This window comes from Flocculibacter collagenilyticus (assembly GCF_016469335.1).
Lineage (GTDB): Bacteria > Pseudomonadota > Gammaproteobacteria > Enterobacterales > Alteromonadaceae > Flocculibacter > Flocculibacter collagenilyticus.
The window spans coordinates 2,998,703-3,056,373 of the sequence record NZ_CP059888.1 but is presented as its reverse complement, the minus strand read 5'-3'; the positions used below and the strand labels follow the sequence as shown (position 1 = coordinate 3,056,373).

General features: G+C 39.0%; 45 protein-coding genes and 1 tRNA gene (2 of these 46 running past the window's edge). 30 read left to right on the top strand and 16 right to left on the bottom strand.

Annotation, left to right across the window (positions count from 1 at the left end):
- On the top strand, nucleotides 1-223 hold the 3' portion of the coding sequence (locus HUU81_RS13570; RefSeq protein WP_199609475.1) for a DUF885 domain-containing protein. 1,562 nt of this gene lie to the left of the window's left edge; 223 of the gene's 1,785 nt are visible here — the last part of the coding sequence; its start codon lies beyond the left edge, outside the window; the stop codon is at nucleotides 221-223.
- Nucleotides 224-456: 233 nt separating this feature from the next.
- Here the strand turns inward: HUU81_RS13570 and HUU81_RS13565 are convergent, their stop codons facing one another.
- Both HUU81_RS13565 and HUU81_RS13560 read right to left on the bottom strand, forming a co-directional pair.
- Nucleotides 457-912 (bottom strand): Rap1a/Tai family immunity protein, encoded by a 456-nt coding sequence (locus tag HUU81_RS13565; RefSeq protein WP_199609474.1) that lies wholly within the window; start codon nucleotides 910-912, stop codon nucleotides 457-459.
- 300 nt (nucleotides 913-1,212) lie between these two features.
- Nucleotides 1,213-2,217 carry an NADP-dependent oxidoreductase gene (locus HUU81_RS13560; protein WP_199609473.1) on the bottom strand — a complete coding sequence of 335 codons (1,005 nt, stop codon included), beginning with the start codon at nucleotides 2,215-2,217 and terminating at the stop codon, nucleotides 1,213-1,215.
- A gap of 142 nt (nucleotides 2,218-2,359) precedes the next feature.
- On the opposite strand from HUU81_RS13560, the gene HUU81_RS13555 reads away from it, so the two are divergent.
- Both HUU81_RS13555 and HUU81_RS13550 read left to right on the top strand, forming a co-directional pair.
- Nucleotides 2,360-3,292: a LysR family transcriptional regulator gene (locus HUU81_RS13555; protein WP_199609472.1), complete on the top strand. Its 933-nt coding sequence runs from the start codon at nucleotides 2,360-2,362 to the stop codon at nucleotides 3,290-3,292.
- Nucleotides 3,293-3,424: 132 nt separating this feature from the next.
- Nucleotides 3,425-4,393: a PstS family phosphate ABC transporter substrate-binding protein gene (locus tag HUU81_RS13550; protein ID WP_199609471.1), complete on the top strand. Its 969-nt coding sequence runs from the start codon at nucleotides 3,425-3,427 to the stop codon at nucleotides 4,391-4,393.
- 122 nt (nucleotides 4,394-4,515) lie between these two features.
- Here the strand turns inward: HUU81_RS13550 and ppx are convergent, their stop codons facing one another.
- The 3 genes from ppx to HUU81_RS13535 all read right to left on the bottom strand — a co-directional run bounded on the left by ppx (nucleotide 4,516) and on the right by HUU81_RS13535 (nucleotide 9,059).
- Nucleotides 4,516-6,030, bottom strand: coding sequence for an exopolyphosphatase (gene ppx, locus HUU81_RS13545; RefSeq protein ID WP_199609470.1), 1,515 nt, complete (start codon nucleotides 6,028-6,030; stop codon nucleotides 4,516-4,518).
- Between the two features lie 96 nt (nucleotides 6,031-6,126).
- The gene (gene ppk1 / locus HUU81_RS13540) at nucleotides 6,127-8,256 is read right to left on the bottom strand and encodes a polyphosphate kinase 1 (RefSeq protein WP_199609469.1); all 2,130 of its coding nucleotides are present in this window, start codon (nucleotides 8,254-8,256) and stop codon (nucleotides 6,127-6,129) included.
- A 257-nt stretch (nucleotides 8,257-8,513) separates the two neighbouring features.
- Nucleotides 8,514-9,059: a glycine cleavage system protein R gene (locus tag HUU81_RS13535; RefSeq protein ID WP_199609468.1), complete on the bottom strand. Its 546-nt coding sequence runs from the start codon at nucleotides 9,057-9,059 to the stop codon at nucleotides 8,514-8,516.
- A 260-nt stretch (nucleotides 9,060-9,319) separates the two neighbouring features.
- Here HUU81_RS13535 and HUU81_RS13530 point away from each other — a divergent pair, with 260 nt between their 5' ends.
- From HUU81_RS13530 to HUU81_RS13495, 8 genes are all read left to right on the top strand, one after another.
- A complete protein-coding gene (locus HUU81_RS13530; RefSeq protein ID WP_233520504.1) occupies nucleotides 9,320-11,563 on the top strand; it encodes an ABC transporter permease subunit in 2,244 nt (747 codons plus the stop codon).
- An 11-nt stretch (nucleotides 11,564-11,574) separates the two neighbouring features.
- Nucleotides 11,575-13,224 (top strand): phosphate ABC transporter permease PstA, encoded by a 1,650-nt coding sequence (gene pstA, locus HUU81_RS13525; protein ID WP_199609467.1) that lies wholly within the window; start codon nucleotides 11,575-11,577, stop codon nucleotides 13,222-13,224.
- A 61-nt stretch (nucleotides 13,225-13,285) separates the two neighbouring features.
- On the top strand, nucleotides 13,286-14,110 hold the full coding sequence (gene pstB, locus HUU81_RS13520; RefSeq protein ID WP_199609466.1) for a phosphate ABC transporter ATP-binding protein PstB: 825 nt from the start codon (nucleotides 13,286-13,288) through the stop codon (nucleotides 14,108-14,110).
- Nucleotides 14,111-14,185: 75 nt separating this feature from the next.
- Nucleotides 14,186-14,896, top strand: a complete 711-nt coding sequence (gene phoU / locus HUU81_RS13515; RefSeq protein WP_199612070.1) for a phosphate signaling complex protein PhoU — start codon at nucleotides 14,186-14,188, stop codon at nucleotides 14,894-14,896.
- 233 nt (nucleotides 14,897-15,129) lie between these two features.
- Nucleotides 15,130-15,807, top strand: a complete 678-nt coding sequence (locus tag HUU81_RS13510) for a TIGR00153 family protein (protein WP_199609465.1) — start codon at nucleotides 15,130-15,132, stop codon at nucleotides 15,805-15,807.
- A 38-nt stretch (nucleotides 15,808-15,845) separates the two neighbouring features.
- The gene (locus tag HUU81_RS13505) at nucleotides 15,846-17,123 is read left to right on the top strand and encodes an inorganic phosphate transporter (RefSeq protein ID WP_199609464.1); all 1,278 of its coding nucleotides are present in this window, start codon (nucleotides 15,846-15,848) and stop codon (nucleotides 17,121-17,123) included.
- A 248-nt stretch (nucleotides 17,124-17,371) separates the two neighbouring features.
- On the top strand, nucleotides 17,372-18,724 hold the full coding sequence (locus HUU81_RS13500) for a M16 family metallopeptidase (protein WP_199609463.1): 1,353 nt from the start codon (nucleotides 17,372-17,374) through the stop codon (nucleotides 18,722-18,724).
- Nucleotides 18,708-20,114 (top strand): M16 family metallopeptidase, encoded by a 1,407-nt coding sequence (locus HUU81_RS13495; RefSeq protein WP_199609462.1) that lies wholly within the window; start codon nucleotides 18,708-18,710, stop codon nucleotides 20,112-20,114. The genes HUU81_RS13500 and HUU81_RS13495 overlap by 17 nt, the downstream gene beginning before the upstream one ends.
- A gap of 83 nt (nucleotides 20,115-20,197) precedes the next feature.
- Here HUU81_RS13495 and srmB read toward each other — a convergent pair whose 3' ends face one another.
- On the bottom strand, nucleotides 20,198-21,415 hold the full coding sequence (gene srmB, locus HUU81_RS13490; protein ID WP_199612069.1) for an ATP-dependent RNA helicase SrmB: 1,218 nt from the start codon (nucleotides 21,413-21,415) through the stop codon (nucleotides 20,198-20,200).
- Between the two features lie 242 nt (nucleotides 21,416-21,657).
- Here srmB and HUU81_RS13485 point away from each other — a divergent pair, with 242 nt between their 5' ends.
- Nucleotides 21,658-22,467, top strand: coding sequence for a tRNA1(Val) (adenine(37)-N6)-methyltransferase (locus tag HUU81_RS13485; protein ID WP_199609461.1), 810 nt, complete (start codon nucleotides 21,658-21,660; stop codon nucleotides 22,465-22,467).
- Between the two features lie 13 nt (nucleotides 22,468-22,480).
- Here HUU81_RS13485 and fldB read toward each other — a convergent pair whose 3' ends face one another.
- A complete protein-coding gene (fldB, locus tag HUU81_RS13480) occupies nucleotides 22,481-23,011 on the bottom strand; it encodes a flavodoxin FldB (RefSeq protein ID WP_199609460.1) in 531 nt (176 codons plus the stop codon).
- Nucleotides 23,012-23,544: 533 nt separating this feature from the next.
- Here fldB and dsbC point away from each other — a divergent pair.
- From dsbC to lysS, 4 genes are all read left to right on the top strand, one after another.
- Nucleotides 23,545-24,258 carry a bifunctional protein-disulfide isomerase/oxidoreductase DsbC gene (gene dsbC / locus HUU81_RS13475; protein ID WP_199609459.1) on the top strand — a complete coding sequence of 238 codons (714 nt, stop codon included), beginning with the start codon at nucleotides 23,545-23,547 and terminating at the stop codon, nucleotides 24,256-24,258.
- A gap of 126 nt (nucleotides 24,259-24,384) precedes the next feature.
- Nucleotides 24,385-26,130 carry a single-stranded-DNA-specific exonuclease RecJ gene (recJ, locus tag HUU81_RS13470; protein ID WP_199609458.1) on the top strand — a complete coding sequence of 582 codons (1,746 nt, stop codon included), beginning with the start codon at nucleotides 24,385-24,387 and terminating at the stop codon, nucleotides 26,128-26,130.
- 74 nt (nucleotides 26,131-26,204) lie between these two features.
- Nucleotides 26,205-27,303 (top strand): peptide chain release factor 2 gene (gene prfB, locus HUU81_RS13465; RefSeq protein WP_199609457.1). Its coding sequence is split into 2 segments (ribosomal slippage): nucleotides 26,205-26,279 and nucleotides 26,281-27,303, totalling 1,098 coding nucleotides; the frame shifts between segments, so codons are not numbered across the junction.
- A 68-nt stretch (nucleotides 27,304-27,371) separates the two neighbouring features.
- Nucleotides 27,372-28,928 carry a lysine--tRNA ligase gene (lysS, locus tag HUU81_RS13460; protein WP_199609456.1) on the top strand — a complete coding sequence of 519 codons (1,557 nt, stop codon included), beginning with the start codon at nucleotides 27,372-27,374 and terminating at the stop codon, nucleotides 28,926-28,928.
- A 40-nt stretch (nucleotides 28,929-28,968) separates the two neighbouring features.
- Here lysS and HUU81_RS13455 read toward each other — a convergent pair whose 3' ends face one another.
- Complete coding sequence (locus HUU81_RS13455) at nucleotides 28,969-29,835, bottom strand: substrate-binding periplasmic protein (RefSeq protein WP_199609455.1); 867 nt, start codon at nucleotides 29,833-29,835, stop codon at nucleotides 28,969-28,971.
- A 209-nt stretch (nucleotides 29,836-30,044) separates the two neighbouring features.
- Here HUU81_RS13455 and HUU81_RS13450 point away from each other — a divergent pair, with 209 nt between their 5' ends.
- On the top strand, nucleotides 30,045-30,353 hold the full coding sequence (locus tag HUU81_RS13450) for a DUF1244 domain-containing protein (RefSeq protein WP_199609454.1): 309 nt from the start codon (nucleotides 30,045-30,047) through the stop codon (nucleotides 30,351-30,353).
- Between the two features lie 21 nt (nucleotides 30,354-30,374).
- Nucleotides 30,375-32,117, top strand: a complete 1,743-nt coding sequence (locus HUU81_RS13445) for a DEAD/DEAH box helicase (protein WP_199609453.1) — start codon at nucleotides 30,375-30,377, stop codon at nucleotides 32,115-32,117.
- 18 nt (nucleotides 32,118-32,135) lie between these two features.
- Here the strand turns inward: HUU81_RS13445 and lhgO are convergent, their stop codons facing one another.
- From lhgO to HUU81_RS13430, 3 genes are all read right to left on the bottom strand, one after another.
- Nucleotides 32,136-33,332, bottom strand: a complete 1,197-nt coding sequence (gene lhgO, locus HUU81_RS13440; protein ID WP_199609452.1) for an L-2-hydroxyglutarate oxidase — start codon at nucleotides 33,330-33,332, stop codon at nucleotides 32,136-32,138.
- Between the two features lie 40 nt (nucleotides 33,333-33,372).
- A complete protein-coding gene (locus tag HUU81_RS13435) occupies nucleotides 33,373-34,173 on the bottom strand; it encodes a response regulator (RefSeq protein ID WP_199609451.1) in 801 nt (266 codons plus the stop codon).
- Nucleotides 34,174-34,240: 67 nt separating this feature from the next.
- Nucleotides 34,241-34,570: an SUI1 family translation initiation factor gene (locus tag HUU81_RS13430; protein WP_199609450.1), complete on the bottom strand. Its 330-nt coding sequence runs from the start codon at nucleotides 34,568-34,570 to the stop codon at nucleotides 34,241-34,243.
- Between the two features lie 261 nt (nucleotides 34,571-34,831).
- Between HUU81_RS13430 and HUU81_RS13425 the strand changes: the two genes are divergently transcribed.
- The 12 genes from HUU81_RS13425 (at nucleotide 34,832) to HUU81_RS13370 (ending at nucleotide 49,551) form a co-directional block, all read left to right on the top strand.
- A complete protein-coding gene (locus tag HUU81_RS13425) occupies nucleotides 34,832-35,137 on the top strand; it encodes an STAS domain-containing protein (RefSeq protein WP_199609449.1) in 306 nt (101 codons plus the stop codon).
- 14 nt (nucleotides 35,138-35,151) lie between these two features.
- Nucleotides 35,152-36,873 (top strand): SpoIIE family protein phosphatase, encoded by a 1,722-nt coding sequence (locus HUU81_RS13420; RefSeq protein WP_199609448.1) that lies wholly within the window; start codon nucleotides 35,152-35,154, stop codon nucleotides 36,871-36,873.
- Between the two features lie 523 nt (nucleotides 36,874-37,396).
- Nucleotides 37,397-38,083 carry a GAF domain-containing protein gene (locus HUU81_RS13415; protein WP_199609447.1) on the top strand — a complete coding sequence of 229 codons (687 nt, stop codon included), beginning with the start codon at nucleotides 37,397-37,399 and terminating at the stop codon, nucleotides 38,081-38,083.
- Between the two features lie 103 nt (nucleotides 38,084-38,186).
- Nucleotides 38,187-39,386: an amino acid aminotransferase gene (locus HUU81_RS13410; RefSeq protein ID WP_199609446.1), complete on the top strand. Its 1,200-nt coding sequence runs from the start codon at nucleotides 38,187-38,189 to the stop codon at nucleotides 39,384-39,386.
- 122 nt (nucleotides 39,387-39,508) lie between these two features.
- Nucleotides 39,509-40,057, top strand: a complete 549-nt coding sequence (gene def / locus HUU81_RS13405) for a peptide deformylase (RefSeq protein ID WP_199609445.1) — start codon at nucleotides 39,509-39,511, stop codon at nucleotides 40,055-40,057.
- A 12-nt stretch (nucleotides 40,058-40,069) separates the two neighbouring features.
- Nucleotides 40,070-42,073 carry an ExeM/NucH family extracellular endonuclease gene (locus HUU81_RS13400; RefSeq protein ID WP_199609444.1) on the top strand — a complete coding sequence of 668 codons (2,004 nt, stop codon included), beginning with the start codon at nucleotides 40,070-40,072 and terminating at the stop codon, nucleotides 42,071-42,073.
- Between the two features lie 88 nt (nucleotides 42,074-42,161).
- The gene (locus tag HUU81_RS13395; RefSeq protein ID WP_199609443.1) at nucleotides 42,162-42,497 is read left to right on the top strand and encodes a hypothetical protein; all 336 of its coding nucleotides are present in this window, start codon (nucleotides 42,162-42,164) and stop codon (nucleotides 42,495-42,497) included.
- 98 nt (nucleotides 42,498-42,595) lie between these two features.
- The gene (locus HUU81_RS13390) at nucleotides 42,596-43,438 is read left to right on the top strand and encodes an isopenicillin N synthase family oxygenase (RefSeq protein WP_199609442.1); all 843 of its coding nucleotides are present in this window, start codon (nucleotides 42,596-42,598) and stop codon (nucleotides 43,436-43,438) included.
- 314 nt (nucleotides 43,439-43,752) lie between these two features.
- Entirely contained in the window at nucleotides 43,753-46,233 is a 2,481-nt protein-coding gene (locus HUU81_RS13385; RefSeq protein WP_199609441.1) for a leucine-rich repeat domain-containing protein, read from the top strand.
- Nucleotides 46,234-46,653: 420 nt separating this feature from the next.
- On the top strand, nucleotides 46,654-46,905 hold the full coding sequence (locus tag HUU81_RS13380; protein ID WP_199609440.1) for a ribbon-helix-helix domain-containing protein: 252 nt from the start codon (nucleotides 46,654-46,656) through the stop codon (nucleotides 46,903-46,905).
- Entirely contained in the window at nucleotides 46,898-47,188 is a 291-nt protein-coding gene (locus HUU81_RS13375; RefSeq protein WP_199609439.1) for a type II toxin-antitoxin system RelE/ParE family toxin, read from the top strand. Before HUU81_RS13380 ends, HUU81_RS13375 begins: the two co-directional genes overlap by 8 nt.
- A gap of 5 nt (nucleotides 47,189-47,193) precedes the next feature.
- Complete coding sequence (locus HUU81_RS13370) at nucleotides 47,194-49,551, top strand: TOTE conflict system archaeo-eukaryotic primase domain-containing protein (protein WP_233520503.1); 2,358 nt, start codon at nucleotides 47,194-47,196, stop codon at nucleotides 49,549-49,551.
- 117 nt (nucleotides 49,552-49,668) lie between these two features.
- On the opposite strand, the gene HUU81_RS13365 is transcribed toward HUU81_RS13370, so the two are convergent.
- The 5 genes from HUU81_RS13365 to HUU81_RS13345 all read right to left on the bottom strand — a co-directional run.
- Nucleotides 49,669-52,314 (bottom strand): TM0106 family RecB-like putative nuclease, encoded by a 2,646-nt coding sequence (locus tag HUU81_RS13365; protein WP_199609438.1) that lies wholly within the window; start codon nucleotides 52,312-52,314, stop codon nucleotides 49,669-49,671.
- Nucleotides 52,315-52,816: 502 nt separating this feature from the next.
- Nucleotides 52,817-52,893, bottom strand: a tRNA-Ile gene (locus tag HUU81_RS13360).
- A 433-nt stretch (nucleotides 52,894-53,326) separates the two neighbouring features.
- Entirely contained in the window at nucleotides 53,327-55,162 is a 1,836-nt protein-coding gene (rpoD, locus tag HUU81_RS13355; protein WP_199612067.1) for an RNA polymerase sigma factor RpoD, read from the bottom strand.
- Nucleotides 55,163-55,425: 263 nt separating this feature from the next.
- Nucleotides 55,426-57,192: a DNA primase gene (gene dnaG / locus HUU81_RS13350; RefSeq protein ID WP_199609437.1), complete on the bottom strand. Its 1,767-nt coding sequence runs from the start codon at nucleotides 57,190-57,192 to the stop codon at nucleotides 55,426-55,428.
- A 143-nt stretch (nucleotides 57,193-57,335) separates the two neighbouring features.
- A protein-coding gene (locus HUU81_RS13345) for a GatB/YqeY domain-containing protein (RefSeq protein WP_199609436.1) crosses the window boundary here: on the bottom strand, nucleotides 57,336-57,671 show its 3' portion. It continues 108 nt past the right edge of the window; 336 of the gene's 444 nt are visible here — the last part of the coding sequence; its start codon lies off the right edge, out of view; the stop codon is at nucleotides 57,336-57,338.

Genomic DNA, 57,671 nt, shown 5'->3' with positions numbered 1-57,671 from the left:
CGGCGCGTTTCAAGAGCGAGCAGAAGCCGAAGGCAAGTGGCGAAGAGCAACACTAAGCCAAGTTCAACTTACCAGTTATTACAGCGGTTACCGTGAAATATACGACTTTCGTGAAGCGCAAAAGCAAAAATTGGGCAGTGACTTCGACCTAAAAGCATTCCACGAGCAATTTTTAAGTTATGGTAGTGCGCCAGTAAAATATATTCGTCAATTGATGAAGTAAATTTATACGGATTAAGTAGTTTTGAACGAGAACGCCTAGACTTCTTAATCCGGTTTTTCGTTCACTGTCAACCTCCTCCATAGAGGGCTATCTCTTCAAGAGTGCTGTGCTTCAGAGTTAGCCTACTACTTACAATATAGAGATTTACATACTATGTTTTTTGTACTAAATTCCGGCGTTGGTAATATAAACTAGCTATGTCGATATCTAATTAAATTTACAATTTAGCATGTTTACTTGCACGGATATTCTTGGCGCAAAGTAGTGTAAACCACAAATAACGCTAACTCATCAGAGTCAGATTTGCTCAAAAGGTTGTAGGCTACTTTATTTATAACTTCTTTAATTGGGACAGGTTTCCCTAGGCAAAAGTCATTACTTACAGGTGCAGCATACCTATTTAAGCGGTTATTTATACGAGTTTTGAACGCACGTTCAGAAAAGGTCAAACGTTTATCAGCTTGAGGATCGGAAGTTATCCCAGAATCAATAGCTACAGCTCCATCGATAAAGCCTTTTATATAACGAATGCATTGCTGGCTCTCGCTGCTTTCACTATCTACCTGAAAATTTTTACATAAACCATATAATTCTTTTTGTGTCAGCGGTTCAATAGCAACTGAAGAATTGGTCTGCGTCATGCCAAAAATAATCACAGGCAAGTAAAGTAAACTACCACGGTTCTTCATTATATTTTCTCCTGATATGAGATGGTATTTGTTAATTGGGGTGGTTAGCGTTAAAAACGCAAAACAAATTGTAGTTGTTACCTATTATGAAATTTTACACATCATTAATTAATGTGCATTCCGTCATTTCAGCTAGACCGCTAAATAAGTTATCGCTATTTAATAAGTTATAGTTCAATTACAGATAAAACCGCAATGTTAAATAAAAAGTTGCTGGCATTTTTCTATTGCCTGTAATAGCTATTTAATAAACTTGAATGCATTGAGTAGGAACCCAATGCATTGTGCAATCACTCAGAACTAATCAATGTTTACCACAACCTTTCCCTTTGCGCGCCCCGTCGCTAAATAACTCAGCGCTTTTTTGCTTTCACTAAAAGAGTAAACTTTATCAATAATCGGTTTGATAATTTGATCTTGGTATAATTCGCCAAGTTTAGTTAGTTGCTCACCGTTAGGTCGCATAATTACCATACGATATAGTGCAGACTTATTTTTAGCCAGTTTCATAATTTTACGAGACTTAAACTTCAATAGGGTGCTAATGAACCAGTTCACACCAAACTCATCTATGGTTTGAGGATCTAAATCACCTACAATCGAGACAACTCGCCCACCTTGTTTAATAACTCGAAAGGCGTCTTTAGTATATTCTCCACCGAGCGTGTCATACACTAAGTCAAACTCATTAATTAACTCGATATAGTTTTGCTTTTTGTAATCGATCACGCGGTCTGCGCCGAGTTGTTTTACCCATTCAACATTGTTGGTGCTGGTGGTAGTAGCGACATAAGCGCCGTGTGCTTTAGCCAATTGAATAGCCATTGAGCCAATGCCACCTGAACCTGCATGAATCAATACTTTGTCGCCTTTTTTAAGCTTACCAATGTTAATCATAGCCTGTAAGGACGTTAAGCCAACCAATGGTATGCTGGCAGCTTCAGTATGTGATAAAGCAACAGGTTTTAGTGCTAGGTGTTCATGTTCAACTACTGCATATTCAGCTAAGGTGCCTATTTGTTCTTCACTGACTCGGGCAAACACTTGGTCGCCAATGTTAAAGTTAGATACTGCTGAGCCAACGTCAACGACTTCACCACTTAAATCAAAACCTAAGCCACTAGGTAGTTCAAGTTTAATCAGAGCCTTAAAGTTACCATTGACCACCTTATAATCTACTGGATTAATACTAGACGCATTTACCTTAACCAATACTTGTGAGCTTGTAATTGTTGGTTTGGCAATAGTGTTAAACGATAAACTTGCGTCAATATCACCATATTGAGTTAACTGTAATGCTTGCATGATGTGTGTTCCTAATACTGTAAACAAATAATTTGATAAGTTGAGCGATATGTTAAGAGGCAAAAGGCTTAAGAAAAATAGGCACTTTTGATATACACTTTTGCTTAAAAGGCAATAAAGCTGATTTTTTAATGGAAAAAGAATGGATAAATTACGAGGGCTTAAATATTTTAAACGCGTGGCTGAACTAGGAAGTTTTACATTAGCTGCTAATGAATTTGATGTACCTGCATCGTCAATTTCAAGGCGGGTAAGGGACTTAGAAACACTAATTGGTGTTGAATTATTGCAGCGTAGTACTCGCCAAGTGCATCTTACTGAACTTGGGCAACGTTACTACTCTATGATATGTGAAGGCATTCAGCGTTTAGATGAAGCCGATGTCATGATCAGTCAGCAGCTAGAGGCACCTGCTGGAGTTATTTCAATAAGTTGCATGCCGACATATGGTGAAAAGCGATTAACCCCCATTTTGTTAGAGTTTAATAAACTTTATCCTAAAATTATTTTCGATTTGCACTACAGCGATGAACTTATTTCGCTAGGGCAAGATCCTGTTGATATTGCGATTCGCGGCGGATTTGCACCTGATGAACATTTAATCGCAAAGCGGCTATCTAACAATGAATTTATATTAGTTAGTTCTCCACAGTATTTGGCTACCTTAGGTACTGATGCGTTACCCTTATCTAAAGCGCAACTATTGCAAGTTAACACACTTCAGTATCGTGCACCTTCGGGCATTATAGACTGGTATATGAATGAGTTAGATTGGCAGAAATTGCCCTTAGCACCCAGTTTAATTAGTAATAATGGCAGTGTATTTGAGCAAGCGTTGATTAATGGTCGTGGTATTGCATGCGTGCCTAAGTGGAGCGTTGCTAACTATTTGGCTTCAGGGGAGTTAGTGAATGTGCCTACAGAGTTCCCAGTATCAGTTAGCCCCGGTGGTGATGTGGGCGTGTTTATGTTGTTTTTGAAATCTAAGTATCAGATTACAAAAGTTAAGCTGTGTATTGATTATATTTACACGCAACTATGTGACATTGAGCTTCAGCAAACAATTAAGAATTAAAGAATATTTCATCAAAGTTTCATTTGTCACATTTATGTCATAAATAGTATCTACACTTGAGCGCATAAACTTGCTTGCTACTTCAAATATCCTGAAGTGGCTCAATTAATCTTCCAATGTATGGAGCTTATAATGAAACTTAAAACTTTAGTCAGTGCATTAGGTTTTGCTGCTGCAACGATGATCTCAAGCCAAGCGATGGCCGTTGATGCAAACTTACCAGAATATGAAAAAACCAGTGGTATTTCGGGCAACTTATCATCGGTTGGTTCAGACACGTTAGCAAACATGATGACATTTTGGGCTGAAGAGTATAAGCGTTCATACCCTAATGTAAATGTGCAAATTCAAGCTGCGGGCTCATCTACAGCGCCACCAGCACTAACTGAAGGTACTTCTCAGTTTGGTCCAATGAGCCGCAAGATGAAGTCAAAAGAAAAAGAAGCATTTGAAAAACGCCATGGCTATAAACCAACACCTGTTCGCGTTGCAATTGATGCATTGGCAGTATTTGTTCATAAAGATAACCCAATTCAAGGTTTATCAATTAACGACGTAGATGCAGTATTCTCTTCTACACTAAAGTGTGGCTCGGGCAACAAAGTAACGCGCTGGGGTGACTTGGGCTTAAATGGTGAGTGGACAAACAAAGACGTTCAGTTATTTGGTCGTAACTCTGTTTCTGGCACATACGGATACTTTAAGAAAAAAGCCCTTTGTAAAGGCGACTTTAAAAATACGGTAAATGAACAGCCTGGCTCTGCGTCTGTTGTGCAATCAGTATCAGCATCATTGAATGCAATTGGGTATTCAGGAATTGGCTATAAAACGTCAGGCGTTCGTGCTGTTGCGCTTGCGAAAAAAGGCGGTGAATATGTTGATGCAACAATGAATAATGCGGTTTCGGGCAAGTATCCGTTATCACGCTTCCTATATGTTTATGTGAACAAGCATCCTAATAAACCGCTTTCACCAATGGAACAAGAATTCTTAAAAATGATTTTGTCTAAAGACGGTCAAAAAATTGTTGAAAAAGACGGATACATTCCTTTGCCTGCTAAGGTAGCGCAAAAAGAAATGAAAAAGTTAGGCTTACTTTAGCCTAACTTGTTGTAAGCACGTTGTTTAATGTAAAAATACAAGGACTGTATAAATACTAGCTAAAACTAGTACCAACCTGTTGCCCCAGCTTGCTGGGGCATTTTTAATTTGAAAAGCCTGAGCTAGTTAACGCTTAATTCAATTCCTAATTTTTGTAACTGTATTATTTCATTTTCTAAATCTGCTTTTAATAGCGCTTGCTTAGTTAACCACTGCTGAGGCAGTGTGAGTTTACATGCGTTGTCTTTTGCACTAAAGCTGTACTGCGGCAAATACTGATCCTGACGTTTTTGGCTAAGTAACGACGCTAGACGAAAAATGGCAAGTAAGCGATGAACCTGCGGTGCTTTGTAATTGGTAAGTTGCGGTAGCAAATGCAGCTTTACCTTTTTACGATACATTCTTACCAATGCTGCCAATATATTCTGTTGCTCAACGTTAAAGCCAGAAAGTGGAGAGTTAGCGATGATGTAAGCTGAGTGGCGATGCACGCTAGATGCATTAATATGTAAACCGACTTCGTGTAATTGGCAGGCCCACTTTAATAATAGTTTAAGCTCTGGAGAGCCATTCAGTTGCCAACTTGTTTTGACTTGATCAAACAAGGACATGGCTGTTTGTTCCACTCTGCTGGCGTGAGCAGTGTCAGTATCAAAGCGCGTTGCTAAGCTGTTTACCGCACGCTCACGAATATCACCTTGCTCATCATGCTCTACCATTTGGTAAAGTACACCTTCACGTAGCGCCTTATCGGCAAAGCGCATTCGTTTAATATTAAACATGTCAAATGCGGCGAGCAATATAGCTAAACCGCCACATAAAATAGAGCGTCGGTCTTCTGCTAACCCGTTAAGATTAACCTGATCAATGTGATCAACCGTTTGAACTCTTTGTTGCAATGCCTTGAGGGACGAGAGGGTTAAGCTGCCATCTGACATACCTTCAGCTTCGTGAATATCACAGATTGACTTTACCGCACCAGAAGTACCAAAACAGTGTTGCCAACCAAGAGATTGATATTTTTCAAGAATGGGTTCTAGCTCTTGCTGGGCAAGTAGTATGGCTTGTTGGAATGCTTCTGCAGTAATAGCGCCGTCAGCAAAATATTTATCCGTTAAGCTAACACAACCTACATTTCGGCTGCTTTGTGCTATTGGCGTAAAGGCCTCACCGATAACTAGCTCGGTGCTGCCACCACCTATATCGATAACTAATCTTTGCCCAAGAGAATGCACCGAGTTAGCAACACCTTGATAAATTAAGCGTGCCTCTTCTTGTCCTGAAATAACTTCAATAGGGTAAGGGAAAATGTCAGCTGCACGGCTAATAAAAGTATTGGCATTAATGGCGGTACGTAAAGAATAGGTAGCTACTACTCTTACATTTTGAAGGGGAAAGCCTTGTAATGTATCTGCAAAATAGCTTAGTGCTTTTAAACCACGTTGCATTGCTTCTTCGTCGAGTACGTTATTCTCATCAAGGCCAGATGCAAGTTTTACTTTTTGCTTTTCACGGTGAAGAATTTGTACGTCTTGATCGATAAAGCGAGCGAGCACTAAATGGAAGCTGTTAGAGCCTAAATCTACAGCGGCAACTGTATTAATATCGCGCTCGTGGCGTAATGGTTTACTTGTCATTCGTTATACAGTTAGTGGAATATATATCGCCGCACTTTAGCAGTTTTTTATATAACTGTTTAGTAGCAATCACTTGTATTTTTATAAGATACAACGCTATGACTCTAATCGCTTTATATAATTGTAAATTTCTACTTGGGAACGTATCGCTTTTTTAGGTGACTGAAATGCTTGCCTTTCAGGCATTTCGACTGCTGACAAATAGCAATTTTGTTGCTGTGAATCGATCACTCTTGCTTTAACGGTATCGTTAAATTGAATATCTAATAGGTCAAGAATGCGTGTTTTCAATTTCTCATTGTAAATTGGTACTGCCACTTCAACACGCTCATCTATGTTTCTACGCATCCAGTCAGCCGAAGAAATAAATACTTTAGGTGACCCATTATTTTCAAACACCATCACTCTAGGGTGTTCTAAAAATCGGTCAACAATACTCATAACAGTGATGTTTTCACTTACATTAGGAATATTTGGTACCAGTGAAACCATGCCACGCACTAATAACTTTATAGGGACACCTGCTGAGCTTGCCTCATACAATTTATCGATTAATTGCTTATCTACAAGGTTGTTTACTTTTAATTTAATACCGCTCGGTTTGCCTTGTTTTGCTTGGCTAATTTCATTATCAATTAATGTATTTAATCCATCTCGTGCGTTTAGTGGTGATAAGAGCAGGTGTTTAAATTCAAAGCGCTTAAAGCTATGAGAAATAAATTTAAAAACACTATCTACTTCCTGAGTAATGAATGGATCTTTGGTAAACAGGCTGAAGTCGGTATATATTTTGGCGTTTTTTTCATGAAAGTTCCCTGTGCCGATATGCGCATAGTTTACTAATTGCTTTTTTTCTTTACGGGTAACTAAACAGAGCTTGCAATGTACTTTTAATGAAGGGATACCAAACAAAACAGTCACGCCAGCTTCTTGCATGACTCTTGCCCATTGAATATTGGCTTCTTCGTCAAAGCGTGCGCGCAGTTCAACCACCACAGTGACTTGTTTGCCGTTGCGCACCGCGTCTTTTAATGAGCCAATAATGCGTGATTTTTTGGCTACGCGATAAATATTTAGTCGAATATGAGTGACCTTAGGATCGAATGAGGCTTGGCGAATGAATTCGGTGAAATGTTTAAACTTATGATATGGGTAATAGAGCAGGATGTCGCTTTGACTAATCGCCTCAAATACTGTGCTGTGGCGAGTGAACGCTTTACTTTCGATAGCGGGTAGCTTTGGAAATTCTAAATGGTTTTTGCCGATATTGGGAAAATTAATAAAGTCTTTAAAATTACGATAATGTCCACCTGCGGTAAGCGAATCGTAAGATGTTAGCTTGAGCTTTTTTTTAAGCATTTTAAGCATTCGTTCAGGCATACTTTGCTCATATACTGCTCGCACTGGCTCTGCTGTTAAGCGCTGCTTCAAGCTTTTAGATATTTTACCTAATATGCCTTCGTCAACCTCATCCTTGATATCGTAAGCTGCATCTCTTGTCACTTTAAATGAATAAGCGCTAATTCGTTCAAACTGAAATAAGCCCTTAAAAATAGCATGTAGAAAGTGGCAAACTACGTCATCTAATAGAATAAATTGTTTAGTGCTCATTTTTGATGATGTAGGCAATTGCACAAAGCGATTCATATCTTCACTTGGGATTTCAATCACGGCGTACGTTTGCTTACTTTCGTTGTCCATTTCAACAAAAAAGTACGTTAAATGGTCTTCAAGGCAGCTAATTAAATCTAAGGCATCGGTAACGATAATTGGGGATATAAACCGTAGTACCTTATCTTTAAAAAATTGTGCTAGCCATTTACTTTGTTCGTTAGAGAGTGAATCAGCGCTAACAATTTCTATAAAGTTGGCTGTTAGCTCTTTCATGACATCTTCAAAAATTTGATTAAATTTCTGGTGTAACACTAATACTTTCTTTTGAATATCATTAAGTAGCACTTCTTGATTAAAGTCGAATTCACTTTGGCGCAGATTACCCAGTAAAATCTTCCGTTTAACTTGTGATACGCGAACACGAAAAAACTCATCTAAGTTACTGGAAAAAATACCTAAAAATCGAACGCGTTCAATTACCGGATTAACAGGATCTTCAGCTTCCTGTAATACACGTTCATTAAAAGATAACCAGCTTAACTCTTTTGGAAAATAGCGCTGCTGAGAGGTAACAGATTGTGCTGAAAATGGTTGTTGGCTATCGTTTGGCATACAATTAGCCTCGTTATTATTAGAGCGGTTTATAAGCGATTATTTGTTTTGGAAGCGTAATGTAATAAATTTTAGACGGTTTATGCGTTTAAGCTAGGCTGTCGAAAATATGTAAATGGAAAAAGAAGCAAAGTAGGGTGAGTATAGTAGGTTTAGTATGTACGGTATGTGCGATGTGTACAGTAAGTCACATCATAGCTAATTGATGATGTGACTGAGAGAGTTAATCGCGGACAGTCTAGTCAAGCGAGTGTGTATTATGCTGATGCTTCACTTGGTTGATAAGCGTGTGAATCACTTTCATCGACTTCTGCTTCAACAAAAATATCGTTAGCAATGGACTCAAGTGCAGAAATGACCTCATCAGCATCCATACCCTTAGGTAACGTAACAGTAGCTTGTGCGTTAAAGATAGGTGAGCCCCAATTAGGTGCGCTTTGCTGTTTACTAGTAAAGTGTAAAATATTAGCGCCTTTATGCTGGATAACACTTGACAGTTCTTGCACAATGCCGGGTCTGTCATTACCTGTGATCACTAAGGTTAGTTTTTCTACATCAGAGATAAGCGCTTGTGCACCAAGTTCAACTTTTACTGATAAGTCTTCAAGGGATGCAAGTGCATCTTGCAATGTTTGTAAATGCGTTTCATCAACTTCTACTTGTACTATGCCAGCAAAATGACCCGCTAAGTGAGATAAATTACTTGCTAACCAATTACCATGGTTTTCAAGTACTGTTTTGGAAAGAGAGTCTACTAATCCTGGTTTGTCAGGACCAATAACAGTTAATACAAGTTGTTTCATTGGCAGATACCACTAGTCTTGAAAGGGAAGATAAGTCTAACTTTAATGCCATATTTTATCGAAGATGTCTAGTATTTTAGTCTTATAAATTTAATAAGTGTATAACAAGTTGCTAATCTTCTTCTTTATCAGCTGCTTACTAGTTGCTAGCTGTTTTCCCCGCCTAGTTAGAGCTAAAAATGGCATTTTTTTGCTGCTGTAACATTAGTGTCATATAAGTGAAATATAATCCGGCTCAAATTTTTAGGGTAGAGGCAAGTATGTCACAACAAAGTTCGATGGCTTTGACAACTGAAAGCTTTCGATTATATAAAGATAAATTCGCTAAATACGGCGTTACCTTTGGTGGCGTAATGGTTTTAGTGGCATTGTTGTTGATCTTTTTTTACTTATTGTACGTGGTTGAACCTATTTTCCATTCAGTTGAAATAGAAGAGCGTACTACCATTGAGTTAAATAAAAATAATGACATTGGCAATACATTAGCGGTTGGCTTAGAAGAGCAAACAGAAATTGGTTATCGATTTACAAGTACGGGTATAGTTGAGTTTTTTACGTTAAAAAAACCAACTTCAGGTACAACAATTAAATCTGTTTCTGTTACTGAACAAGCAAATATCAGTGCATTCGCTCAAACTGCCCCACATATTGGTCAATACGCTTATGCTTATGACGATGGTTCTGTAACTGTTGTTCGTCCTAGATTTCTTGTTACCTTCCCAGATAATAAACGAAAGATCTCGCCTGATATTGCTTATCCATTTGGTCAGGAACCATTACAAATTGACGAAGAAGGCCGTGCCCTTAAGCAGTTTGCGTTTTCAGTAGATGAAGAAACGGCTGGATTTATTGCGATTACTGAAGATAACGCGGTCATTTTTTCTCATTGGCTTGCTGAAGAAAATATGATGACGGAAGAAATTGAGTGGACGCCAACATTCTCCACGATTGAGATCCCGTCAACTAAGCCATCGCAAGTATTGTTAACTCCCGATTTATCACGTGCGATTGTACGTGCAGAGAATAATATTTTTATTGTTGATACACGCGATCCTGAAGACGTAGAAGTGATTCAAACATTTAGCGCGAATGCTCAAAATGCCAATGTGGTAGATGCAATGTTACTAGCAGGGGCTAACTCATTAATGATTACTAATAGTAATGGAGTTATTTCGCAGTGGTTTGAGGTTAATTCAGAAAACGGTAGGGCCTTCAAAGAAATACGTCAATTTGTCGGCAGTTCAGACAAAGTAAATAAATTATATCCTGAATATTACCGTAAAACGTTTTTTGCAACGGGTGACGATGGCTCACTTGGCGTTTATTACACTACGAGTGAAGCAACGCTATTACAACAGTCTATTTTTAACGGCCCGATTGACGCGCTTGCTGTTGCTCCGCGCTCTAACGCCGTTTTAATCGTGTCTGATAACACATTAAAAGTATTCGAAATTGAAAATGAACACCCAGAAGTTACCTGGTCTGCACTGTGGTCAGAAGTTTGGTATGAAGGCTACCCAGAGCCTGATTATATTTGGCAGTCTACCTCTGCATCAGATGATTTTGAGTCTAAATTCAGCTTAGTGCCTATTTCTTTTGGTACGATTAAAGCTGCAATGTATGCCATGCTATTTGCAGTGCCAATAGGCTTATCGGCAGCTATTTATACCGCTTACTTTATGTCACCAAGCATGCGTAAAACGGTAAAACCTACCATTGAGATTATGGAAGCCTTACCTACTGTTATTTTAGGTTTCTTAGCAGGTTTATGGTTAGCGCCATTAATGGAAGAATATTTACCCGCGGTGGTATTAATCCTCATTTTACTTCCTGTCGCAATAATACTTACCGCGTTTGCTTGGCACAATCTATCTAGCAAAGCGAAACAAATAGTGCCTGAAGGATGGGAGCCAATGATCTTGGTACCTATTGTAATCATTGTTTCATACTTCTGTTTTGCCGTGAGTCCAGCAGTTGAAGAGTTAATGTTTGGCGGGGATATTCGCGCGTTTATTACAAACGACTTAGGCATCGATTTTGATCAACGTAACTCACTCGTTGTTGGTATTGCTATGGGCTTTGCTGTTATCCCAACTATTTTCTCTATTGCAGAAGATGCGGTGTTCTCAGTGCCTAAACACTTGTCTAATGGTTCATTGGCGTTAGGGGCAACTCAGTGGCAAACACTGACTCGTGTTGTTCTACTAACCGCCAGTCCAGGGATTTTCTCAGCAATTATGATGGGGTTAGGTCGTGCTGTTGGCGAAACAATGATCGTATTAATGGCAACGGGTAATACCCCAATTATGGATTGGAGTATTTTCCAAGGTATGCGAACACTGTCTGCAAACATTGCTGTTGAAATGCCAGAGTCAGAGGTAGGCAGTTCACATTATCGAATTTTATTCCTTGCAGCGTTTGTGCTGTTTATTTTCACATTCATTTTTAACACTGTGGCGGAGTTTGTAAGACAGCGCCTGCGTGAAAAATACAGTTCATTATAAGGAAGTCACACATGAATAATTGGTTTAAGTCAGGTGCGCCTTGGATTTGGATGACAGCGGGTGCAGTAAGTATCAGCTTAATTTCAGTCATCGGATTATTACTATTAATTGGTTGGCGTGGTTTAAGTTACTTTTGGCCGTCTGATATATATCAGTATGATTTAGTTCAGCCTGATGGAACACAGCAAACGATTATTGGTGAGCTGTATGACAAAGAGCAAGTTCCTACTGCACGTTTGCGTGGTAAAGGTCTAGCTTTAGAAGGTTACAACAAAGAGTTTGTAGAACGTTACCTCATTAAAACAGGTAACCGCGAATACGTTGAGCTAGATTTCCGTTGGTTGCTTGAAACCAATATTACTAGCCGAACAACGCCTGAAGGTATCGCCAAATTTGAACGTACTAAGAACGGCAACTTCTATGGATATATAGTAGAAATACTGCAAGATGGTCAGCCAATGGCTGGCGATAAGATTGCAAACCTTGATGCGATGATTGAGCGTGCTGTTTCATTAAACGAGCAAGCCCTTGATCTGCAAAATGGCCCGATTGGTAGTATTAACTATAAATTAGAAAAGTTGCGTTTAAAGCAACGTGCGCTTGAGCTTGATAATGAACTTACTGCAACAAAGCTTGCCGACATTAATCAGCAAAAAGCAGAGCTGCGTGCAGAGTTTTTAGCGTACGAAAAGCAACTTTTTGCACTTCGCGCTAAGGCTGACCGTGATACCGTTATTGTAAAGGATATGCGTAATAAAGAAGTCAGCATTCCGATTGCAATGATCTTAGATTACACCATGCCTAATGACATGTCTTTTATCAGTAAAGTAGGCACTTACTTTAAGCAATTAGCAAAGTTTATTACTGACGACCCGCGTGAAGCAAATACGGAAGGCGGTGTGTTTCCTGCCATATTTGGTACAGTATTTATGGTGATGCTGATGGCTGTTATTGTGACGCCGTTTGGAGTAATCGCTGCCATTTATCTACATGAATATGCTGCGCAAAACTCGGTCACTAAAATTATCCGCATTGCAGTAATTAACTTAGCAGGTGTACCTTCTATCGTTTACGGTGTATTTGGCTTAGGTTTCTTTGTTTATATGTTGGGTGGTTCAATAGATAAATTATTTTATCCAGAAGCTTTACCCGGCCCAACATTTGGTACTCCAGGTGTATTATGGTCAGCATTAACGCTAGCAATATTAACCTTACCTGTGGTTATTGTTTCTACAGAAGAAGGGTTGTCACGTATACCTAGTGCCGTACGTGAAGGGTCATTAGCGTTAGGGGCGACTAAAGCAGAAACGTTATGGCGTATCGTTATTCCAATGGCAAGCCCAGCAATTATGACTGGATTGATTCTTGCTGTTGCGCGTGCTGCCGGTGAAGTTGCGCCATTAATGTTGGTGGGTGTAGTAAAAATGGCACCAACATTACCTTTAGATGGCAATTTCCCGTTTATTCATGTTGATAGAAAATTTATGCACTTAGGTTTCCATATTTATGATGTTGGTTTCCAAAGCCCGAATGTAGAAGCGGCACGACCGCTGGTTTATGCCACCGCATTTTTATTGGTTTCGGTTATTGTCGCGTTAAATATCACCGCGATTGGAATACGAAATCATTTACGAGAGAAATTTAGATCGCTAGAGCATTAATCTGCATAGCGTTATTAACCAACACTCTCGAAGAATAGAATTTTAAGTTAGGTGAAAAAGAATGATTTCAGTTAAACCACAAGTGATTGCAAATGAAAGCAATAAACTAGATTTAAATAACCTAAGTGCAGAACAAACAGCACTAGAAATAAAAGATCTTGAATTGTTTTATGGTGACAAACAAGCACTCCATGGCGTTAATATGAAAATTCCAAAAGGGCAGGTAACAGCATTTATCGGCCCTTCAGGTTGTGGTAAATCAACGCTATTGCGTTGTATTAACCGTATGAACGACTTAGTAGATATTTGCCGCATAACTGGTGAAATAAATCTGCATGGTAAAAATATTTATGACAAGGATGTAGATGTTGCTGCATTACGTCGAAATGTAGGAATGGTGTTCCAGCGTCCTAATCCTTTTCCTAAGTCTATTTATGAAAACGTTGTTTATGGTTTGCGTTTGCAGGGGATGAGTAACAAGCGTGAATTAGATGAAGTGGTTGAAAAGTCGTTACGTGGTGCTGCACTTTGGGATGAAGTGAAAGATCGCTTACACGACAGCGCATTTGGTTTGTCAGGCGGTCAGCAGCAGCGTTTAGTGATTGCGCGCTCAATTGCCATTGAGCCAGAAGTACTATTGCTAGATGAGCCAACTTCAGCACTTGATCCAATTTCAACACTCACCATTGAAGAGCTAGTGAATGACTTAAAGAATAAATTCACTGTGGTGATAGTAACGCATAACATGCAACAAGCAGCGCGAGTATCTGACCAAACTGCATTTATGCACATGGGCGAATTAATAGAATACAGCGATACTAATACCTTGTTTACCACGCCAAGAAAAAAGAAAACTGAAGATTATATTACTGGCCGATATGGGTAATAGAAAAGTTACTCACATCAAATAAGTGACACTTTACTGTTAGCCATGCACATATAAAAGTTATAGGAAATTATGATGGAACTTAATGTAAATAAACATATTTCTGGTCAGTTTAATGACGAACTAGAGGCAGTTAGAAATCATGTTTTAACAATGGGCGGTCTGGTTGAACAACAACTAACCAATGCATTAAATGCAGTGAATGATAGCGATCCAGAGCTTGCCAAACAAGTACTAACAAGCGATTACAAAATAAACGCAATGGAAGTACAAATAGATGAAGAATGTACCCGAATAATTGCTAAGCGCCAGCCAGCAGCAAGCGATTTACGCTTAGTGTTGGCAATAGCAAAAACGATTGCTGACCTAGAGCGAATCGGTGATGAGGCAGAACGTATTGCAAAAGTTGCTCTAGAGTCTTTTACCAAGTCTCAGCAAGAGTTGCTTACGCAGTTAGACAACATGGGACGCCATGTAGTTAAGATGCTGCATGATGTACTGGATGCATTTGCTCGCATGGATGTTGATAGTGCGTTTGAAGTGCACAAGGAAGATAAAAAAGTAGATAAAGAGTATGAGGCTGTTACTCGTCAATTAATGACCTATATGATGGAAGATCCACGTTCAATACCACAAATTATGAACGTGTTATGGTCAGCCCGTTCACTAGAACGTATAGGTGATCGTTGTCAGAATATCAGTGAATACGTCATTTTCTTTGTAAAAGGAAAAGACATTCGTCACATTAGTCGTGAAGAAATTGAAAAGGATGTGTTAGGAAACTAGCAGCTTTTTAATTGTTCAACTAAATTGAATGATTAACAGAAAATAATTTAGACAAAGAATTCGCAAAATGAGCCACTCATTACGATGGCTCATTTTGTTTTTTTGTCTTTATTATCAAGACAAAAGTATTATTTTGCTGATTTTACCCGCAGAAAATGACATTAAGGTTACAAATTGGTTTTCTATTAGGGTAGAATCCGCAGCGAATTTTAAAGCAATAAAAAGGTAATTATATGCCTGGCAATTCAATATTAGGTGTGTTTGCAAAATCACCTATAAAACCGATTGAAGAACACATAAATACAGTGCATCAAGCAAGTGAGCGTTTACTCCCTTTCTTTGCTGCCGTGTATAACAATGACTGGGATTTAGCAGAAAAACTGCATAAAGAAATCTCAGAAATTGAAAAAGAAGCGGACGTGCTAAAACGCGATATCCGTTTACAGTTACCAAGTGGTATCTTCATGCCGGTTGAACGTACTGACCTATTAGAGTTAATCACACAGCAAGATAAAATTGCTAATAAAGCAAAAGATATCTCTGGCCGTGTGTATGGTCGTCGTTTAGAAATTCCAGCTCAAATCCAAGTTGATTTCAAATTATATGTTCAACGCTGTATTGATGCCGTTGAACAGTCAAGAAAAGCAATTAACGAATTTGATGAACTGCTAGAAACAAGTTTCTCAGGCAGAGAAATAGACATCGTTGAAAAAATGATTAGCGAGTTAGATGCAATCGAAGACGATACAGATAGCATGCAAATTGAATTGCGTAAATCACTACAAACCTTCGAAAAAGACTTAAACCCTATCGATGTGATGTTTATTTACGACATTATCAATTGGGTTGGGGGCTTAGCTGATGAAGCTGAGCGCGTTGGTGCACGTTTAGAGCTAATGTTAGCTCGTTAGTTAAACAAAATTTTTAAAAAAAACAAAGGTTCATTTTCATGGATTTATTGCAAACGTACGGCTTCATGCTCATTGTTTTTGCCGCTGTTGTCGGTTTCTTTATGGCATGGGGTATTGGTGCTAACGATGTTGCTAACGCAATGGGCACATCTGTAGGTTCAAAAGCACTAACCATTAAACAAGCAATCATTATTGCAATGATTTTTGAGTTCGCAGGTGCGTATCTTGCGGGTGGCGAAGTAACGTCAACGATTCGTAAGGGAATAATTGATACAGCGCCATTTGTGCCGCTTCCTGAATATCTTGTACTTGGTATGATTTCAGCGTTAATGGCAGCAGGTACTTGGTTAGCTGTAGCGTCTTATTTAGGTTGGCCAGTATCAACCACTCATTCAATTGTTGGTGCCATTATTGGTTTCGCAGTGGTTGCAATTGGTGTTGAAGCAGTTAGCTGGGGCAAAGTGGGTGGCATTGTTGGTAGCTGGATAGTAACGCCTGCACTATCAGGTATTCTGGCATACTTTATATTTGTCAGTGCGCAAAAACTGATTTTTGATACCGATGAGCCGCTGAAAAATGCAAAGCGTTATGTTCCTGTATATATGGGATTAGCGGGCTTTATCTTATCATTGGTTACAATTAAAAAAGGCTTAAAGCATGTTGTTAAGTCAGGCGACTTAAGCATTTCTAATACTGAAGCTTATATTTATGCTGCACTAGTTGCTGTTGTAATTGCATTAATTGGTAAGTTTTTTATCAGCCGCGTTAAGATTGACCCTGCTGCTGACAAAGAAATGCATTACAACAACGTAGAAAAAATCTTTGCTATTTTAATGGTAGTAACAGCGTGTTGTATGGCGTTTGCTCATGGTTCAAACGACGTAGCGAATGCTATCGGTCCACTAGCTGCGGTAGTAAATGTTATTCAAAACGACGGTGAAATTGCTAAGAAAGCTGAATTAGCATGGTGGATTTTACCACTTGGTGGTTTAGGTATTGTTGCTGGTTTAGCCTTGTTCGGCCACCGTGTTATGGCAACAATTGGTAAGGGGATTACACACCTTACGCCAAGCCGTGGTTTTGCTGCTGAATTAGCGGCTGCATCAACCGTTGTTATTGCGTCGGGTGCTGGCCTACCAATCTCTACTACGCAAACGTTAGTAGGGGCTGTATTAGGTGTAGGTTTAGCGCGTGGTATTGCTGCACTAAATTTAGGTGTTGTGCGTAACATCGTAGTGTCGTGGGTAGTAACGCTACCTGTAGGTGCTGGTTTAGCGATAATCTTCTTCTTAATGCTAAAAGCTATACTGCTTTAAGCATCATGATTTTTGCTAGTTAATCATAATTAGCAATATTGAAAATAAACGCGGTGCTTATTAAATAGGTGCCGCGTTTTTGTTTTTATTCATTTCACCTTATTCACTCACATTCCATCCATATTTTATCGTCGGCACTCCATTTGTTCCTAAAATGTTGCCTTGATTAACAGTTTGTCACACATAACTACTTTTTATTTATAAGAAATTGATTACAATGCCGTCTTCACTTTTTAATGGAGTTAGCCATGGTGGCAATAAAAAAACTCATTACACGTTGTTCAGTTCTAGCAGTAGCGTTAGTGTCATTATCAAGCTATGCGATTACCGAAGCGTCTGATGTAAAACAATTTAAGCTTAAAAACGGCATGCAAATTATGGTGTTAGAAGATCATTCTATTCCTAATGCCAATATGTATATCTTTTGGAAGGTTGGTTCGCGTAATGAATATCCGGGCATTACAGGATTATCACATTTCTTCGAACATATGATGTTCAATGGTGCTAAGAAATATGGCCCAAAAATGTTTGACCGCACCATGGAAGCTGCTGGCGGCAGTAATAATGCCTATACCACTGAAAATTTAACTGTTTATACCAACTGGTTTCCTGCAGACTCAATGGAAACCATGTTTGACCTAGAGGCTGACCGCATTCAGCACCTAGCTATTGAAAAAAGCATGGTAGAAAGTGAACGTGGCGTGGTAAGTTCTGAGCGTACAACAGGACTAGAAAACTCAAACTTTAGATCGATTTGGCAAGAAGTAAAAGGTGCTGCTTTTCGTGCCCATCCTTATAGCTGGCCTGTAATTGGTCATGCTTCAGATATAGAAAACTGGAGCTTAGAAGATCTAAAAGAGTATCATAAAACCTATTATGCGCCGAATAATGCTGTGGTTGTTATTGCAGGTGATGTAACCGTCGAAAAAGTAAAAGCACTAGCAAAAAAATACTTTGAGCCAATTCCAGCACAAGCTGAGCCGCGTGAAGTACATACGGTTGAGCCAGAGCAAAAAGGTGAGCGAAGAGTTTATGCGCACAAGGCTTCAGTAACTACGCCAAATATTATGATTGGCTATCATGTGCCTAATACCCAGCATAAAGATTACTACGCATTAAATATGCTAAGTGAAATTTTAAGCTCAGGTAATAGCTCGCGTTTGCATAAGTCATTGGTTAGCGACCAACAACTAGCAAGCAGTGTTTTTACTTACTTCCCTGAAAGTATTGATCCTAACTTATTCTACATCTACGCCGTTGCAGCTAAAGATGTGCCAGCAGAAAAGCTTGAAAAAGCAATTATCGCCGAAGTTAACAGCATCGTTAAAAATGGCGTAACAGCGAAAGAATTAGAAAAAGTAAAAAACAGAAAGCTAGTCGACTTTTACCGCACTATGTCTACCATCAATGGTAAAGCTAATACAATTGGTACTTATGAATTGTTCTTTGGCGATTACACCAAACTATTTAGTGCACCAGAAGATTTTAATAAAGTAACACCAGAAGATATTAAGCAAGTTGCAAGCAAATACTTACGTAAAGCAAATCGCACTGTAGGAATACTATCTTCGCAGGAGGACACTCATGAAGAAGACTTATAAGCGTGCGTTAACACTGGTAAGTGTTACCTTAAGTGCCATTGTTACAACAACGGTAAATGCTGCCTACAGCCTACCTGAGTACACGAAAACTGAATTAAATAACGGGCTTACAGTTTATCTGCTAGAACAGCATGAAGTACCACTCATTGATGTTAATGTAGTGGTAAAAGCGGGAGCAGTTGAAGATGGCAAGTTAGCTGGATTAAGCTATTTAACCGCAGAAAACTTGAAGCTTGGCACAAAGTCGCTAACAAAAGATAAAATGGATGAAACACTCGATTTTATTGGTGCAGAAGTTGTTGCCGATTCATCGCTAGAGTTTTCTCAAATTTCAGCCTCATTAGCTAAGAAAGATCTAAATAAAGTACTGCCAATTTTAAAAGATATGGTGGCCGAGCCTGCGTTTGATAAGGCTGAATTTGAAAAACATAAATCGCGTTACTTACTTCAGTTACAACAACTGAAAGAAAGTCCAAAGTCGGTGATTAACAATTACTTTAATAAAACATTATTTGGTGGAAGTGGTTACGGCTCCGTTGAGCAAGGCGACACGGAAAGTGTGACTGCTATTACGATTGATGACATTAAGCAATACCATCAAACATGGTATCAGCCAAGCCAAAGTGCCATCATTGTTGTGGGTGATTTTGAAACGCAAGCAATGCTAAAGCAGGTTAAAGCATTATTTGGAGAGTGGGAAAACACCAAAACGCCTAAGCGCACTGAAATAACAGGCGTTAAAGACTTTAAAAATGCGAATGTAGTATTGGTAAATAAGGCTGACGCAATAGAGTCAACATTTATGATTGGCGGAAAGGGCGTAGCTCGTAGCAACCCTGATTATATTGGCATTCGTGTCATTAATACTATATTAGGTGGTCGTTTTACGTCTTGGTTAAATGACGAACTACGTGTTAATTCAGGATTAACCTACGGTGCTCGCAGTGCGTTCCGTTCGTACAGCCAAGCAGGCACATTCGCAATTTCTACTTTTACAAAGTCTTCAACCACTGAGGAAGCGATGGATTTAGCATTGCAAACCTACCAGCGTTTGTGGAATAAAGGTATTGATGAAAAAACGCTAGCGTCAGCAAAGGCGTACGTTAAAGGTCAATTTCCTACACGTTACGAAACCTCAACACAGTTAGCAGACTTATTAGCAAATATGTTTGGTTATGGCTTTGATGAGCAGTTCATTAACACGTTTGAGCAGCAAGTAAATTCATTAACCACTGCAAAAGCGAAGACGTTGATTAATAAATATTTTCCAAAAGATAATTTACAGTTCGTTGTGGTTGGAAAAGCTGAAGAAATAGCTGAAACACTTACAAAATACGGCAAGGTAAAACAGCTTGAAATTAAAGACGCGGGCTACGACGTTAAATTATAGTAGTGGCTTCTTATTGAAAGCTTAAAATAAGGCTGGGTAGCGCAAGACTAACGCGTTACTCCAGCCTGAATTATTTGAATTGATTACTTTTTCTTTTTCAGCTTAACTTTTTTAGCTGCTTTGCCTTTTACTTTTTTCTTCTTAACAATTCTTGCTTCTTTATATCTTGGCTTAAGCCCTTCAATAACGCGGCGTTTTAATTTCTGATCAGTAAAGCGTTCAACTTTCGCTACCATGCGTACGTCATGCGCTTCAATCAGTGAAATTGCAGTGCCTTTCTTTCCAGCACGAGCAGTACGACCAATTCGGTGCACGTACACATCAGCTGAGCGTGGCATGTCGTAATTAATAACGTGAGTGATATCATCAATATCAATACCGCGTGCCGCTACGTCCGTTGCGACTAATACTTTTACCCAGCCGTTCTGAAACTTTTCAATCGCCTTTAAGCGCTTGTCTTGAGGCATTTCGCCTTGAAGCCAATTACAACGAACGTCTTCACTTTGTAACTGGCCAATCAGCGTTTGTAACCGTTCACGCGTTTTCACAAATACAATGGCTTTGTGAGTTTCTTCTTGTTTAAGAATATTAACCAGTAGCGCAAATTTATGATGAGCGTCGTCTGCTAAATGGATCCACTGGGTAATTTTACCCGTTTCGCTTTTTGGCGGTTCGGCCATAATACCAATTGGATCGTTAAGTACTTGGTCAGCAAATTTTTCAACCGCATTACTTTCAAGCGTGGCAGAAAATAACATGGCATGGCGACGATTTCTGGCTTCGTCTGTAATGCGTTGCATTTCGCCTCTAAAGCCCATGTCTAGCATACGATCGGCTTCGTCGATAACTAATATTTCTACATCTTCAGCATGAAAATTTTCGGTTTCTAAATACTCCATCAGTCGACCAGGAGTCGCGACTAATAAGTCATTATTTTTTTCGAAAATTTCTTTATGACTACCGTAATTAATTCCGCCAGTAATAACGCCTAGCTTTAAATGCGTATTCGCTGCTAATAACGTTGCTTGTTCATGAATTTGATACGCTAATTCACGAGTAGGTGCCATAATTAATACACGCGCAAAGCCTGGATTTCTTCTTGGAAAGTCGAGTAAGTGTTGTAGTGCAGGTAATAAGAATGCAACTGTTTTACCTGTACCAGTAGGCGAGCAAGCGAGAATGTCATTACCTTCTAACGCTGCGGGAATGGTTTCTTGTTGAATCGTAGTTGGCTTTTTATAGCCAATATTTTTAACTGCTTTTAGCAATTCAGGAGCGAGGTCGAGTTCGTCGAATGTCATAATACCAATGTCGTAATACGGGAAAATCAAACAATAATTGGTCAATTATACCTTAGATGTGAAGATAGCGTCAGTGATAAACGGTAATAATCTCTGTAGGTTGCGGGTTATTATTGCGGTGGTGTTAGTGATATAAGGTGAAAATAGCCTAATCTATTGAAAGTTTTAGGTAAAATAAGTTAGCTAAGCTAAAGTGGCATGTATAAATTGGTCAGAAAAGTCATTGATACGGTGCAAAAATAATGAATAAAGGTTTTACATTTAAAGAGTTTGTTGTCAATCACGAACGCTGCGCGATGAAAGTGGGCACTGACGGTATTTTACTTGGCGCATGGGCTCCCATTGTTAATATGCACAACATGTTAGATATAGGCTGTGGTAGTGGGTTAATTAGCTTGATGTTAGCGCAGCGTTATTATCAGCAGGGTACCGCGGCTAAAGCGGGCGTTTGTAATATTACAGCAATTGATATTGATGATAATGCGGTAATGCAAACCGCGGAAAACGTTGCACTTAGCCAGTGGTCTCAGTCTATCAAAGTGATTCAATGTAACTTTTTTGAATGGGCTAAAGAGCAGCAGGAGCATGAATTACATTCTTTTGATGCCGAGTATGCCAATAAGCATAATTTCGATTTAATTATTTCAAATCCACCATTTTTTAATGACTCATTAATTAGTCCTGATGAAAGCAGGGCATTAGCACGCCATAACGTGGAGTTCGATCATTTAGCGTTACTGAAAGTAGCTGCCCAGTTGTTAAGAGTGGATGGCTTCTTAGCGATTATTTTGCCGGTAGCTGAAGCCGAAGTATTATTAAAAAAGTGCTATGAAGCGGGGCTGACATGTATAAAGCTTACAAAAGTAAGCGCTCGACCAAATAAAGCATTTCATCGTTATCTAATGTTATTTAGTAAATCGAATAGCCATATTGCACAGTCACAAATTCAACAGCAATCCATTCCAGAAGATAATCTATCGATTTACAATGAGAATAATGAATACTCAGCCGAGTATACGGCTTTAACGCAGGCGTTTTATTTAAAAATGTAGCAAGTGCTTATGCTTATAAAAGTGCTTGCCACTCTATTAACACTTGCTCGCTCCATTGTGCGATACGTTGCTCTGATAAGTCGTACTGACATTCGTCGTCTAGCGCTAAGCCAACAAAGTGAGTGTTATCATTCGTTAAGGCTTTTGAGGCTTCAAATTCGTAGCCTTCATTTGGCCAATACCCAATGACTTTAGCGCCGACTTCAGTTACAGCATCGTGCAGCATACCGAGTGCATCTTGAAACCATTCACTATATCCTTCTTGGTCGCCCATGCCGTATAACGCAACAATTTTATTAGATAATTGCAAAGTGTTAATGTCTTCCCACTTTGACTCCCAATCTTCTTGAAGCTCACCAAAATCCCAAGTCGAAATACCGAAAATAACTAGGTCATATTCTTCGCAGTTTTTTAATGGTTCATCTTTTATGTTGTGTAATGAAACGACATCTTGCTCTAAAAACTGGTTAATTGCTGCTTGAAGTTTTTCAGCTGCCATTTCCGTATAACAGGTGGTTGAGCCGTAAAAAAGACCTATTTTCATCTAATAAAATACCTACGGATGATGATTTCAATAGTGCCGGATTTTAGCAGATGTTAAAGTGCTTAAATAGCTCTTATCACACCTAGTGATCATTCTGTTTTTGGATAACTGGCCTTTATAGAAAATTTAACCTGCGGCTAATTTATCTCTCTCGGCTTGTCGCTAGTTGTAGCCATATTAATTAAGAGATAATTTAGCTGAGTTCATGTTGACCCATTGCATAATTTCAGTGTACTAAGACCTTTCCAACACAAGTTGAAACTCATGTTACTAAAGAAAGATAAAAACCTGTTCATGCTTAATATTCTCTTAAAGGGTGGCTGAGCAAGCGACATAATTAATCAGAAAGCTGGCTTGTTGCTACATCCTTTTGTAGTATTGCATCTCGATTAGGATTTCTACTGAACTGTTAATGAAATTTGTGGGCAACAGTTTGGGTCTAATAGATAGCAAGTACTAGCTAGGCAAGTATTAGCTCAATAGCTATTTTTGACGCGTAGTTTTAAACTAACAATTACGATTAAGCGAGATTTATGAACAACTTATTAAAATTATTTGGACTGTTATCACTGGTTTATGCCAGTTCAACATTTGCTGTTGAAGTGGAAAAAGATGGTGCCATTAAGCAGCAATTTTTAAAATTGGGTTTAAATGTAAAAGCAATTTCTCCAAGTCCAATTAAAGGGTTGATGCAGGTAGTTACTGACCGTGGTATTTTTTATAGCTCACAAAATGGAAAATATTTAGTACACGGTAAAATGTTTGATCTTGATAACGGCGTTGCTAACTTAACGGAACAAGCGATGGCAGGCATCCGTTTAGATCAAATTAAAGAAACAGCGGGCACTACTATCGACTTTAAAGCAAAAGACGAGAAGTATCAGATTACTATTTTCACTGATATCACCTGTGGATATTGCCGTAAATTACACAATCAAATGAGTGCCTATAATGACTTGGGTATTAGTGTGCGTTATTTAGCATTTCCACGAGGTGGATTAAACAGCCCCTCGTTTGAAGATTTAGAGTCAGTATGGTGTGCAGACGATAAGCAAAAAGCAATGACTGATGCTAAAGCGGGTAACTCGGTACAACGTGCTAAGTGTAGTTCGCCAGTAGCGGCACATTATGATTTAGGTGCGCAGTTTGGCGTAACAGGAACACCTGCTATTGTATTAAGCGATGGCAATATGATCCCTGGATATCAACCACCTGAACGTTTAATTGAAGTGCTTAAAGCAATGTAATTGCTAAGCAATTTAATTAGTTAGATACGGCAGCTTTTAGCTGCCGTTTTCTGTTTGTTGTTAGAGTATATTTTAAACTGCAACAAGCACCCGTGTTTGCTTAATCACCAAAAATAAAAGAATAGTATGCCAATTCAGATAAAGCGCAGACCTGCCGTTAATCAGCATAATTTACCTAAGGATATTCCCGACTTTTTACAGCAAATTTATGCTGCTCGTGGAATTACTGAGCCTCAAGAACTTGAAAACGGTGCCAAATACCTTGCCAATTTTCAGGATATGCATGGATTAGACGAGGCTACAGCTCTCTTAATCGAAGCGCTGGAAAAACAACATAAAGTAGTGATTGTTGGCGACTTTGATGCTGATGGTGCAACCAGTACGGCATTATTAATGCGCGGTTTACCGATGTTTGGTCTAACTAATGTCGATTTTATGGTGCCTAACCGCTTTGATTTTGGCTATGGTTTAAGCCCAGAAATGGCAGAGCAAGTAGTTAACGCTGGCGCTGATTTATTGATCACGGTTGATAATGGTATTTCGTGCCACCAAGGTGTGGCACTAGCAAAATCTGCAGGTGTTAAGGTATTAATTACGGATCACCATTTGCCGGGCGCAACATTGCCAGATGCTGACGCGATAGTTAACCCTAATCAACCCAACTGTAAGTTTGCGAGTAAAAACTTAGCCGGTGTTGGTGTTGCCTTTTATGTGCTGGTTGCTTTGCGCGCAAAATTGCGAAGCATGGACTTTTTCAATCAACAAAATGTCGCTGAGCCCAACATTGCTAATTTACTTGATTTAGTTGCGCTGGGTACCGTTGCCGATGTAGTTGAGCTTGATGGAAATAACCGAATTTTGGTGTATCAAGGGTTGCAACGAATTCGTAAGGGGCAATGCTGTGTAGGCATTAAGGCGCTAATAGATATTGCTAACCGTCACCATACAAAATTACATGAAAGCGATTTTGGTTTTGCGCTTGGCCCAAGGTTAAACGCAGCGGGTCGCTTGGATGATATGTCATTAGGTATTACATGTTTAATTACTGATGATATGAGCCAAGCCAGAAGAATTGCAGACGAATTAGATACGCTTAATAAAACTCGCCGTGAAATAGAGCAAGGCATGCAAGCTGAAGCTGAAAAAGTAATTGCGAAGCTGCCATTACAGGAAGGCATTGTGCCCGACGCAATCACGTTATTTCAAGATGACTGGCATCAGGGAGTGATTGGTATAGTGGCTGGACGAATAAAAGAAAAGTATCACCGTCCCGTTATAGCTTTTGCTTGCAGTGATAATGAGAACCAAGCAATGGATACTGAGCTAAAAGGTTCTGCGCGTTCAATTACCGGTATTCATATTCGAGATATGCTCGATGAAGTTAATACACGCTTTCCTAACCTCATTATTAAGTTTGGCGGTCATGCTGCGGCAGCAGGATTGTCAATTCAAAAAGATAAACTTGCTGAATTTACTCATGCATTTGAACAAGTGATTAGCGAGCACATGAGTGATGAACAACGCACAGGCAGTATTTTAACTGATGGTGCTTTACCACCCAATTTAATGACGCTGGATGTGGCTAATACACTTAAACACGCGGGCCCTTGGGGGCAAGCATTCCCAGAGCCGATATTTGACGATTTCTTTACCGTAATTCAGCAACGCATTGTGGGTGAAAAACATTTAAAGCTTGTGTTAGAGCATGCATCAGGGCATTACTTCGACGCTATTCATTTTAATTGTGACCTAGCAGTGTGGCCAGATCTCACCATAAAGTCGGTTCATGTCGTCTATGCACTAGATATCAATGAATTTCGCGATAAATTGAATTTACAGCTAATGGTCAAAGAGATCCAAATAACTCATTAAGATGGTATTAAAAGTCGCGGTTGTCTTTGTTACAATGCGCGGTTCGATAAAAGCTAATATATAGGTTGTGCAACGTGTTTGAATTGAACCCTATCCAAACGTTAATAAAAGATATTCGTGCCCGTACCGATGTACTTCGGGGGTATCTTTGACTTTGATGTCAAAGTTGAGCGTTTAGAAGAAGTATCGCGTGAATTGGAAAATCCAGATGTTTGGAATGAGCCAGGAAAAGCGCAAGCATTAGGTAAAGAAAAGTCATCTTTAGAGCTGATTGTTAACACAATCGAAGAACTAAAAAGTGGCTGCGATGACGTTGAAGGGCTAGTGGAACTGGCGGTTGAAGCTGAAGATCAAGAAACATTTGATGAAGCGCAGGGTGAAGCTGACGAATTAGTCGCAAAACTTGAAACGTTAGAATTTCGTCGTATGTTTTCAGGCTCACAAGATGCAAATGATGCTTATATCGATATTCAAGCTGGGTCAGGTGGTACAGAAGCACAGGACTGGGCAAGCATGTTGCAACGTATGTATCTACGTTGGGGGGAGGCCAAAGGCTTTAAAACAGAACTAATTGAAGAGTCGGATGGTGATGTTGCAGGTATTAAAAGTGCCACTATTCGGTTTTCAGGTGAATATGCATTTGGCTGGCTGCGTACAGAAACAGGCGTACACCGTTTAGTAAGAAAATCTCCTTTTGATTCAAGTAATCGTCGTCATACTTCTTTCGCGTCAGTTTTTGCGTACCCTGAAATTGATGACTCAATTGAAATTGAGATTAACCCAGCTGATTTAAGAATTGATACTTACCGTGCATCTGGCGCTGGTGGGCAGCACGTAAACCGAACTGATTCAGCGGTACGTATTACACACTTACCAACTAATACGGTGGTGCAATGCCAAAACGACCGTTCACAGCATAAGAATAAAGACCAAGCAATGAAGCAGTTAAAAGCGAAGTTGTATGAGTTGGAAATGCAAAAGCAAAATGCTGAAAAACAAGCGTTAGAAGATACCAAGTCGGATATTGGCTGGGGCAGCCAAATACGTTCTTATGTATTAGATGATTCACGTATAAAAGACTTGCGTACTAGTGTTGAAAACCGTAATACTCAAGCCGTATTAGACGGCGATTTAGACAAATTTATTGAAGCGAGCTTAAAAGCAGGGCTGTAATCAACAGCTACTGCAATTATGCCGTGTTAAGAATTTACCAAATACCTATTATTAATTAGAGAATACCCATGTCAGACCAACAATTAGATGAAAATAAGTTGATTGCTGAGCGACGCGCAAAGTTAAGCGCGATCCGTGAACACTGCTCTGCAAACGCACATCCAAATGACTTTAATCGTGAACACTTTAGTGCTGATCTACAAGCTGAATTCGGTGAGAAAACGAAAGAAGAATTAGAAAGTTTAGATCACAAAGTTAGTGTTGCTGGTCGTATTATGGCTAAACGTGGTCCATTTATGGCCCTACAAGACATGTCTGGAAGAATTCAGGCTTATGCGGCGAAAGATGTACAAAAAGTGATTAAAGAAAAATATGGCGTACTAGATGTAGGCGATATTATTGGTGTATCTGGCGCATTACATAAATCGGGTAAAGGCGATTTGTACGTGAATATGGAAGAGTACGTGCTATTAACTAAGTCACTGCGTCCATTACCAGAAAAATTTCACGGATTAGCTGATCAAGAAACAAAATATCGTCAGCGTTATGTTGACTTAATGGTAAGCGAAGAAACGCGCGAAACCTTCTTAATGCGTTCTAAAATTGTATCGGGTATCCGTAAGTTTTTAGCTGACCGCAACTTTATGGAAGTGGAAACGCCAATGCTACAGGTTATCCCTGGTGGTGCCACGGCGCGTCCTTTTGTTACGCATCATAACGCGTTAGACCTTGATATGTACTTGCGTATAGCGCCAGAGCTTTACCTAAAGCGTTTAGTGGTTGGCGGTTTCGAACGCGTATTTGAAATTAACCGTAATTTCAGAAACGAAGGTTTATCAACTCGTCATAATCCAGAATTTACGATGATTGAATTCTATCAAGCATACGCAGATTACAATGACTTGATGGATTTAACGGAAGAAATGCTTCGCACAGTAGCGCAAGATGTACTTGGCACCAGTACCGTTATTAATACCGTTAAAGATGAAAATGGCGAAGTTATTGAAACGAAAGAATATGACTTTGGTAAGCCATTTGAACGTTTAACAATGGCTGATGCGGTATTAAAGTACTACCCAGAAGCCACCGCGAATGCAGAATTTAACGCGGCAATTAACGACCCTGAAGATAACTTAGAAACTCTAAAAGTAATGGCAAAAGCCTTACATATTAAAGAGCCAGAAGTTGATGGTATTTGGGGACCAGGTAAATACCTATGTGAAATATTTGAAGCTACAGCTGAAGAGCAATTAGATCAGCCAACATTTATTACTGCGTATCCGTGGGAAGTTTCGCCACTGGCACGCCGCAATGATGAGAATTCGTTTATTACGGATCGCTTTGAATTTTTTGTTGGTGGAAGAGAACTCGCAAACGGTTTCTCAGAGTTAAATGATGCTGAAGACCAAGCAGCGCGTTTCCGTAAACAAGTTGAAGAAAAAGATGCTGGCGATGATGAAGCTATGCATTTTGATGAAGATTATATCCGCGCGCTTGAATACGGTATGCCACCAACAGCAGGTGAAGGTATTGGTATCGATCGACTAGTGATGTTATTTTCAGACTCACCAACGATTAAAGACGTGATCTTATTCCCACATATGAAGCCAGAAGCGTCGGAATAAGCTATCTCAACAAGTTAAATAAATATGCAAAAGGCACTAATTAGTTAGTGCCTTTTTTTTCTTCAAGTAATGGATCGCTTGAACCTTTCCGTTTTAATTTCGATAAATGTTTAGTTTGCTCAAAAGCGTCACGTACTTTCTTAACTAGTGCTGGGTCAGTTTTTAAGCCGAATGCCATGCAGTTTTCAAAGGTTTCTTGGTTGTTAATAGTGAGAAAAGGGGTCACCTCATCAAGTTTAAGACCCATTTTTGACAATCTGATCGTCATTGTTTCAGGTGTTTCAATTAACAAATCTAAGCGTCCTGCAAATAATTTTCTTATATTCGCTTCATCATCTACCACCACTTCTAGGTTGGTATTATCAACAAAACCAACACCTTTTAAATAGGTATGAGGGTAAGTGTTTTTTACCACTCCAACTTTATAGGCTTTAACGTCTTCAAGGTTCTGCGCTTGAATATCTGTTCTTTTGGTCAGTCGATAAAAATGATGTTTAACATACGGTGTGATTTGGCATATCCATTGAAATAAATCTTTACGTTCTGGCGTACGAATAATGGAATAGATAAGTACATTTTCTTCTTCTTGCGCCATATTGTAGGCACGTACCCAAGGATAGGGTTCAATATGATAGTCTAGCTTAGCATGCTCAAGTGTTTGCCTTATCACATCAGTGGCAATGCCCACAACCTCGCCATTTTCATCTATATAATTATAAGGAGGCCAAATTTCGGTAACTACGGTAATATGTGGTGTGCTAGCTGGCGTGATATTATCAATGGTAATGTCGTGATGCGCCCGAACCTTATTTGCTAAGACAAGAAGAATAAACAAAGGTAATACAAGCCAAGCGAGCAGCTGCTTGAATGTTATGTGAATAAATGTATTAAAAAATGACTGCAACAAACTAGTAAACCTTCTAGAGTAATGACGAGGTTTAACTCATTTTTAACATTAATGTTAATGTGTATTTTCATCAGTCTATCTTAATTCTGGGCGATCGAAAATAGTTTACAAGTATAAATTAATAATAAATTGGCTTAGTGAATACTGGATTTACCGTTAAAATGTAAGTTTTTAGGTACACTTTGCTGTTAAATAATTAAGGAACAAATATGAATAACCATGCAGAAGAGCAACGTGTTGAGATTGAAGCTGCTGTATTACGTAAGTTTTTAGCCCATTTAGATGAGCATAAAGAAGTGCAGAATATAGAGTTAATGAACTTGGCTGATTTTTGTCGAAATTGTTTAGCAAAGTGGTACAGTTCCGAGGCAAAAGCGCGCAGCGTTGATGTTGATTATGAGCAAGCAAGAGAAATAATTTACGGTATGCCTTACAGCGAATGGAAAGAAAAACATCAAAAACCTGCTACGCCCGAGCAACTTGCAGTATTTGAACAAAAAAAATCTAAAAAACGTTAATTATCATTATTTAGTTACTTTATGTATGCATTAAGAGCGTATCAACAAGAAGCTGTTGACGCCACGTTAAGTCATTTTCGTAAAACCAATGCACCCGCTGTTATTGTTTTACCTACAGGGGCAGGAAAAAGCTTAGTTATCGCTGAGCTGGCCCGCTTAGCCAAGCAAAAAATTTTGGTGTTGGCACATGTGAAGGAACTGGTTGCTCAAAACTATGAAAAGTATCAGTCTTTGGGGCTGGAAGCTGGGATCTATGCAGCTGGCCTGAAGTCAAAACAAATTGAGTATCAAATTACGTTTGCCAGTGTTCAGTCGGTGTCACGTAATTTAGCAGCGTTTAAAGATAGTTATTCTTTAATAATCATTGATGAATGCCACCGCGTAGCAAGTGATGAAAGTGGGCAATATGGTGGCATTATTCAACATCTTACCAAGCAAAATGCTGAGCTAAAGGTCTTAGGTTTAACCGCTACGCCATATCGTTTAGGTATGGGATGGATTTATCAATATCACTATCATGGTATTAAGCGTTGCGAGCATAAACCGCCATTCGAGAAGTGCATATTCGAGTTGCCACTCTCATATATGATAAAGCATAACTTCTTAACACCACCAAAGTTAATTGATGCTCCCGTCGCGCAGTATGACTTCTCATCACTGTCATCCAACAATAGTGGTGAGTTTAACGAGCAAGAAGTTAATGCATTACTGGTTAAATATCCAAGAGTAACGCAAGCCATTATTGAGCAGGTTATAACGTTGTCAGTGGGGCGGCAGGGGGTAATGATATTTGCTGCGACAATTAAGCACGCTATGGAAATATTGGGTTATCTACCAGAGCAAAGTACGGCTTTAGTGACAGGTAAAACACCTGCCAAAGATCGCGATACACTGATTGCACAGTTCAAGCGAAAGCAGTTAACGTTTTTAGTGAATGTATCCGTATTAACCACAGGGTTTGATGCGCCGCATGTCGATTTAATTGCTATTTTACGCCCCACCCAGTCAGTTAGTTTATACCAACAAATTGTTGGCCGTGGCTTGCGGTTGTCTTCTCAGAAAAAAGATTGTTTAGTGATTGATTATGCAGGCAATGGAATTAATATTTTTTACCCTGAAGTTGGACAAAAAAAGCCAAGCTCTGATAGTGAGTTAGTACAAGTATTTTGTCCTGCTTGTGGTTTTGCCAATGCCTTTTGGGGCAAGACCGATGGCGCAGGTAATATAACTGAGCATTATGGTAGAAAGTGCCAAGGCGTATTTGAAAGTGAGGACGATAGAATTGACTGTGATTATCGTTTTCGTTTTAAAGAATGTAATCAATGTAATGCCCAAAATGATATTGCTGCGCGCGAGTGTCATCAATGCGGAAGTGACATTATCGATCCTGATGAGCAATTAAAAAAAGCGCTCCGATTAAAAGATGCCAAAGTGATCCGTTGTGCAGGGATGAGTGCTGAGCAAAGTGGTCAGAATAATGAGAAGCTAGTGCTTATTTACCATGATGAAGATGGAGTTGAACTAAAAGAAACGTTCGATTTTAGTCATAATGGTTCAAAGCAGGTGTTTAATAGGTTATTTGGAAAGCGTTTTAAACAAGGAGCTGAACCAAAAACGTTTCATCACCCATCCGAGGTGATTAGCCAAATTACGTACTTTTCACACCCAGACTTTGTTGTAGCTCGTAAAGCGAAGCATTATTGGAAAATCCAAGAAAAAATCTTCGACTATGAAGGGAGTCATCGTAAAGCGAATCATTTGTAGCGCGCTCATTTATTTAAGTTATTCAGCTACGTTAAGTTTATCAGCTATATAGCGGCTTATTGGCAAGGCTGAGGTTGCAGCGGGCGATGGTGCATTACACACATGTAGCGAGCGTTTTGTTTGCATAAAGTGAAAATCATGAATAAGTTGCCCATTCTCTGCCATGGCTTGAGCACGTACTCCTGTTGGATGAGGCTGTAAGTCCTCTAAGGTGAGATTGGGGCAATATTTTTGAACAGCGCTGAGGTAACTAGATTTAAAAAATGCATTTTTGTATTCCCCTAATGCACTTTGCCAATGTATTTGCGCAAATTGCCAAAAGCCCTTGTAACTTAGGGTGCTAATGCTATCAGCAAAACTAAAGTTTAACCGCGAGTAGCCTTCACGTTTGAGCCCCAATACTGCGTTTGGACCTACCGTAACACTGCCATCTATCATGCGAGTTAAGTGTATGCCAAGAAAAGGAAAATCAGGGTTTGGTACAGGATAGATTAGGTGGTTAATTAACGGCGTGTGTTGTTGCGCGAGTTTGTAATATTCGCCGCGAAAAGGAATAATTCGAAAATCTGGTTTTATGCCTGCCAAGGTAACCAGTTTGTCTGCCATCAGTCCGCCACAGCAAATTAAGTGCTTTGTTGTGTGTGTTTGTAAGTGAGTGATAACACTTACATGATCAGTGGTTTCAATAATGTCTTTTACTTTTTGATCAAAATAAACAGTTCCTCCTAATTGTTCAAACTCGCGTAATAAGGTTCTACATACTTGTTTATAGTCAACAATGCCAGTTTGCTTTATTTTTAATGCGCCAACGCCAACAATATTAGGTTCTAGTGCTTTTAGATCTGTTGAGGATATGGCAATTGCATTAATACCATTCGCGTAGCAGTTTTGTTGTAACGTATGTAGTTGTTTAGCTTCACGTGTATCGGTTGCGACAATTAACTTGCCACATTGCTGATAGGGCAACTGGTGTTGTTGGCAAAATGCTAGGGTATCTATCAGCCCTTGTTTGCACAAATTGGCTTTAAGGCTACCTGGTTTATAGTAAACGCCGGCGTGAATAACGCCACTATTTCTACCTGTTTGATGTTTAGCTACATCTGACTCTTTTTCAATTAATGTTATACGAGCTTTAGGTAAGCGTTGCTGAAGGGTATAAGCAGTGGCGATACCAACGATACCGCCGCCAATTATTAGATAATCACACTGGCTCATTACAACTGCTTATATTTTAATGATGGAAAATAACTATCAATTAATCCTGATTGAGTAATGAATACAAGATTTGCTTTACGTTTTCCGGTTCAAATGGCTTATCGCACATTGCATCAACACCTGATTGAGCAATATTCGCTAAGTGTGTGTCATTAACCTCAGATGACACCATCAATATTGGAATGTGCGACTGGGTACTTTTTTGACGAATGAATTCAGTTAATTCACGTCCGTTAACTTCGGGCATATTATAGTCGGTAACTACAATATCAAACATGTGCTCTTGCAGTAAGCCAATGGCTTGTTTGCCATCTACCGCTTCCATTAAATGCTGCATGCCCAAATTAGTTAGCACGCGTTTGATGTGATTTCTTGCTAAGCGACTATCGTCGACGACAAGTACGCGTAAGTCGTGAACATCGAATAATTCAAGCTCTAATTCTGATGGTGCTAAAATGTCTAGCGTTGCATTAATCGCTTTCCCTAAGTGATCTTTTGAAAAAGGCTTAGGTAAAATTGCAACGACACCACTTTGCTTAAACTCTTCTAACTGAGACTTTCTTCTTTCACTAGACACAAGCATGAATGGTATATGTGCGAAGTCATCGTCACTTTTAAGCTTTCTCACCAATTCTAATGCATTGCCATCATTAAAATGAAGTGAACTGATGACTAAATCAGGCTTATGGTCGTTAAGGATGTCAACCGTTGCTGCAATACTGCCGGCCACTTCAACGTTATGAACGCCTTCTTCAGCAAGGTGTTTGACAATGATTTTACTTTGAGTGGGGGATGGCTCTAAAAGTAAAATTGATAAATCGCTGGGAGTGAGTTCTTGCATAATATAGTGTTTACCTAAAAATAAATGTTGAATTGGGTATTAAAGTAACAACAAAGCGATAGTACGTTTAGCCGCCGCTAAACTTCACTTTATATCCCAACTTTTCTAACTCTAATTTCACTTTTTCTTTATTGTCGCCCTGAATTTCAATGATGCCGTCTTTTGCTGCACCACCACAGCCGCACTTCTTTTTCAGTGTAGCGGCGACTTTCTTCAATTCTGCTTCAGTACCTTCCACTCCAGCAATGGTAATTACGCCTTTTCCTTTTCTGCCTTTAGTTTCTTTACGAACACGTAAAAAACCATCTGCAAAAGACTCATATTGAGTTGGTTTATTAGACTCTGAAATACGGCCAGACTCAGTACTGTAAACTAAGTTATTGTCATGTTGCTTCATAATTTTCCTGTATATATAAACATAGCACTAAGTCACTGTTCTGTCTCGACCTCTTGCAGAAGCAGCGGTTAATAAGTGCTATGCGGCATATTTACCTTAATAATTAATAAGGTGTCAATCAACATATTGAAAATATGACCAAAAAAGACCGCTTCTAAGTGAGCAGGTACGGTAAGTTTAGACTATATTATGTATTGATCATTCGTGTTTTTATCTTCGTGAAAAAGTTCTACACATCCTAAGTAACCTTTAAGGAGTTATATGAGTTTAACAAAACACATGTCTGATGACGGTAAGTTATTTACACTAAAAATTAGAGGGAAGTTTGACTTTAATTTGGTGCAAGCTTTTCGTGCTGCTTACGCTGAAGTTGGCGATAACAACCCTAATGTAGTAGTAGATCTCAGAGAGACTGATTACATGGATAGCTCTGCATTAGGAATGCTGCTCAACATGCAGAAAACAATTAAAGGGCGTGTTGACAATATTAGTATTGTTAATTGTAAGCCGCAGATAAAGAAGATTCTGCAAATATCACGCTTCGATAAAAAATTCGACATCGAATAGCTGGCCTCTGCTGTATGAAAATACTTGTGGTTGATGATCAAGAGATAATCAGAGGTTTATTAAGAGTATTATTAAACGAAGATGGATATGAAGTCAGAGTCTCGGACAATGGTCAAACAGCGTTAGCGGAATTTGATGAATTTCAACCCGATATTATTCTATTAGACGCTAATATGCCGGTGATGGATGGGTATGAAGCTGCGCCGTTATTAAAACAAAAAGCGGGTAATTTGTATTTGCCTATTATCTTTTTAACGGGGCTGGATGACGATGTAAATTTGGCGAAATGTTTGGCTGTTGGAGGTGATGACTTTATTAGTAAACCCGTAGAGAAGTTAGTACTGGGCGCAAAAATCCGAGCACATGCCAGAATACGCGAGCTAAGCCGTGAAACTAACGAGCAAAATAAGCTACTTTCCTATCATCAAGAGTCCATAGCTAGAGAGCATGAGATTGTTGAGCATATTTTTCAAAATGCCTTACAGCAAAGTGATACGAGCTTTAATGACATGGATTTGCACCTTTCATCAGCATCCATGTTTAATGGTGATATATATTTAGTGGCTCAAAGTCCGTTAGGCAGTACCTACATAATGATGGGAGACTTTACCGGGCATGGTTTGCCTGCCGCAACGGGAGCATTACCTGTTTCTCGGGTGTTTTATGCCATGGTAGAAAAAGGATTGTCGGTTGGCGATTTGGCCTACGAGATAAATAAAAACTTACGTGTGTTATTGCCGGATGATATGTTTTTGGCTGCGACGATTGCAGAGATCAGTGTGTCGGGTAGAAGTCTCGTTATTTGGGCGGGGGGATTACCTGATGGTTTATTGCTAGATAAACAACAAAAACTGAAAGCGCGTATTTCATCACGCCATATGGCGTTGGGCATTTTACTAGAGCAAGAGTTTGATAGTGCAACCATGAACTTTGCGATCGAAGCAGGGGAGCACCTTGTACTTTATACAGACGGTGTAACAGAGGCAGCTAATATTGCTGGCGAAATGTATGGTGAGCAGCGTTTTTACGCGCTTTTTGAAGAAAAAAATACTATTTCCGTTAATGATATCATTCAGCAGCTAAAAGCATTTGTTGGTGATGTAAAGCAGGCTGATGATGTATCATTGGCGATTATCAAGTGCATTGATAACCGAAATAATATAGAAGAAATGCCTAAACTGGGATTGTCTGCGTTACCGTTTAGTTTAACCACACGATTAACGCCTGATATCATTCGCCGTTGCGACCCTATATTGCAACTGTTAAGAATGGTTTCAACTGTTGAAGGCTTAGGAGATCATCGTTCAACTTTATTCATGTTGCTCTCAGAGATTTATAATAATGCACTTGATCATGGCTTACTGGGATTGAGATCTAAAATTAAGGATCAAAAAAACGGCTTTTTTGATTACTACATGGAAAGAGAAGAGCGGCTTAATCAATTATTGGATGGCACTATTTCACTTGCCATTGACTACTTTCCCCAGCAAAAATCTGTGCGCTTTTGTTTATTTCACAATGGAGAAGGGTATCAAGGCAGCCATAATCCTTGCGAAATAAATCACGATAGTCCCCATGAAAATTGCGAACTAAGCCCGAGCGAGCAGGCAAAAAGTTGTACGTTAAAAGAGAAGAAAGAGCATGGTCGCGGACTTGAGCTTGTTGACGCGCTAGCGGAGTCATTACAGTATTTAGAGGGAGGCAATAAAGTTGTCATGACATATAAACTGCACTAAACGTTTTTACAAATTCCTCAGGATCCATTCTGCGATTGTTTTTGATCACTTCAAAGTGTAAATGTATCTCTGTTGCCTTGCTCGTTTGCTCTATGATGCCGATGTTCTATTTTTTCTCACTCAGTCTTATCGCCCTGTCGCCAACGCCTAGCTTTATAACGCTTAAATGAGAATATAAAATTTGGTAACCATTTTTGTGCTGGATTAATACTATCTTGCCATGATTCGAGTGCAATGCATTGTCACCCACAACCCGTTACAACTGAAGACTTAAAATTGGCTTTTGAAACAGTGAGTAAAGAAAATTTAACTCTGCTTTTCAACGGTAGGTATACGGCAGTGAGATCCCACATCTCACTGTATAATAAATGCGTGTGATTGGTGGCTGAGCAGCTTAATTACATAGGGAAAGATCTAATAAAGTAGCCATGTTGAAAAATGAAAGGTTGCGGAACGTTGATTATTTGCTATTATCTGGATTTATAGACGTCCAAACATCTTTATATTTAGCAGGCAGCACTTTATGTTGAATTTATTTATTAATCCTTCTCATGCTTTATTTGATTCGCAGTTAGTTGAGTCGGATGTGCAGTTTCAAGTTCAACTGATTAAAGACGCAATAGCCAATCTTAGCGTAAGCAATCGTAATATCAGTTATACCTACTTTGAACCCGAACAAGGTGAAGCGGGCACGTGTTCTATTTTTGGTCAGTTAAAAGAACAGCCTTACAACTTGGCGGCGATATTAAACGGTGAATCGCGTGAAAATGATCAGGCGCTATACGCATTAGGTGCCGTTGTAAATTACGTTATAGAAAGCACACAAGCTGAGTGGTTTGGCATTTATCAAACTCGCTTGAATGCAAAAGGCGAGCGAGTATTGGTTAAATTAGCGTATAGCGGGGTAGAAAGCCGTGCTGAATTTCCTTTAACCGCTGAATTTGCTCACCTCAGTACTAATGTACAGGTGGGCTTAACTGGCTCGTCTAGAATTATAAACAATGTGGAAGAATTTGTTGCCAATGGTGGCGAATATTATACCTGTGATCCGAAAGTAAAAGCTGAGGCGTGTTTGCCTATTTTTAATGAAAATGGTGATATACTCGGAATTACGGATACCGAAGCATTCAATCAAAACTTCTTTGATGAGAAGGTTATAGCAATTTTATTAGCCGCGAATATTGTGATTGCAGAGCTCTTGCCCCAATAATGGTAATGTTAGCTTTGTATAGTATTTTGTAAGCACTAAGAATTAGTTAAAATCTTTTTTGCCTCGTTTTGCATAATATTTTTCCTTGGAGCGAATCACCACTATGTTTTCTCATTTAAAACCGTTACCTACCGATCCTATTCTAGGGCTAATGGCCGCGTATAATTCAGACTCTAATCCAAATAAAATTGATTTAGGCGTCGGCGTCTATAAAGACGAATATGGTGATACGCCAGTATTAAAATGTGTTAAACAAGCTGAAGCGCTACGACTTAATAACGAAACCACTAAGTCATACATTGGTTTGGCTGGTGATCTTAATTTTACTAATAAGATGGAACACCTATTGTTAGGTGAGCACAATGCGCTTCTTGCAAACCGTGTTCGCACAGCGCAAACGCCGGGCGGCACTGGCGCGCTAAGAGTAGCTGCAGAATTTGTTAAGCGCTGTAATCCTGACGCAACAATTTGGGTAAGTGCGCCAACGTGGGCTAACCACATGAGCTTGTTTGAAGCGGCGGGGTTAACAGTTAAAGAATACCCGTATTATGACTATGAAACGCGCGGCTTACAGTTCGACAATATGAAAAAAGTAATTGGCGAGCAAGTAAAGCAAGGTGATGTAGTGCTATTTCATGCTTGTTGTCATAACCCAAGTGGGATGGACTTAACCTTAGCGCAATGGCAAGAAATGGCAGAGTTGGCAAAAGAGAAGTCTTTCACACCAATGATTGATATTGCTTACCTAGGTTTTGGCGAAGGTATTGACGAAGATGCAGCTGGTTTACGTTTAATGGTTGATGCCGTACCAGAGTCGATTATTTGTAGTTCATGCTCGAAGAACTTTGGATTATACCGCGAGCGTATTGGCGCATGTTCAATTGTTGCAGAAGACGCGCAAAAAGCTGATGTTGCTAATAGTGTTTTACTTAGTGTTGTGCGCAGTATTTATTCAATGCCGCCAGCGCATGGTGCGACAATAGTTAATACTATCCTATCAAGCAACGAATTAACGCAGCTATGGCATAGCGAACTTGCTGAAATGCGTAATCGTATTAACGAGCTACGTAGTTTAATTGTGGACAAGCTTTCTGCAAAAGGTATTGATCAAAGCTTTGAATTTATTAAGCACCAGCATGGTATGTTCTCATTTTTTGGTATTGATAAGCCTCAAATTGAGCAATTGCGTACCGAGTACTCAATTTATATGGTTGGGTCAAGCCGTATGAATGTTGCTGGTATTAGCTTATCTAACATTGACTACTTTGCTGACTCAGTAGCTAGTGTATTAGCGAACAAATAGCCACAGATAAAAACTGCACTAGTTATTAAGCAAATAACTGGTGCAGCATTTCGTTAAATTCTATTATTTATAAAGCGTTAAACTTTCTATACTCATCGTATCTAACAAACATGGAGCAAGGTATGCAGAGTAAAAGCGAACCGTTAAGCATTGCTCAGTTAGGTGAGCCTGTATTACGCCAAGTTGCCTCGTCAGTGCTAAGGTTTAATTGTGCAGATTTAGATGCATTTATTGAGCAGTTATTGGCAAAAATGCTTGAATCAAACGGAGTGGGTATTGCGGCTCCTCAAGTGCATGTATCTAAACAAATTATGATTATTGCCTCGCGGCCAAACGCACGTTATCCCGACGCACCAGAAATGACTCCGTTAGTCATGATTAACCCACAAATTATTAAGAGTGGGCACCCTGAAATAATAGAAAAAGATTGGGAGGGCTGTTTAAGTATTCCAGGCATACGTGCGAAAGTACCAAGAGCCACCAATGTTAAAGTGGTTTTTATGGACCGGTATGGAGCTGAACTTCAGCGTGAATTTACTGGGTTTTTAGCGCGGATATTTCTACATGAATATGATCATTTAATTGGCTTAAGCTACTTAGATCGTGTTGAAGATAACAAAGACATTGTGTCTGAAACTTATTATTTAACGCATATTGTGAAAAAGCCATAAGTTGTAGAATGTATGGCACAACGTTTACTCATCATATTTTTAATCACCTTTCTTCTTTTCATATCTTTTCAGTTTATTGGGCAACCGCTTAAGCGCTATGTTGATGCTGGAGAATTAACTAAGCCAGTTACTTCTCAAATTCTTAACATGACTGATTGCTCAGCGCTTGATCATCCAAACATGTTATCTGTTAACCAGATCCAAGGTGCGGGGATTCAGTCTCCTTATGTAGATAAAAAAGTGTCGACAGTAGGAATTGTTACACTGGTGAGTAAGCCATATAAAGGTTTTTTTATTCAAAGTATGAAACCTGACAATGACGACTTAACATCGGAAGGGCTATTTGTATCTAGTGGCAACGATAGCCGTTTATATGAATTAAAACACGGTGATAAGGTATTTCTACAAGGAAAAGTAGCAGAGTATTTTGGTCGAACGCAACTAACCGATGTTGAAGGAGTAACAGTATGCGGTAACGGCAGTGCGTTACGCATGAGTAACTTCAGCCTACCGTTAAAAAGTGCGCTAACCAAAGTGAGTAACGTTACCGAGTACGAGCTCGCAATGGAGCCTTTTGAAGGCATGCTTATATCATCATCACAGTTATTAACAGTTTCAGGAGTAGAAAAGTTAACAGGTTATGGTGAGCTATTAGTAAGTTATGGCAGGCTAATGCAAAGTACTGACATTGTATCTTCTGGTTCAGCTGCGAAGCATTATGAAAAAGCAAATAAGTTAAATCAAATTGTGCTGGATAATGGTGATCCTCGGCTGGGTTATGCCGACGTCATTATTAACAAGGCTAGCGAAATAGCACAAGGCTTGAATGTGCTCAAGGCCGGTGACACAGTTAGTGGTATTAATGGCGTAATACATTTTAACCATAATCAATTTAAGATAATCCCGACAGAGCCAGTTCACTGGCATGTTAAGCCGCTTAGTCGCGTTGTGCCTCTTAACACTAACTCACATACCGTGCCTAATACGTCTAAGAGCAAGCCGATGCTGCGCATAGTGAGTGCGAATATTCATAATTATTTTAATGGAAATGGTAGCTTGAAAGCGCAATACAATGGTTTCCCAACGAAGCGCGGCGCTAAAAGCTTGCAGCAATTCCATGTTCAACATCAAAAGCTGGTGGCTCAGTTAAGTATGTTAGACGCAGATATATATGGGCTAATTGAGATTGAAAATGACGGTGAGGAAGAACAAAGCGCGCAGCGATATCTTGTCGAGGCACTTACGGCTTACTCGTCAACAAATAAAAAACCGAGTGGAAAGGGGGCAAAAAACTATCAATTTGTTTCCGTAAAATCGATTAATCAAAGTGGCTTATTGGGGAGTGATCTTATTCGCGTGGCATTAATTTATGACGCTAACAAAGTTGAAACTGTAGGTACAGCCACTACGTTACCTTCGCTTGATAATCAATCTAAGCCGATAAATTCTGCATTTAGTCGTGGAAATAGAGCACCGCTTATCCAATCATTTAAGCACCTAAAAAGTGGAAAAGAGTTCACGCTAGCTGTAAATCACTTTAAGTCTAAAGGCGGATGCCCTAAAAGTAAAAGCGACCCCAACCGAAACCTGAAAGATGGGCAAGGGTGTTGGAATGCGTTACGAGTAAAGGCGGCAGATGAATTGGCTAAACACCTTCAACACCCTACTTATGATGGTCATGGCGTGCTCATTTTGGGAGATTTAAATGCGTATCAACAAGAACAACCTATAATGACATTGCGGCAGTATGGTTATCAAAATGCGGTTGATATCAAGTCCTCTCAACTAGCGGCTTATAGTTATATATTTCGCAGCAGAACAGGCACGTTAGACTATATATTATTAAATAAAACCGCAGCAAACTGGGTAAATAGCTCGTTTTATTGGCACGTAAATGCTGATGTGGCAAAGGAATATGGTTACGATAAATTGACGACTGAAAACAGGCTTCCTGCGTCTACTCATTTAAGAGCGTCAGATCACGACCCTGTGGTACTTGATCTAACTATTCAATAAGAGTAACTATTAAACATTCATTTAAACTAGTATCCTTTACATAACGTAAGGTTAGCGAGTTTATCCACCTTTAATTTAGGAACAAATAATGAAAAAAATCATCTTAGCTGCCAGTATTGCCGCTGCCCTAGTTGGGTGTACGCAAGAAACGCAAAACAAAATAGGACGTGCAGTGCAAAATTGGACTGGTACAAATGGAGTATTAGAAATTTATGCAGGTGACAAGCTAGTTAAGCGTTTCATTCATATCGATAAATTAACAACGGGAACAGGAACGGAGTCTGGCCATGCAAGGCCATATCGCTTTGGCTACGGTGTGTTGGATGCAAACTTAAATGGCATTAAAGACAATAATGAAGCTAAGGTGTATTTTGAGTTTAGTGACTATTCAACAGCCTATGTTTTTTATGAAAGCCCGAATTAAGCGGCACTCGGCTAAATAAATTTTACTTTGGGTACTCACTTTTTACTCAAGTAAGTGTTAAAATTACGCGTTAATAAATGAACTAGGTTAATTTGATTATGAATGTACAAGTAGTCGACTATACAGCGTCAGACGCCCCAGAAAAGTTTGTTCAATCTCTCCATGAAACAGGGTTTGGCGTATTAAAAAACCACCCTATTGAGCAAGAATTAGTAGAGTCCATTTATAAAGATTGGTACGCATTTTTTAGTAGCGATAAAAAGCATGACTTTAAATTTAATGTAGATACACAAGATGGATATTTTGCTGAAGAAGTGTCTGAAACAGCAAAAGGGCACGACATTAAAGATATAAAAGAATATTACCACTATTATCCATGGGGTAAGGTGCCAGAAGAACTTGAAGCGCAGCTTAAAGAGTATTACGCCAAAGCTTCAGCTTTGGCTGCAGAATTACTAACTTGGGTAGAAAAACACAGCCCAGATAATGTTTCTAAGTTGTATACAGAGCAACTTGCGAACATGATCAAAGATACACCAAATACATTATTACGTGTACTTCATTACCCACCACTAAAAGGCGATGAAGAAGAAGGCGCATTACGTGCTGCAGCTCACGGTGATATTAATTTACTAACAATTTTACCAGCAGCAAACGAACCGGGCTTACAGGTGGTAGATAAAGACGGCAATTGGTTAGACGTACCTTGTAACTTTGGTAATCTGATCATCAATATTGGTGACATGCTTCAAGAAGCGTCAGGTGGATATTTCCCATCGACAATTCATCGTGTTGTTAACCCTACAGGTGAAGAAGCTAAAAAGTCTCGTATCTCACTACCATTGTTCTTGCACCCAAGAGATGAAGTAGTACTTTCAGATCGTTATACATCTCGTAGCTATTTAGAAGAGCGTTTACGCGAACTTGGCGTTAAAATGTAAGTATTAGGTAGTGCTGTTACCGCATTGAAGTTAAAGCGAGCTAATATTTGGCTCGCTTTTTTGTATAAACTTTTTACGTTTCAAAATAAAACCTGTATCCGGTACATAATCTGTTACATATTTTAAGATATTTTATTCTTTAATATCATCAACCTTCTTTACTTAGCCATCAATGTAAATAAAATGTTCTCCATCCATAGGTGTACTTATGGAGGATGAAATTACCATTAAGCCTCTCATTCTCGCAGTCATGTCTTCGTCTATTCTTTGGATTTATTCATTACTTAAAAACCCTAAATAAAATGGATTTATTTATGACACACAACACTTTCAAACAATCGCTTTTAGTCGGTGCTATTTCACTTTCCTTATTTGCATGCGGTGGCAGTGGAGGAACCAAAGAAGAAGTTATCATTATTACCGAACCCCCAGAAAATAAAGCGCCGGTAATTACCGCTTTTACTGACGCAGCCGCTTTTGAAAGAAGTACCTATACGGTTAAGGTAAGCGCATCAGATACTGACGGAACCATCACTCAGTACTCATGGGAGCAAACTAGTGGTCAATCAGCGAATATAGTAACAGCTGACACAGACACGCTATCAGTGATACTCCCTTCTTTAACTGAGGCGCAAACTCTGACTTTCAAAGTAACGGTGACAGATGAAGATGATGCTTCTAGTGATGAAACACTCACACTTGCTGTCAATCCATATGATGAATTAAGTACGGTATCATTTGTTGATGAGGCGTTAGAGCAATGCTTAACCGATTATACAGCAGGTGAAGAAGGCACCATTGACTTAGGCGCAGAAACCATAGTTTGTGATCACTATGCCATTCAGAATATTAATGACTTAACGCATTTTGCCAACCTATCCGAGCTAACAATAAGCAATGCGCTAGTTGAAGATATTACGCCTTTAGCGCAATTAACCAACCTAAAGTTACTCAATATTGCCAATAATAATATTCAATCACTTAATGCACTCAGCAGCTTGGAAAAATTAGAAGCGTTAAATGCGTCTAACAACCCGATTGAAGCCATTACGAATATTTACTCCAACATGTCAGCGTTTACATCTTTAAGCTTAAGTGTAGAAGCTCCGCTTGTTGCAGGTGATAACAGCTTTAATATTAATTGGCTGCAAAACGTGGAAGGTCTAACTGCGCTCGATTTACAGAATATTCGTGTGCAGAATACAGGTTTGCTGCAGGATGCTAATCATTTAACAGATCTCGCGTTAGTAAACAGCGGCATTACTAACTTAACGTTTTTAGAAGGGAAAAATAAATTAACGCGCTTAGATGTCAGTAACAATACTTCCATTAGTAGCATTGAACCTTTGGAGGAGCATGTAAATCTAACATCATTAAATATAAGTGGTGCTAGTCAGCTTCAAGATATTTCAACACTTTCAGCACTCACAAATTTAACCACGCTGAAAATGAGTGAGCTAACAAATGAAAGCATTGATGGGTCAGCAATTGCTGCGTTAACTAACCTTACGCATATTGAGCTTTCAGGTAATACATATTTGTCTTTAAGTTTCTTAACTGATCTTACTCAGCTTGAAACATTGATGCTTGTTGATTCAACCAATGTTAACTCGCTAACAATTGAAAAGTTAACAAAATTAAAGCGCCTTTCATTAAGTAATGTAGGTAGTTCACTAATAGATGACTTGGCTGTACTAACAAATCTAACAGAGTTAGAATTACCTAACAGCCAGTTTTCAAATATTAATTGGATATCGCCATTAACTAACTTAACGCACTTAAGTATCCAAGACGCGCAGTTATTAAATAATATTAGCGGTATAAGTAGTCTAACGAATCTTACAGAAATAGAGTTGGGGGCGTTCTTTTTAACTGATATCTCACCGCTAAGCAATTTAACTAACTTGGTACGTTTAGAGTTAGACAATGTAAGCACTTCAAATCTAACACCAATACTGAATTTTCCTCAGTTAACCTCCGCCAAGCTGGTTAATAACGCTTTATTAAATTGCAGCGATATTACACAGTTTAAAGCCGCATATCCTCAGGCCATCATTACTGTATCCGATACTTGTATAGGCACACCCAGTGAAAGTGACGATTTTGCTGATGCAAAGTTATTAGAATGCGTGAGTGCCAGACACAAAGCTTATAATGATTTTAAAACGTTGAATTGTACCCAAACAATTTCCTCGCTTGAAGGCATTGAAAAACTGGTGAATTTAGAGTCGTTTAGCTTAAAAGCCACGAGTGATGCTGATTTAACCGCGCTAACCAAGCTCGAAAAGCTAACGAATTTTAGAATTGTAAACAGTGAAGTGAGCAGTCTTGCAGTGCTACCTGAACTTCCGCATGTTACTAATTTGATGTTAGATGGCAATCAATTGACTGAAGTAGACGCTCCTCGTCAATACCCTGCAGTAACACGAATAACACTAGGTTATAACCAGCTTAATAACTTTGAGGGGTTAAGTGCTTTTCCAAATGTAGAAACAGTAGTATTAAATGGCAACGCAATTAACTCACTACAAACGTTACCTGAGCTTAAAAAGTTGACCATTCTTTCTTTGATGAGAAACAATCTTGAAGACGTATTCGGCCTACATCGTTTACCTGCACTAGAACGATTGTATTTAAGTGGTAATCCGCCAATGACGAATATTGATGAAGTGATTAATCATCAAAGTCTGATGAGTGCCTATTTAAAAGGCAACGACAACTTAAAATGCACTGATGTATCGACGCTAGTTAATAAACTAGTGTATGTATTAGAGCCAGATGTGTGTTTGGAGTAAGCAATAATCTAGGTAGTATTAACGGTAATCAGTTTAAAGTATTAGGCTGATTACCGTATGCTTAAGCAAGTTTGGATAACAAACCGCATGAAAGCACTGTTCTTATATAGACTGGTGATTTCTTTGATTGAGAAAAGTGAAAGAGATTATAGAGGTAGTGGGTGTTAATTAAAAAATGGTGCCCCGTCGCTGACTTGAACAGCGGACCTACCGATTATGAGGCCCCATTGACAAGCTTATAATGCCTTTATAAGTGCGTGTTTTTTTGTGGTCATGACCACCAACTTACCGATATTGTTACCACCTATGAATTGTATGGTGTAATTCAAATTGACTCTTACCAGTTCTGAACTAAACTTTATTGTGGTAGTATAAAGTAGGATTATATCCTTACGAGATTTCTTTCATTGGAGGTAAATTATGGCAATGGTAAAGAAAAGTATCACAGTAACTGATCAACAAGAACAATGGATGCAAGCTCAACTTGCAACTGGTAATTATGCTAGTGACAGCGAGTTATTACGAGATTTGATCAGAAAAGAGCAAATGCGTACTAGCCAAGTTGAAGTTATTAGGCAAGAACTGATCAAAGCAGAGCAGAGCGGTTTTAGCTCTCGTTCTCCTGAAGATATTGTTAATGCGGTGATTGCTAGAAAACAAACTAATGGCTAAGTATAGATTAAGTAGTGCTGCCGATCAGGATTTCGAGCAGCTATTTGAATATGGCATTGATAACTTTGGGTTAGCTCAGGCTAAATCATACGTTGATGGGTTGATTATTCAGTTTCAAAGCATTGCGGAAAACCCGTTGCATTATCAGGCTGTTGATCACATTCGTAAGGAATATAGACGCAGCGTGTATGGAAAACATGCTATTTACTATGTCGTTTCTAATGACTGTGTTGATGTAATGCGCATACTAAGAGCTGAAAACCTTAACACTGCTTTTGAGTAATTAATGTGTCTGGTTCGTTATCTGATAGGCTCTTAGAAATTGATAATCGGCTTCTGCAGCTCGCTGAAGAAAAAGAGTTATTGTTAAATGAACGCAATAGTATTCTTGCACAACAAGAAGTCGAGCTAGCCAAACACTTTAACCAACACGTTTCACCGGAAGCTAAAGTCGATTTATTCATTTCTTATTTTAAAGGTCGAAATGATGTTTACCCGTTTCGTTGGGAGTCACAAAATGGGCGAAGTGGCTATTCGCCAGCGTGTTGGAATGAATGGAAACCTAAAGTTTGTAATAAACCACGGATTAGTTGCACGGAATGCTCAAATCAACAATTCAAGCATTATGATGGTCAAGCGATATTTGATCACCTAAAAGGGAATCAAACGATTGGTATTTACCCACTTCTAGAGAACAATACAAGCCACATTCTTGCTGTTGATTTTGATAAAGACGATTGGATTCACTCCGTTAAAGCTTTTTCTGAAGCCTGTGATTTTTATAAAGTACCTCACATTATCGAACGCTCTAGAAGCGGCAATGGTGGACATGTATGGATCTTCTTTTCGCAAGCTGTTGAAGCAACTAAAGCTAGAAAACTAGGTAATGGCTTATTAACGAAAGCCATGGAAATGTATCCTGCTCTCTCATTTACTTGCTTTGATCGTTTGTTTCCGAATCAAGATGTTATGCCAGGAGGTGGCTTTGGTAACTTAATAGCACTTCCTCTTCAACTAGAGCCAAGAAAACAAGGCAATAGTGTATTCATAGATTCGTCTGGAGTACTTTATAAAGACCAGTGGGCTAAGCTGGCTTCCATTCAAAAAGTTGATAATACAGCACTTGAAGGGTTGCTGTCCGAAATAACGTTAATCGATGAAAAAGCTAATAATGAGTTGGCGGATAAACCTTGGAAGAAACTATCTACTATTGATAATGATGTGATCGCCAATTGCCCTGAAGAAATAACCTTAGTTATTGCTGATCAAATTTATATTCCTATCGATAAGCTTCCCGGCAAATTAACTTCAAGACTTAAATATTTAGCAGTATTTTCTAACCCAGAGTTTTATAAACGGCAAGGCCTTCGGTTATCTACTATTGGCATTCCTAGGTATATCTGTGCAGCTCATATTGAAGGTCACTTCTTAATTCTGCCGAGAGGTTGTTTATCGTCTGTAGAAGCTAAACTAACCGAGCAAAAAATTGAAGTGAACCTTGATGATAAGCGATTTTCAGGTGACAACGTTGCCAAGGTAAAGTTTACTGGAAAGTTGAAAAGTCAGCAAAATAAGGCGGTTAATGTGTTATTAGAATCATCTGTTGGCATACTCGAAGCTTCTACTGGCTTTGGTAAAACTGTCACCGCTTTAGCACTTATAGCTAAACGCAAGGTGAATACATTAATATTAGTTCACAGTCGGCAACTGGCTGAACAGTGGTTAGAGCGTATTAATGTTTTTCTAAAAGGTACTGAAGTTGGCTCATTACTTGGTGGTAAGGAAAAGCTGTCGTATCAGGTTGATGTGGCTACATATCAAAGTTTAGTCAGTCGAAACGGCATGGATATAAAGCCATACATTGAAAAATATGGGCAAATTATTGTCGATGAATGCCACCATTTACCAGCATCAAACTATGAAAGCTTGATCAAGTCCAGTCATGCTAAATTCATTCATGGGTTTACAGCAACACCAAAACGGCAAGATGGCTTAGAAAAGCTAATGATGTTTCAACTAGGAGATATTGTTTATAAAGGCGTTAAATCAGGTTCAATGCTTAATCAGCAAGTGATAGCACATGAAACAGATACAACGTTTCCTAAAGAGTGGCTAGAGCCTGATACTAAGCCTCATATCTCACAAATTTATAAGCATCTAGTAAACAGTGATGGTAGAAACCAAAAGATTGTCGACGATATTCTCAGTTGTATTGATGACAAACGTTCAGTAATGGTGTTAACCGAAAGAAAAGAGCACATCGAACATCTGTCAGCTTTATTAACGCAAAAAGGTCTACTGGTTGTGGAGCTGCATGGTGGGATATCTGCTAAGCAGCGGCAAGAGCGCATCGCTATGCTCGAAGAAAACAAAGATCTAACTAACGATAAACAGGTAATTCTTGCAACGGGTAAGTATGTTGGTGAAGGATTTGATCTACCGTACTTGAATACGTTATTCATCACCCTACCTATAGCGTGGAAGGGTATATTAGCTCAATATGCTGGCCGAATTGGGCGAGAGTGGAGTAACAAAAATTCGGTTCAGGTTTATGATTACCTCGATACCTTCCCAACACTTAAGCGAATGTTTTCAAAACGAGAAAAGGGATACAAATTATTGGGTTATGAAGTCACATATCGTTAACGTGGATAGTGAAATACTCGAGTATTGTTCTATTCTTGTATATGTCGACTCTTAAGACGATTGAAAACTCGAACAACGAAATACTTAAGTATTGATAGCGTGGAGTCACATTGTTAGCTATAAAATATCTTCAGGTTTTTGGTTTAATAGAAACCGTAGGAAACTTTTTTCTTTGATTTCACAGTTTTGGTAAATTGTCAGGATTGTCATGTAATCTTCAATCTTTTTAATACTCAAGTATTTCAAGTTTTTATTTCTGTGAGTCGCTATCAGCTTAATAGCATGTTCTGCCACAGTATTATTCCAATGAATGTCATTGTGATTCGTAAACTCAAACAGTTCATGCCAGTATTTGATCAACCTGTTCTGTAGTTTTTTCGTATCAATGTTATGGCAGTCAGTAGCAACAATGGTTTTCTGGCACAATTGAATTTCTGGCTTAAATTTCTTTAAATACCATTTACGGGACTTAGATTTATCTTCGATATCTTTTACTATACTAGCTAGTAGCTCTGTGAAATTGCTTGCAATAACTTTTAATGCAGTATCATCTGGGTATCTTAGCAATAAATGGTTGATATCCCTGATTAGATGGATCAGGCAGCGTTGCTTTTTACAATTAAGTCGGTCATATCCCGAATAAAAATCGCTGACAATAACACCTTTAAAGTCCTCAAGTAATTCGAGTAAGAAATCAGAACTTCTGTTTTCTCTATACAACGTAACAACGTCAACCCCGTTGGAAAGCACCCAACCGTAAATAGTACCTTCTTCGAGTTTGAATGGTGTTTCATCTATATAAATTACATTGGATTCTATGATCTTATTTAAGAGCTTTATGTATATAGGTCTGTAAAATTTAGCGACTTCTTCTTTGTAACCAAATATCGATGCACCACTCAGTTTTAAACGAAATAATTCACTTAAGTTTTTCTTTATTTGAGCAAGACTTAGTCTGTTGAACATGTACTGGTAAACAATATAGGCTTTAACATTAAAGCCGATATGTTGTTTCTGAGTTGGATATGTGGGATCTTGAAACACTGAGCCGCACGCACACTTAAACTTATTGGTTTTGTATAGGACCACCCAACGCTTGGCTCCACTGGCTGTAAATTTTAAATCTGTAACTTTTTTGCTCAACTCTCTTATAACCTTTGATTTATTCAAGGAGGCTTTGCACTTCGGACAGCATTTAGGTGATATTTCTATTATTTTGTTTGGTTTATATGGTTGTAACTGGTATCCAGAATTAGTTTGTTTTTTAAATTTTGTTATTCGTCTCGAATTGGATACAGAAACCTTTTCTTTTCGATAGTCAAAATAAGCATGTGCTAACAATTTTTGCATATCATCAGTGGCATATTCATCTCGCCAGAAAAGGTTATACGTTTGTTTTTCTAGTTGGTTGGGCTTAACGATATCAGAGCTTTGCTTTAACCCTTTTAAAAACAACGTTAGCTGGCTCAGTGCCATGCAATCTAGCCTGTTATATTCAATAAGAGATTCTTTAATTTCATTGCAGTTGTTTGATTGCCAGTCTAAACGGCTTTTAATAGAGTCATAGCCTGTTTTTATTTGAGAGTTCCAACCGAAACAAAGATAGTCAGTTACATCTTTCAAGCTATTGCTAAAAGTTGGAAAAAGCACATGTGTCCTTAAAACAGATAAAGTGTTGAAGGAATTGCTGATAACTTGACTGCAAATGGATTGATAGTCATCATCTAGCTTATTTTTTATTGATTTTAGGTAATCAATTTCATAATTGCCGTAGTGAAAAAATACAACGTCTTTGAAGTCAGCAATAAAATCTAAGAATTGTTTTACTATTGTCAATTCCTCCAATTGTGTATCAGCCCAATAACTAGCGGAATTTGTTATACGGCCGTTCGCATTACTTATTACAACTAATCCGATCAGATATTTGTAGTTTTCGTGGGGTAAGCCTTCAATATCGAAAAATATTAAGTTTTTGCATGAGGGAATTGCTGGGTACTCATTAACAAAGACTTTGGCTTTGCGAATTGCCAGTGCTCGCAGAGGTATGATGTGATTTAAAGTATGGGATTTTTTCTTTTTTGCTCTATAAGTATAAGAAAGCTGTTCCCAAGTGAAAATTCCCCTGTTTTTAAGCTCACTAATTCGCTTTTCTGAGATGTAAGGTAATAGTGATAAATGTTTGGCGCTTTTTGCTTCTGTATAACATTTTGAAAAATAAGGACAGTTATTGCATTCATGTTTGATAAAAACTGGATTCAACTCAGCGCTTTTTAGTAATTGAAGTCTGGCTGAATGAGCTCTAGTTTTATCAATGAGCTGTTCTGAAATATTGACTTTAGTTACTTTTAGTTCAGGACTAAAAACGATAAAACCGAAAGTGCTAACTGAACGATTCTCCGCTTTTGAAATATTTAACGTTGCTAATGCTAACTCTTGTCTATCAGATGGTTTAACAGTGAAATGTGGGATAACAATAAGTGGTATTATCAATGAACTATTAGAGTCGGCTTTAAGATAAAAGTCAGGTAGTCCCTCATGTGAACTCGCAAAATATATTTTATGTTTACTACTATCGTTGATCCTACGATTCAAACGTTGCTCAAAGAGTCTAGAGTTTGATTTTACTTTTTGTATGATCGTGAATTTAGTATGTTCATCATAATCAAATGATTCATCATGCGGTTGCTTCTCAAATAGTAGCTGTGCTTTCCGTTTGCAAGTGAAACTATATCTCAGTGCTTTTCGGCTAAGTATTGAGCTCACGTCATAGTCAAATTTGGGGTTTGTGGTCAATTAAGTATGGTAAATATTGTCAAAGTACCAACTATCGCTAATAGAATCTCTAATACCTACTTAATGACCTAAACTAACCCTTTGGATTTACAGGGCTTTCCAAGCAAAGCATACTTATACTTTATAATTACCTCTCAATTAAAACACTAAAGCTATAGAAAAACATTATCCTAGGTAGGGGACGTTTCTGGTTTATGACTCGAGTAAAAGTGTTGTTGTAGTTGCAATGCATAAAGCATAGGTGAAAAAAAGCAGATCTATTCGAGTATCAATTTGCAATTATGAATGTTGTGAAATTTACACGAATTTCGTTACTAGGGGCGATCCCTAATCAAACGTGGCTACTTTTTAAAATGAAATTTAGGGAAAATCTAGATGGTTCTAGTTGACCTTGGTAGGGATTGGGGACTTATTTAGTAAAACAGGAAGAAGTGAGTGTTTGTTTACCTGCCATCCCACGTCTCTAGTGGAATGGTGGCCCCTCCGTGACTTGAACACGGGACCTACCGATTATGAGTCGGGTGCTCTAACCAACTGAGCTAAGGGGCCACATTTTTAAAGCTTGGACTTGCTTTTCTACTCTTACCACTTAAGCCCACTAATTATGAGTCGGGTGCTCTAACCAACTGAGCTAACGGGGCATTTGTAATTTGAGGATACTTGGATAGTATCTGGAATCAAAATCGGGGAGAAGTATAAGGATTTTTAAATAGCTTGTCACCTGTTTATCAATGATTTTTTAAACTTGATGTGCTGTTTGCTTGTTAATTGTTCGAAACAATAAATCTACATATTATTTAGTTGTTAGTTTTAGCTCTTAGATTGTGCAAATGAGGCGCTGTGGGGTGATAAATCAGTATTGAGGTTTAACTCTTCAATAGCAGTGCATCTTGTATGAAATAAAGTGAAAGGCTATTGATAAAAAAGAATAAAAAACGGCGCTGTGTGCGCCGTTTATATAAAGGAAAATGATCCCGAGCTTTTACTTATCGTCTAAGAAGCTTTTAAGCTGCTCTGAACGAGAAGGGTGGCGAAGCTTGCGTAATGCTTTCGCTTCAATTTGACGAATACGCTCACGTGTTACATCAAACTGCTTACCTACTTCTTCAAGGGTATGGTCGGTATTCATATCGATACCAAAACGCATTCTTAGTACCTTTGCTTCTCTTGCTGTTAAGCCAGCTAGCACGTCTTCAGTTGCGTTTTTAAGGCTTTCCATCGTCGCATTATCAATTGGCGAGTCGATAGTGGTATCTTCAATAAAGTCACCTAAATGTGAATCTTCATCATCACCGATTGGCGTTTCCATTGAAATTGGCTCTTTAGCAATTTTCAATACCTTACGGATTTTATCTTCAGGCATTAACATGCGTTCAGATAACTCTTCAGGCGTTGGTTCACGGCCCATTTCTTGTAACATATGACGAGAAATACGATTAAGTTTATTAATGGTCTCAATCATGTGCACCGGAATACGGATGGTACGAGCTTGGTCAGCAATTGAACGAGTTATTGCTTGACGGATCCACCACGTTGCATAGGTTGAGAACTTGTAACCACGACGGTATTCAAACTTATCCACTGCCTTCATCAAGCCAATGTTACCTTCTTGGATCAGATCTAAGAATTGTAAGCCACGGTTTGTATATTTCTTTGCAATAGAGATAACTAATCGTAAGTTAGCTTCAACCATTTCTTTTTTCGCACGGCGAGCTTTTGCTTCACCAATAGACATGCGGCGGTTGATGTCTTTAACTTGTTCAATGGTTAAACCAGTTTCTTCTTCAACTGCACCTAGCTTGTAGATACAACGAGAGATTTCAGTTTTAAGTTCTAGCAACCCTTTAGAGTATGAATGGCCAGCATTAATCTCAGCATCTAACCATGCGTTAGATGTTTCATTACCTACGAACGCCTTCATAAATGCACGCTTAGGCATTTTTGCATGTTCTGCACATAACTTAATCACTAAACGTTCTTGAGTACGTACACGGTCCATCATGCTACGCATGTTTTTAACCATGTAATCAAACTGCTTAGGAATTAGGCGGAAGGTTTTAAAGATTTCACTAAGTGCTACAATTTCTTCACGAGCATCTGGGTGAGCACGGCCTTTGTCAGCAATTACTTTTTCCATTTTTTCGTATTGATTACGAAGTGCAGTAAAGTTTTCGCGTGCTTCTTCAGGATCTGGACCTGTGTCTTCTTCTTCCTCAGAATCATCGTCAATGTCTTTGTCTTCGTCATCAAGTTGATCTTCAGGAACTTCAGAGCCAATGTGAGTAGCTGTTGGTGCAATGTTATCTACTTCGTTAGGATCAATAAAGCCAGAGATAATATCGCTTAGACGAATTTCTTCTGCTTCATATTTATCCCACTGATCAAGTAGGTGAGTAATTGCTTCAGGATATTCTGCTACTGACATTTGAACTTGGTTAATACCATCTTCAATACGCTTAGCGATATCGATTTCGCCTTCGCGAGTCAGTAGTTCTACTGTACCCATTTCGCGCATGTACATACGTACAGGATCAGTTGTTCTGCCGATTTCTTTATCAACTGAAGCTAGTGCGGCAGCTGCTGCTTCAGCAGCATCTTCATCTGTGGTTGTTTCAGCCATCATTAATGCATCGTTATCCGGTGCTGTTTCGCACACCTGAATACCCATGTCATTAATCATGCTGATGATATCTTCAATTTGATCCGAGTCAACGATATCTTGTGGAAGGTGGTCGTTTACATCAGCAAAAGTGAGGTAACCTTGTTCTTTACCTTTGGTAATGAGGAGTTTTAATTGCGACTGAGGACTTTGCTCCATAGAGATTTTCTCTTCCACTCTTTGAACGCCTAATGCACAAGATGGGTTGTAAGCTTTAAGTTAGTCATGCACAATGAGCACTCTATTAAGCATCATTGTGGTCATCTAGTGTATGCACCGATGTATAGGACTAATCTTAAGCGTTCACCACTTACCTTTACACTAGGTAGGGTTAATAACTATACCAAGTCAAATTTGATGATATGGTATTTGGACGCACTGAACCGTGCATTCTAGCAGACTATATTAAATCTGGCTAGATTCTAATCTGTCAATGTTGGGTCTTTTTTACTCGATTTCAAGGCTGCCAGTAGACTATTTACAATAAGATATTCTTCTTTACTCAGGCCTTGGGTTTTCTGTTTAAGTAATAGTGAATCATATGTTTTCTGTAAGTACATGTTTTCTAAGTGATGGAATGTATCTACAAACTCATTTTCGATCATCTCTTCATCAATATTATGCTGCCAAATGGCCAATTGATTTAAATAGTTACCTTCGGGCTTTTCACGCCACTTTTCTATCAGACTTGCAGTGGTTGTGTTCGGTTGCTGCAAAATTGATTCTTGTATGTCTATTAGTAAAGCAAAACCAGGAATATCAACTTTTCTTAGTGCAGGCTTAAATGGAATAGCATTGGCAAGTGTTGGGTACTGTAATAATAGTCCCACTGCTCGGCGCATCGGTGTAACTTTAAATGATTCTTGAGGTTTTAAAGTTTGCTGTGGCTTTTCAAAATATCGTGACAGCTCTTCTGCGGTGCGATTAACCGTCATCGCTAGCTTATTCATAATACTTTCACGATAAAAGTCACTTGGTATTTTATCTAGTAGCGGTTTAGCTTTGGCAACAAAGGCAGCTTTACCTGCATCACTGGTCGCATCAACTTGCTGATGCAACTTTTCAAAAAAGAAGTCAGTTAACGTTTGGGCATCCACGTAACGGCTTTCGAACGCTTCCTTACCTTCTTTATTTACTAAACTATCTGGATCTTCGCCATCTGGTAGAAAGAGAAATTTAAGCTCAACACCGTCTTTTAAATAAGGAAGGGCGTTTTCGAGTGCGCGCCATGCGGCATCGCGTCCAGCACGGTCGCCGTCGTAACAGCAAATGACCTTAGTGGTTGTTCTAAATAGTGTTTGTATATGTTCAGGTGTTGTTGAAGTGCCCAGTGATGCTACCGCATAGTTGATGTTATGTTGTGCTAGAGCAACAACATCCATGTAGCCTTCAACAATAAGTATTTGTTCTATTTTAGCACTGGCTTGCTTGGCTTCATACAAGCCATATAACTCTCGGCCTTTATGAAATATACGTGTTTCAGGCGAGTTAAGGTATTTTGGTGAGCCGTCACCCATGACTCGTCCACCAAAGCCGATGACACGTCCTCGTTTATCTCGGATAGGAAACATAATCCTATCGCGAAAAAAGTCGTATTGTCGTCCGTTATCGCTTTGGTTAGTGAGTTTTAAGTCGTTTAATTGAGCACGCTGTGATTGATTAGTGCCAAACTGTTTATATAGGGTGTCCCACTCTGGAGGAGCATAGCCGATATGAAATGCGCGAACGGTTTCACCGCTTAAGTTTCGGCCCTTCAAGTATTCAATAACACTATCTTTATTCGCATGAGATTTTAGTTGCTGACGATAAAGCTGGGTTGCAGCTTCCATAAGTTCATAATCAGACTGCTGCTGTGCTCGGTTAGGTTGTTTTGTGCCACCTTTTGTTTGCTCTCTTGGCACTTCTAAGTGATGAAAGTCTGCAAGTTCTTCAATGGCATCTACAAATTCTAGGTTTTCATAGTCCATTAAAAAACTAATAGCGTTACCATGTGCGCCACAGCCAAAACAGTGATAGAACTGCTTTTCTTGGCTTACGGTAAAAGAAGGGGATTTTTCATTATGAAACGGGCAGCAAGCCTGGTAATTTTTACCAGCCTTTTTTAAACGCACTCGCTGATCGATAATTTCTACTATATCGGTTCTAGCGATGACATCATCGATAAATTGGCGTGGGATTCGTCCAGACACTATAAATATTTACCGCTTCATATTGAGTACTCTTTCAACAATGAAGAGCTGACTCGGTTAAATTAGACATTGATGCTATAAAAACAAATAAGCCGCGCTTAACTTAACATTAAGCGCGGCTTATTAATATTCAATATCGGTTTTTAAGATAGGCGAGATCTAATCAGTCCACTTACCGCGCCCATATCGGCTCGGCCTTGAAGTTGTGGTTTTAATACGCCCATCACTTTACCCATTTCTTGCATATTCGCCGCGCCTGTAGATTCAATTGCTTGGTCAATTAACGTTGCAATTTCTTCATCAGTTAACTTACGCGGTAGAAAATCTTCTAAAACAAGTATTTCAGCGTTTTCTGTTGCAGCTAATTCAGGACGGCCAGCTTCTTCGTATTGCTTTGCAGCATCGCGACGTTGCTTAACCATTTTAGTCAGCACTGCGGTAATTTCGCTATCGTCTAACGTGATTTTTTCATCAATCTC

Coding starts and splice junctions, on each gene's coding strand:
- HUU81_RS13565 (WP_199609474.1), bottom strand. CDS start 912: ATGAAGAACCGTGGTAGTTTACTTTACTTGCCTGTGATTATTTTTGGC.
- HUU81_RS13560 (WP_199609473.1), bottom strand. CDS start 2,217: ATGCAAGCATTACAGTTAACTCAATATGGTGATATTGACGCAAGTTTA.
- HUU81_RS13555 (WP_199609472.1), top strand. CDS start 2,360: ATGGATAAATTACGAGGGCTTAAATATTTTAAACGCGTGGCTGAACTA.
- HUU81_RS13550 (WP_199609471.1), top strand. CDS start 3,425: ATGAAACTTAAAACTTTAGTCAGTGCATTAGGTTTTGCTGCTGCAACG.
- ppx (WP_199609470.1), bottom strand. CDS start 6,030: ATGACAAGTAAACCATTACGCCACGAGCGCGATATTAATACAGTTGCC.
- ppk1 (WP_199609469.1), bottom strand. CDS start 8,256: ATGCCAAACGATAGCCAACAACCATTTTCAGCACAATCTGTTACCTCT.
- HUU81_RS13535 (WP_199609468.1), bottom strand. CDS start 9,059: ATGAAACAACTTGTATTAACTGTTATTGGTCCTGACAAACCAGGATTA.
- HUU81_RS13530 (WP_233520504.1), top strand. CDS start 9,320: ATGTCACAACAAAGTTCGATGGCTTTGACAACTGAAAGCTTTCGATTA.
- pstA (WP_199609467.1), top strand. CDS start 11,575: ATGAATAATTGGTTTAAGTCAGGTGCGCCTTGGATTTGGATGACAGCG.
- pstB (WP_199609466.1), top strand. CDS start 13,286: ATGATTTCAGTTAAACCACAAGTGATTGCAAATGAAAGCAATAAACTA.
- phoU (WP_199612070.1), top strand. CDS start 14,186: ATGGAACTTAATGTAAATAAACATATTTCTGGTCAGTTTAATGACGAA.
- HUU81_RS13510 (WP_199609465.1), top strand. CDS start 15,130: ATGCCTGGCAATTCAATATTAGGTGTGTTTGCAAAATCACCTATAAAA.
- HUU81_RS13505 (WP_199609464.1), top strand. CDS start 15,846: ATGGATTTATTGCAAACGTACGGCTTCATGCTCATTGTTTTTGCCGCT.
- HUU81_RS13500 (WP_199609463.1), top strand. CDS start 17,372: ATGGTGGCAATAAAAAAACTCATTACACGTTGTTCAGTTCTAGCAGTA.
- HUU81_RS13495 (WP_199609462.1), top strand. CDS start 18,708: ATGAAGAAGACTTATAAGCGTGCGTTAACACTGGTAAGTGTTACCTTA.
- srmB (WP_199612069.1), bottom strand. CDS start 21,415: ATGACATTCGACGAACTCGACCTCGCTCCTGAATTGCTAAAAGCAGTT.
- HUU81_RS13485 (WP_199609461.1), top strand. CDS start 21,658: ATGAATAAAGGTTTTACATTTAAAGAGTTTGTTGTCAATCACGAACGC.
- fldB (WP_199609460.1), bottom strand. CDS start 23,011: ATGAAAATAGGTCTTTTTTACGGCTCAACCACCTGTTATACGGAAATG.
- dsbC (WP_199609459.1), top strand. CDS start 23,545: ATGAACAACTTATTAAAATTATTTGGACTGTTATCACTGGTTTATGCC.
- recJ (WP_199609458.1), top strand. CDS start 24,385: ATGCCAATTCAGATAAAGCGCAGACCTGCCGTTAATCAGCATAATTTA.
- lysS (WP_199609456.1), top strand. CDS start 27,372: ATGTCAGACCAACAATTAGATGAAAATAAGTTGATTGCTGAGCGACGC.
- HUU81_RS13450 (WP_199609454.1), top strand. CDS start 30,045: ATGAATAACCATGCAGAAGAGCAACGTGTTGAGATTGAAGCTGCTGTA.
- HUU81_RS13445 (WP_199609453.1), top strand. CDS start 30,375: ATGTATGCATTAAGAGCGTATCAACAAGAAGCTGTTGACGCCACGTTA.
- lhgO (WP_199609452.1), bottom strand. CDS start 33,332: ATGAGCCAGTGTGATTATCTAATAATTGGCGGCGGTATCGTTGGTATC.
- HUU81_RS13435 (WP_199609451.1), bottom strand. CDS start 34,173: ATGCAAGAACTCACTCCCAGCGATTTATCAATTTTACTTTTAGAGCCA.
- HUU81_RS13430 (WP_199609450.1), bottom strand. CDS start 34,570: ATGAAGCAACATGACAATAACTTAGTTTACAGTACTGAGTCTGGCCGT.
- HUU81_RS13425 (WP_199609449.1), top strand. CDS start 34,832: ATGAGTTTAACAAAACACATGTCTGATGACGGTAAGTTATTTACACTA.
- HUU81_RS13420 (WP_199609448.1), top strand. CDS start 35,152: ATGAAAATACTTGTGGTTGATGATCAAGAGATAATCAGAGGTTTATTA.
- HUU81_RS13415 (WP_199609447.1), top strand. CDS start 37,397: ATGTTGAATTTATTTATTAATCCTTCTCATGCTTTATTTGATTCGCAG.
- HUU81_RS13410 (WP_199609446.1), top strand. CDS start 38,187: ATGTTTTCTCATTTAAAACCGTTACCTACCGATCCTATTCTAGGGCTA.
- def (WP_199609445.1), top strand. CDS start 39,509: ATGCAGAGTAAAAGCGAACCGTTAAGCATTGCTCAGTTAGGTGAGCCT.
- HUU81_RS13400 (WP_199609444.1), top strand. CDS start 40,070: ATGGCACAACGTTTACTCATCATATTTTTAATCACCTTTCTTCTTTTC.
- HUU81_RS13395 (WP_199609443.1), top strand. CDS start 42,162: ATGAAAAAAATCATCTTAGCTGCCAGTATTGCCGCTGCCCTAGTTGGG.
- HUU81_RS13390 (WP_199609442.1), top strand. CDS start 42,596: ATGAATGTACAAGTAGTCGACTATACAGCGTCAGACGCCCCAGAAAAG.
- HUU81_RS13385 (WP_199609441.1), top strand. CDS start 43,753: ATGACACACAACACTTTCAAACAATCGCTTTTAGTCGGTGCTATTTCA.
- HUU81_RS13380 (WP_199609440.1), top strand. CDS start 46,654: ATGGCAATGGTAAAGAAAAGTATCACAGTAACTGATCAACAAGAACAA.
- HUU81_RS13375 (WP_199609439.1), top strand. CDS start 46,898: ATGGCTAAGTATAGATTAAGTAGTGCTGCCGATCAGGATTTCGAGCAG.
- rpoD (WP_199612067.1), bottom strand. CDS start 55,162: ATGGAGCAAAGTCCTCAGTCGCAATTAAAACTCCTCATTACCAAAGGT.